The 41,810-nt window shown below is 35.7% G+C and carries 43 protein-coding genes and 1 riboswitch (1 of these 44 only partly in view); of the genes, 4 read left to right on the top strand and 39 right to left on the bottom strand.

From position 1 onward, the window contains the following. Positions 1-184 precede the first annotated feature (184 nt). The 23 genes from mnmA to mraZ all read right to left on the bottom strand — a co-directional run bounded on the left by mnmA (position 185) and on the right by mraZ (position 22,334). A complete protein-coding gene (mnmA, locus tag EKM68_RS07920; RefSeq protein ID WP_125589542.1) occupies positions 185-1,303 on the bottom strand; it encodes a tRNA 2-thiouridine(34) synthase MnmA in 1,119 nt (372 codons plus the stop codon). An 18-nt stretch (positions 1,304-1,321) separates the two neighbouring features. Beyond that, complete coding sequence (locus EKM68_RS07915; protein ID WP_125589540.1) at positions 1,322-1,657, bottom strand: hypothetical protein; 336 nt, start codon at positions 1,655-1,657, stop codon at positions 1,322-1,324. A 53-nt stretch (positions 1,658-1,710) separates the two neighbouring features. Further along, positions 1,711-2,859 carry a cysteine desulfurase family protein gene (locus EKM68_RS07910; protein WP_125589538.1) on the bottom strand — a complete coding sequence of 383 codons (1,149 nt, stop codon included), beginning with the start codon at positions 2,857-2,859 and terminating at the stop codon, positions 1,711-1,713. A gap of 15 nt (positions 2,860-2,874) precedes the next feature. Further along, positions 2,875-3,567: a 5'-methylthioadenosine/adenosylhomocysteine nucleosidase gene (locus EKM68_RS07905; RefSeq protein ID WP_125589535.1), complete on the bottom strand. Its 693-nt coding sequence runs from the start codon at positions 3,565-3,567 to the stop codon at positions 2,875-2,877. A 24-nt stretch (positions 3,568-3,591) separates the two neighbouring features. Further along, positions 3,592-3,864 carry a hypothetical protein gene (locus EKM68_RS07900; RefSeq protein WP_125589553.1) on the bottom strand — a complete coding sequence of 91 codons (273 nt, stop codon included), beginning with the start codon at positions 3,862-3,864 and terminating at the stop codon, positions 3,592-3,594. A 28-nt stretch (positions 3,865-3,892) separates the two neighbouring features. Continuing rightward, positions 3,893-4,459, bottom strand: a complete 567-nt coding sequence (locus EKM68_RS07895; RefSeq protein ID WP_125589533.1) for an NUDIX hydrolase — start codon at positions 4,457-4,459, stop codon at positions 3,893-3,895. Further along, positions 4,452-5,873, bottom strand: coding sequence for an MFS transporter (locus tag EKM68_RS07890; protein WP_125589531.1), 1,422 nt, complete (start codon positions 5,871-5,873; stop codon positions 4,452-4,454). The genes EKM68_RS07895 and EKM68_RS07890 overlap by 8 nt, the downstream gene beginning before the upstream one ends. Before the next feature lie 42 nt (positions 5,874-5,915). Beyond that, positions 5,916-6,149, bottom strand: a complete 234-nt coding sequence (locus EKM68_RS07885; RefSeq protein WP_125589529.1) for a cold-shock protein — start codon at positions 6,147-6,149, stop codon at positions 5,916-5,918. 3 nt (positions 6,150-6,152) lie between these two features. Continuing rightward, positions 6,153-8,933, bottom strand: a complete 2,781-nt coding sequence (gene ileS, locus EKM68_RS07880) for an isoleucine--tRNA ligase (RefSeq protein ID WP_125589527.1) — start codon at positions 8,931-8,933, stop codon at positions 6,153-6,155. Positions 8,934-9,114: 181 nt separating this feature from the next. Further along, the gene (locus tag EKM68_RS07875; protein ID WP_125589525.1) at positions 9,115-9,975 is read right to left on the bottom strand and encodes a DivIVA domain-containing protein; all 861 of its coding nucleotides are present in this window, start codon (positions 9,973-9,975) and stop codon (positions 9,115-9,117) included. Positions 9,976-9,991: 16 nt separating this feature from the next. Further along, on the bottom strand, positions 9,992-10,789 hold the full coding sequence (locus EKM68_RS07870; RefSeq protein ID WP_125589523.1) for a YlmH family RNA-binding protein: 798 nt from the start codon (positions 10,787-10,789) through the stop codon (positions 9,992-9,994). Next, entirely contained in the window at positions 10,789-11,055 is a 267-nt protein-coding gene (locus EKM68_RS07865) for a YggT family protein (RefSeq protein ID WP_125589521.1), read from the bottom strand. Before EKM68_RS07865 ends, EKM68_RS07870 begins: the two co-directional genes overlap by 1 nt. 18 nt (positions 11,056-11,073) lie before the next feature. After that, positions 11,074-11,478 carry a cell division protein SepF gene (locus EKM68_RS07860; RefSeq protein WP_125589519.1) on the bottom strand — a complete coding sequence of 135 codons (405 nt, stop codon included), beginning with the start codon at positions 11,476-11,478 and terminating at the stop codon, positions 11,074-11,076. A 34-nt stretch (positions 11,479-11,512) separates the two neighbouring features. Continuing rightward, the gene (gene ftsZ, locus EKM68_RS07855; protein ID WP_125589517.1) at positions 11,513-12,748 is read right to left on the bottom strand and encodes a cell division protein FtsZ; all 1,236 of its coding nucleotides are present in this window, start codon (positions 12,746-12,748) and stop codon (positions 11,513-11,515) included. A gap of 47 nt (positions 12,749-12,795) precedes the next feature. Further along, positions 12,796-14,139, bottom strand: a complete 1,344-nt coding sequence (gene ftsA / locus EKM68_RS07850) for a cell division protein FtsA (RefSeq protein ID WP_125589515.1) — start codon at positions 14,137-14,139, stop codon at positions 12,796-12,798. A 77-nt stretch (positions 14,140-14,216) separates the two neighbouring features. Next, complete coding sequence (locus tag EKM68_RS07845) at positions 14,217-14,918, bottom strand: cell division protein FtsQ/DivIB (RefSeq protein WP_125589513.1); 702 nt, start codon at positions 14,916-14,918, stop codon at positions 14,217-14,219. A gap of 15 nt (positions 14,919-14,933) precedes the next feature. Further along, positions 14,934-16,043, bottom strand: a complete 1,110-nt coding sequence (murG, locus tag EKM68_RS07840) for an undecaprenyldiphospho-muramoylpentapeptide beta-N-acetylglucosaminyltransferase (protein ID WP_125589511.1) — start codon at positions 16,041-16,043, stop codon at positions 14,934-14,936. Next, positions 16,043-17,413, bottom strand: a complete 1,371-nt coding sequence (murD, locus tag EKM68_RS07835; RefSeq protein ID WP_125589509.1) for a UDP-N-acetylmuramoyl-L-alanine--D-glutamate ligase — start codon at positions 17,411-17,413, stop codon at positions 16,043-16,045. Before murD ends, murG begins: the two co-directional genes overlap by 1 nt. A gap of 10 nt (positions 17,414-17,423) precedes the next feature. Continuing rightward, positions 17,424-18,389, bottom strand: a complete 966-nt coding sequence (gene mraY / locus EKM68_RS07830) for a phospho-N-acetylmuramoyl-pentapeptide-transferase (protein WP_125589507.1) — start codon at positions 18,387-18,389, stop codon at positions 17,424-17,426. A 26-nt stretch (positions 18,390-18,415) separates the two neighbouring features. Next, entirely contained in the window at positions 18,416-20,581 is a 2,166-nt protein-coding gene (locus EKM68_RS07825) for a penicillin-binding transpeptidase domain-containing protein (RefSeq protein ID WP_125589505.1), read from the bottom strand. Further along, positions 20,578-20,949: a cell division protein FtsL gene (ftsL, locus tag EKM68_RS07820; RefSeq protein ID WP_125589503.1), complete on the bottom strand. Its 372-nt coding sequence runs from the start codon at positions 20,947-20,949 to the stop codon at positions 20,578-20,580. Before ftsL ends, EKM68_RS07825 begins: the two co-directional genes overlap by 4 nt. Before the next feature lie 13 nt (positions 20,950-20,962). Then, positions 20,963-21,913, bottom strand: a complete 951-nt coding sequence (gene rsmH / locus EKM68_RS07815; RefSeq protein WP_125589501.1) for a 16S rRNA (cytosine(1402)-N(4))-methyltransferase RsmH — start codon at positions 21,911-21,913, stop codon at positions 20,963-20,965. Beyond that, the gene (mraZ, locus tag EKM68_RS07810) at positions 21,903-22,334 is read right to left on the bottom strand and encodes a division/cell wall cluster transcriptional repressor MraZ (RefSeq protein WP_125589499.1); all 432 of its coding nucleotides are present in this window, start codon (positions 22,332-22,334) and stop codon (positions 21,903-21,905) included. The genes rsmH and mraZ overlap by 11 nt, the downstream gene beginning before the upstream one ends. Before the next feature lie 235 nt (positions 22,335-22,569). Here mraZ and EKM68_RS07805 point away from each other — a divergent pair, with 235 nt between their 5' ends. Beyond that, entirely contained in the window at positions 22,570-22,689 is a 120-nt protein-coding gene (locus tag EKM68_RS07805) for a DUF4044 domain-containing protein (RefSeq protein ID WP_125589497.1), read from the top strand. A gap of 57 nt (positions 22,690-22,746) precedes the next feature. On the opposite strand, the gene thiT is transcribed toward EKM68_RS07805, so the two are convergent. The 12 genes from thiT to EKM68_RS07745 all read right to left on the bottom strand — a co-directional run bounded on the left by thiT (position 22,747) and on the right by EKM68_RS07745 (position 36,531). After that, positions 22,747-23,319 (bottom strand): energy-coupled thiamine transporter ThiT, encoded by a 573-nt coding sequence (gene thiT, locus EKM68_RS07800; protein ID WP_125589551.1) that lies wholly within the window; start codon positions 23,317-23,319, stop codon positions 22,747-22,749. Positions 23,320-23,381: 62 nt separating this feature from the next. Further along, positions 23,382-23,480: riboswitch (TPP riboswitch) on the bottom strand. 26 nt (positions 23,481-23,506) lie between these two features. Beyond that, complete coding sequence (minD, locus tag EKM68_RS07795) at positions 23,507-24,307, bottom strand: septum site-determining protein MinD (RefSeq protein ID WP_125589495.1); 801 nt, start codon at positions 24,305-24,307, stop codon at positions 23,507-23,509. A gap of 2 nt (positions 24,308-24,309) precedes the next feature. Continuing rightward, on the bottom strand, positions 24,310-24,972 hold the full coding sequence (locus tag EKM68_RS07790) for a septum site-determining protein MinC (RefSeq protein ID WP_125589493.1): 663 nt from the start codon (positions 24,970-24,972) through the stop codon (positions 24,310-24,312). Beyond that, on the bottom strand, positions 24,969-25,511 hold the full coding sequence (mreD, locus tag EKM68_RS07785) for a rod shape-determining protein MreD (RefSeq protein ID WP_125589491.1): 543 nt from the start codon (positions 25,509-25,511) through the stop codon (positions 24,969-24,971). The genes EKM68_RS07790 and mreD overlap by 4 nt, the downstream gene beginning before the upstream one ends. After that, positions 25,511-26,374 carry a rod shape-determining protein MreC gene (mreC, locus tag EKM68_RS07780; RefSeq protein ID WP_125589489.1) on the bottom strand — a complete coding sequence of 288 codons (864 nt, stop codon included), beginning with the start codon at positions 26,372-26,374 and terminating at the stop codon, positions 25,511-25,513. Before mreC ends, mreD begins: the two co-directional genes overlap by 1 nt. A gap of 42 nt (positions 26,375-26,416) precedes the next feature. Further along, positions 26,417-27,418, bottom strand: coding sequence for a rod shape-determining protein (locus tag EKM68_RS07775; RefSeq protein ID WP_125589487.1), 1,002 nt, complete (start codon positions 27,416-27,418; stop codon positions 26,417-26,419). A 93-nt stretch (positions 27,419-27,511) separates the two neighbouring features. Beyond that, positions 27,512-28,147 carry a RadC family protein gene (radC, locus tag EKM68_RS07770; protein WP_225422982.1) on the bottom strand — a complete coding sequence of 212 codons (636 nt, stop codon included), beginning with the start codon at positions 28,145-28,147 and terminating at the stop codon, positions 27,512-27,514. An 11-nt stretch (positions 28,148-28,158) separates the two neighbouring features. Next, positions 28,159-29,409 (bottom strand): bifunctional folylpolyglutamate synthase/dihydrofolate synthase, encoded by a 1,251-nt coding sequence (locus EKM68_RS07765; RefSeq protein ID WP_125589484.1) that lies wholly within the window; start codon positions 29,407-29,409, stop codon positions 28,159-28,161. 63 nt (positions 29,410-29,472) lie between these two features. Beyond that, positions 29,473-32,121, bottom strand: a complete 2,649-nt coding sequence (locus tag EKM68_RS07760; RefSeq protein ID WP_125589483.1) for a valine--tRNA ligase — start codon at positions 32,119-32,121, stop codon at positions 29,473-29,475. Positions 32,122-32,391: 270 nt separating this feature from the next. Then, positions 32,392-33,609 (bottom strand): tRNA uracil 4-sulfurtransferase ThiI, encoded by a 1,218-nt coding sequence (gene thiI, locus EKM68_RS07755; RefSeq protein ID WP_125589482.1) that lies wholly within the window; start codon positions 33,607-33,609, stop codon positions 32,392-32,394. Between the two features lie 9 nt (positions 33,610-33,618). Further along, complete coding sequence (locus tag EKM68_RS07750; RefSeq protein WP_125589481.1) at positions 33,619-34,764, bottom strand: cysteine desulfurase family protein; 1,146 nt, start codon at positions 34,762-34,764, stop codon at positions 33,619-33,621. Between the two features lie 78 nt (positions 34,765-34,842). Then, positions 34,843-36,531, bottom strand: a complete 1,689-nt coding sequence (locus EKM68_RS07745) for a septation ring formation regulator EzrA (protein WP_125589480.1) — start codon at positions 36,529-36,531, stop codon at positions 34,843-34,845. Positions 36,532-36,853: 322 nt separating this feature from the next. On the opposite strand from EKM68_RS07745, the gene rpsD reads away from it, so the two are divergent. Continuing rightward, positions 36,854-37,462 carry a 30S ribosomal protein S4 gene (rpsD, locus tag EKM68_RS07740; protein ID WP_125589479.1) on the top strand — a complete coding sequence of 203 codons (609 nt, stop codon included), beginning with the start codon at positions 36,854-36,856 and terminating at the stop codon, positions 37,460-37,462. A gap of 65 nt (positions 37,463-37,527) precedes the next feature. Here rpsD and EKM68_RS07735 read toward each other — a convergent pair whose 3' ends face one another. Continuing rightward, the gene (locus EKM68_RS07735; protein WP_125589478.1) at positions 37,528-38,130 is read right to left on the bottom strand and encodes a DUF1054 family protein; all 603 of its coding nucleotides are present in this window, start codon (positions 38,128-38,130) and stop codon (positions 37,528-37,530) included. Positions 38,131-38,238: 108 nt separating this feature from the next. Here EKM68_RS07735 and EKM68_RS07730 point away from each other — a divergent pair, with 108 nt between their 5' ends. After that, positions 38,239-39,531, top strand: a complete 1,293-nt coding sequence (locus tag EKM68_RS07730) for a replication-associated recombination protein A (RefSeq protein WP_125589477.1) — start codon at positions 38,239-38,241, stop codon at positions 39,529-39,531. A 354-nt stretch (positions 39,532-39,885) separates the two neighbouring features. After that, a complete protein-coding gene (locus EKM68_RS07720; protein ID WP_125589473.1) occupies positions 39,886-40,362 on the top strand; it encodes a universal stress protein in 477 nt (158 codons plus the stop codon). A gap of 78 nt (positions 40,363-40,440) precedes the next feature. Here the strand turns inward: EKM68_RS07720 and EKM68_RS07715 are convergent, their stop codons facing one another. From EKM68_RS07715 to EKM68_RS07705, 3 genes are all read right to left on the bottom strand, one after another. Continuing rightward, the gene (locus tag EKM68_RS07715) at positions 40,441-41,304 is read right to left on the bottom strand and encodes a helix-turn-helix domain-containing protein (RefSeq protein WP_125589471.1); all 864 of its coding nucleotides are present in this window, start codon (positions 41,302-41,304) and stop codon (positions 40,441-40,443) included. A gap of 101 nt (positions 41,305-41,405) precedes the next feature. After that, on the bottom strand, positions 41,406-41,699 hold the full coding sequence (locus EKM68_RS07710; RefSeq protein ID WP_125589469.1) for a glycine cleavage system protein H: 294 nt from the start codon (positions 41,697-41,699) through the stop codon (positions 41,406-41,408). 9 nt (positions 41,700-41,708) lie between these two features. After that, positions 41,709-41,810, bottom strand: partial view of an FtsW/RodA/SpoVE family cell cycle protein gene (locus EKM68_RS07705; protein WP_125589467.1) — the 3' end only. The gene runs 1,101 nt beyond the window's last position; only the last 102 of its 1,203 coding nucleotides appear in the window; the start codon falls outside the window, past its right edge; the stop codon is at positions 41,709-41,711.

The following is a 41,810-nucleotide window of genomic DNA, read 5'->3' as shown; positions in this document are numbered from 1 at the left end:
TGTGCATAAAAATAGGCATCCTCAACGAGGATGCCCAAGGCTCAAAATCATTCATCAATACTATTTGACAAAGAACCTAATAAATGAGATACACGATAAAAAAGTCCCTTGAGCTATACAAACTTGTATAACCCAAGGGACAATATTTATATCAATTTAAATAGCACTATCATATCTCTAAATCTTAGATATATTGCAACTTCTTAGCAGCCATATAAGCAGCATCAATAGTTGCTCCACCTAGACACTCCTCGCCATCAAAGAAGACAACTTCTTGTCCAGGAGTAATTGCACGTACAGGATTATCAAAGTCAACACTGACCTTGCCGTCTCCTAATACATGAACTGTAACACCAGTATCTTGTTGACGATATCTGAATTTGGCTGTGCAATGGAACTCGTCGCCATAATTCAAACCTGTGATGAATGAAAGATCAGATGCTTCCAAATGATCTGCATACAATCTAGGATTATCATATCCTTGATCAACGTAAAGAATATTCTTAGACATATCCTTACCAACAACGAACCAAGGCTCGTTTGACTTACCGTCTCCGCCAATTCCAAGTCCTGATCTTTGGCCGATCGTATAATACATCAAACCAGCATGCTTACCCTTAACTTCACCGTCAGGTGTCATCATTGTACCAGCCTGTGCAGGTAGGAACTCGCCAAGGAACTTTCTGAAGTTTCTCTCACCGATGAAACATACACCGGTCGAATCCTTCTTCTTAGCTGTAGAAAGACCAGCCTCTTCAGCAATACGACGTACCTCAGACTTTTGCATTCCACCAATTGGGAATAAAGCCTTTTGTAGTTGATGTTGTTGTACGGTACTCAAGAAATAAGTTTGGTCCTTGTTAGCATCCCCACCGCGAAGCAAGTGAACAACACCATTATCATCACGGAAACTTTGAGCATAGTGGCCCATAGCAATATAGTCAGCATTTAATTTTTCAGCATAATCTAAGAAAGCCTTGAATTTAACCTCTTTGTTACACATAACATCAGGATTAGGAGTTCTACCCTTACGATATTCATCCAAGAAATACTCGAATACACGATCCCAATACTCTTTTTCAAAATTAACAGAATAGTAAGGAATACCAATCTTGTTAGCAACCTTAGCTACATCTTCATAATCCTCTGTTGCTGTACAAACACCAGCATCATCAGAGTCATCCCAGTTCTTCATGAACACACCGATGACCTCATAGCCTTGTTGTTTAAGTAAAAGAGCACTAACTGAGGAATCAACTCCTCCACTCATTCCAACAACAACACGCTTCTTCTTATTATCCATAAAAAACCTCTCCACTGTTTAGCTCTTCACTAAAACTTTCTTTTCAATCATAAAATCTAATAAATATCTAAGATCACTGACTTCTTTTTCAGTATCCTTCAATTTGAAGATATTAAGATTGTGCATACCACTTTTATCAGTAGTAGCTAATTTAAGATTATCCAAATCTTTATTGATAGTAATTTTCAAGACATAACGAGCATCGTATGGTGAACTACCATTGATAGGACGTTCAAGGCGGAAATTACCTTGTTTAGTTTCTTGAAAACCAACATCTCGTAATGCATATTTTTTAATTTCAGGACTAAGTTCATAAAACTCTGTATCGCCTAAAATTTGTGCCTTTTTACTCATAGCAAAAACCTCCTAAGTGAAATTCTTCATAAATATAGTCTGAATAAAGATAACTAATTAGTCAAGTCTTTAATGATATCAACCAATTTATTAGAAAATTTTACAATTTCATCCTCAGTATTTTCTTTTCCAAAACTAATACGAATAGAATCATTGATCTTAGGACTGTCTTCACCAAACATAGCTACTAAGACGTGTGAAGGTTCAAGGCTTCCTGCTGTACAAGCAGATCCACCGGAAACGGCAAATTGTTCTAGATCAAGTCTAGTTAACAATACTCCGCGATCAACCCCTGGCAGATAGAGATTGAAGACATGATTCAAAGCGTGTTCATCGGTTGGTCCATTTACTTCAAATGAAATATCATTTGTTTTTAAGATTTCTTGAATCTTTTGTTTGAATCCATAATAACGATCACGACGTTCATTCTTTACTTCAGGAGTAATCAGTTTGACCGCTTGAGCAAAACCAGCGATTGCAGGTACATTTTCAGTACCGGCACGACGCTTAGTTTCTTGATCGCCACCCTTAATAAATGAAGGTATATGAATATTATCGTTGATATATAAGAAACCAATAAACTTGGGACCGTTAATCTTGTGAGCTGATGTTGACATCATATCAATATGCTCAGCTTTCACATCAATGTCTTCTTGTCCGTATGCTTGAACAGCATCAGTATGGAAGAAAGCTTGATGATCCTTTAACAAACTTCCGATTTCAGCAATTGGGTTTTTTGCTCCAGTTTCGTTATTTCCATACATAACAGAAACCAAAATCGTATCATCAGTTAAAGCAGCTTTTACTTGATCAACTGTTATTTCACCACGACTATTAGGTTTGAGATAAGTAATATCAAATCCTAATGTCTCAAGATAAGCCATCGATTTTAGGATAGCTTCATGCTCAACGGCTGTAGTGATAATATGTTTACCTAATTTTTGACGTGACAATGCTGTTTCAATAACAGCCGTATTATCACTTTCAGTTCCACCGCTTGTAAAAACGATTTCTGAATCCTTGGCGTTGATACTTTTGGCAATAGTATGACGACTTTCGTCTAATACTTTACGTGCTTGACGACCAAAATAATTGGTTGCGGATGCATTCCCAAAATTATTTGCCATTTGTTCAGAAATAACATCAACAACTTCCGTAGCCATTGGTGTCGTGGCAGCATTATCTAAATAAGTAAACTCCAATTTAAAAATCCCCTTCTATACTTCTTGATTCAAGAAATTTAATAACATTTGTACCGACTTACGACCAGCTTCAATAACGAAGTCGTCGAAATTAACACTAGCATCTTCGTCTCCCACATCACTCATTGAACGAATTACAACGAATGGTGTTTTGAATTGTGCACATACCTGAGCCACAGCTGCACCTTCCATTTCAGATGCCAAGGCATCTGGGAACGACTTTTTAATTGTAGCAATTTTTTCTTTTGAGTCAACAAATTGGTCTCCGGTCACAATTAAACCTGTATGAGAAATCAATCCGGTTCTCTTTGCAGCAGCCTCAATTTTTTCAACATAACCTTCATCAGCATAAAAATACAATGATTGTTGTGGCAATTGTCCGATAGCATACCCAAATCCAGTAGCATCGACATCATGATATGCCAAACGACGTGAAATCACTACATCACCGATTTTTAATCCCTCGCCAATACCACCAGCTGAACCAGTATTAACAACAAAATCCGGTTGGTAACGATCATTGATCAAAGTTGCTGTCATTCCAGCTTGAACTTTACCAATACCACTTTGAGCTAAGTAAACTGAATGTGTTTTGTAAGTGCCGATAGTAAATTCAACTCCGGCAACTGTTTCATTTTTGACATCACTTAATGATTCTTTAAGTAATTTAATTTCTTCTTCCATTGGAACAATTACGCCAATTTTCATTTAAAAATTCTCCTTGTATACTATTTAGACAAAAAACAACACTAAAAATACTATCACAACTAAGCCGAATACTGTAATGATGGCAATATTTAGCCGTTTTTTCAAACGATTTGTCTTATTTTCAAAAGACACCATTTTTTCTTGTTCAATTTGATCAGGATGTTCTTCACGATACTCTTCTTCGACACGTTTTCGTTCTTGATCACGTAACTCACGTTGTTTTTTTTCTACCTCATCAGCCGAAACAACTGAGCTACTAGAATTATCTTTTTTACTACCAGAAAAAGTATCTACCAGTACATCCTTAAAACGATTCCAAAGTTCACTAAGCCTTTGCATTCATTAACTCCCAATACGTTACTGCATAGATAGACTTTGCATCACAAATGATGCCGGCTTTAATTTGTTTTTTTGCTTCATCCAAAGTTAATTTTTCGACATTCAAAAATTCATCTGGATCAAGAGGACGTTTATTTTCAACTTCTGTTAAGTTATCCGCCTTGAACATCGTAATCTTTTCGTCTGAATAACCGGGACTTGAATAAAACGATGCAACTTCTTCAAGTTGCTCAGTCGTCATTCCAAGTTCTTCATTCATTTCTCTTAAGGCAACTTCTTTAAGATCAGAACCTTCGTCTTGATCAATTTTACCGGCTGGAACCTCTAGTGTCTCTTGTTCCATGGGTTCTCGCCACTGACGTACAAAGACCATCTTGCCATCAGATGTAAATGGAATAATTCCAACTGCACCGTGGTGTCTAACTAACTCTCTGATTGCTGGAACACCATTTGGTAAAATGACTTGCTCAACATCGACATCAAAAATTTTACCGCCAAACATGCGTTTTGATGCAATTACTTCTTCATAATATCTTGAATCTTCTTTATTCATTCTTTAAACCTCGTGATTTTAATAATCTAATTACAGACATAATTATAGCAATCAAACAAATTATTAATGCAAATGACATTGTAACACGCATACCATCTATAAAGATATCCGGTCTGCCGTTTACATAAGTTGTGACCGATTTGCCATAAAATTGACTCATTGATAAAAATAATACCGTAGTAGAGAATGAAACACCTATGATCATTCCTAGATTACGAGATAAAGCATTCAATCCTCCAGCTATACCTAGGTCTTTTGGTTCCACAGAGCTCATGATCATTGTATTATTTGGAGCTTGAAATAATCCATTTCCTAAACCATTCAAACCAATAAACAATAAAATAAACCAAAGACTAGTACTTACATTAAAGAATAAATATCCAATTTGAGCAATAGCTAGAACACTTAAACCGGCAATCGTTAACGAAATCGGATTGATCTTCGCTGACATTTTACCGGAGATCGGTGCGACAATTACTTGAACAAGTGGAAACATCATTAGCACATATCCAGCGATTGAAGCCTTCATACCTAAGGCATTCTCAAGGTAGAATGGTGAAACAACATTGAAGAAAAAGTTAGTTACAAATATCAAAAATCCAACAACTAATCCCAATGTAAAATCATGATTCTTAAATATTCTTAACTCAATCATCGGTTGATCAGTTATCTTTTGCAAATGTATAAATAGTACAAAAGATGCGATTGCTGCAATGAACGTCAAAATGATATAAATATTTGTGAATCCAACGGACTGTCCAATAAATATTGCTGCAAAGAAAAGTATCAATGTAACAGAATAAACACCAAATCCACGATAATCAATCTTAGCAGGGTTTTTAGGTTCCTTTTTAGGTAAATTAAGATAACCCAATATCAAAGCAATAACACCAATTGGCAAATTGATCCAAAAAATATAACTCCAATCAAATTGTGACAAAATCAACCCACCAATACCGGGTCCGGCGATTGCTCCAATAGAAACGAATGAACCAATATATCCCAAGGCATAGCCCCGTTCATGTAATGGAAAAGTCTGTGTGATAATCCCATTGTTTGTTGCCATAGCCATCGAAGCTCCAAATGCCTGAATCGTACGTCCAGCTAATAGGATCGGAAGATTGACACCAAATCCACAAATCAACGAACCAACAATAAATAAAATCGATCCAGTTTTAAAAACTTTTATTTTTCCAATCGAATCAGCTAATTTTCCAAATAACAACAGAAAAATACAAATAGTAACCAAATAAATTGAGACGATCCACTCTGCCATATTCATCGGTATATTTAAATCTTTGCTGATAACTGGCAAAGCAATATTAACAATTGACCCATCCAATGTGGCCATTAAAGTAAAAATTCCGACTGAAACCAATATCATCCATCTTTTTGGATTCACTTTCTCATTCATGACGACTCTCCCAAATAAATTATTTCAATAAAAAAGAAAGCACTATTCAGCGCTTTCCTCATCTTGATCATCATCTAATTCTAATATAGTAATATTAACTGCTTGTGGACCTTTGAATCCAGGAGCAACTTCAAACTCTACATCCAAATCAGGCTTAATAAAGTAATCTTCACGATTCAAAATTGAATCTGCGAAAAAGAAAATATCTTCTCCGTCATTGTTAATAAATCCAAAACCACGTTCTGTATTAAAACGTACTATTTTTCCTTGAAACATATATTAGCCCTCAAAACCTTCTTCAATTGTTTGAGGATATTCCTCAGTAACAATCTTAGCACATCTAGCACAGAATGTTGGGAAGTTTGAATCATCACCGACATCAGTCTTGATCATACGACATCTTTGACATACTTCACCATCGGCCTTTTCAACCAATACACTGACATCTTCATACTTGTCAGCTTCAGCTGGAGCGGCATCTGTACTGATTTCAAATTGAGAAACAATTAATAATTGTCCAAAGTTACTGTCGATCTTATCAAATGTTTTTTGTAGTTCTTCACTTGGATAAACTGTAACCTTGGCTTCAAGTGATTTACCAATCAATTTGTCTGCACGTGCAACTTCAAGTGACTTTTGAACATTGTCTCTGAAGTCCATAAATACTGACCAATCTTTTTCGATTTCTTCTGAATCAGCCAATTCTTCAACCTCTGGCATTTCAGCTAATTGAATATATTCTTCTGGTTCCTTCAAGTACTCCCAAACTTGTTCCATGGTATGTGGCAAGATTGGTGTCATCAACTTAGCAATTTTAACAACTGCGTCATAGATAACCGTCTGCATTGAACGACGTGAGTGTGAGTCCTCAGGATCAATATAAACAACATCCTTGGCAAAATCTAGATAGAATGTTGAAAGTTCATTAGTAATGAAACGTACAACATTTTTAGTCACATCAGCAAAGTCGTATGTATCATATTCTGCATGCAGATCTCTAACAAGATCATTTAACTTAACAGCAATATACTTATCTTCTGGACGAAGATCTTCATAAGCAACACTGTTAGTCTTAGGATCGAAGTCTGTAGTATTGGCAATCATAAATCTGAGTGTGTTACGAATCTTACGATATGTTTCTGAAACTTGCTTGAAAGACTCAACTGTAACCGAAACATCTGAACTTGAATCAACTGAGGCAACCCATAGACGGATGATTTCAGCGCCAAATTGTCTTTCAATGTCAGATGGAGCAATAACATTACCAAGTGACTTACTCATCTTGACACCGTTCTTATCAAGTGTGAAGCCTTGTGAAAGAATCGCCTTGTATGGAGCAACACCAAAGGCAGCGACAGATGTGATCAATAATGAATTGAACCAACCACGATATTGATCAGAGCCTTCAAGAACTAAGTCAGCTGGGAATGTTAAGTTATCACGTAACTTAGCAACACCAGCATGGGCTGTCCCTGAGTCGAACCAAACATCCATGATATCTGTTTCTTTAGTAAACTTGCCATTTGGACTAGCAGGATTCGTATAACCTTCTGGAAGAAGATCCTTAGCATCACGCTCGAACCAAACGTTTGAACCGTATTTACCAAATAAATCAGCAACATGATCAATGATTTCTTTGGTCATGATTGCTTCGCCATTTTCTGCATAGAAAATTGGTAGTGGAACACCCCAAGCACGTTGTCTTGAGATAACCCAGTCGCCACGGTCACGAATCATATTGTAAAGACGAGTTTTACCCCAATCAGGAATAAAACTTACCTTTTCAAGTTCTGATAGTAATTGCGGTCTAAACTTGTCGATTGAAGCGAACCATTGTGGTGTGGCACGGAAAATAACAGGTTTCTTTGTACGCCAATCATGTGGATAACTGTGAGTGAAGAAATCTAACTTCAATAATGAGCCATTTTCTGTCATTCTTTCAGTAATCATCTTGTTGGCATCGTCATAATAGACACCTTTATATTCTGGAACTTCATCAGTAAAGCAACCATGCTCGTCAATTGGTGAAAAAATTGGTAGTTTATACTTCATACCGACAACAAAGTCATCAGCACCAAAGCCAGGAGCCGTATGTACTAATCCAGTACCATCATCCAATGTAACGTGGTTACCAAGGATCAATACTGATTCACGATCATAGAACGGATGTGTAGCTGTTAATCCTTCAAGTTCAGCACCCTTGAAAGTCTTAAGAATTTCAATGTTTTCCCAACCAAGTTTTTCTTGTAGGAAACTGATACGTTCTTCAGCAACAACGTACTTGTTACCGTCAGCATTGATCAATGCATAGTTAAATTTAGGATTTACACAGATGGCTTCGTTAGAAGGCATTGTCCATGGAGTGGTTGTCCAGATAATGAATGAAGTATCGTTATCTAGCAAATCCTTACCATCACGTACTTTGAACGCAACAAAAATTGATGGTGATTTAACATCTTTATATTCAATTTCAGCTTCGGCAAGTGTTGATTCTGATGATGGTGACCAGTAAACTGGCTTCTTACCACGATAGATATAACCTTTATCTACCATTTCACCGAATACTTTAACTTCTTCTTTTTCAAATTCTGGTTGATAAGTAATATATGGATGATCCCAATCAGCTGAAACACCCAAACGTTTGAATCCAGCCATTTGCTTCTTGATCTCACCCTCAGCAAAGTCACGACACATCTTACGATATTCAGACATGCTGATTTCCTTACGTTTAACACCTTTTTTGGCTAGTTGTTGTTCAATTGGTAGACCGTGAGTATCCCAACCAGGAACATATGGTGAACGGAAACCGTTCATTGAGTGGTAACGAATAATAATATCCTTTGATACCTTATTCAAAGCATGTCCCATATGAATATCACCATTGGCGAATGGAGGGCCATCTAGTAATTCAAAGGTTGGTTTACCTTCGTTTAATTTTTGGCGCTTTTCATAAATCTTATTTTCTTCCCAGGCTTGTTGCCATTCTGCTTCTTTATTAGGAAGATTTCCACGCATTGGAAATTTTGTCTTTCCTAAGTTAAGTGTGTCTTTGACTTTCATTCTTTCACCCCGCTTGAAATTAAAAAGAACCCATCCAATTCTAGGACGAGTTCTTCGTTATACCACCTATTGGTAATTGATTATACAATTGTTTAAGAGTTGATATACTAAATAAATTATTTTACTAACCTCACACCATACGTTAGCTCGCTGAAAAATGTTTTATAAAGCACTTGTTCTCTTAATTATTAGCTTCCCCATTATCATCAGTATCTGCACTATCAGATTCATCATCGGCAAAATTAAACGTTGGAGCATTTTGCTCATGACTAACTGTATATGGATCTGCAGGTTCCTCATCGGGAATATTGTTATTATAGTTCATTTGTTCCTCGTTGGGAATGGTATCGGACGAATTTTCATAATCTGTTTGATTGTTTTCATAATTATTGTTTGATTCAGCAGTATTATTTTGATCAAAATTATTCGGCTCAACATTATTATTCTGATTCACATTCATATCAGATTCAGTATTCTGAGCCTGATTATTCATCTGATCAAAATCATTTTGCATCCCTACACGCTGTTTCAAATCATCAGTTGAAGTTTCTTTTGAGAGCTTTTCCCATTCAGGACTCTGAATCATATTCAATTGTTGACGAAGTATTTCTTGCAATCCACGTCTATAATCAGCTGATTTCTTTTTTAGATCATCAGTTTCAATTGTAACTTGACGTGCCTTACTTGAAGCATCTTCAAGAATTTGATTCGACTTAGCGGTTGACTGATCTAACAGGTCACGAGCTTTTTTCTGAGATTCCTCAACAATCACTTGTGCCTCTTGCTCAGCATTGTTCTTAACCTTATCAGCTGCATCTTGAGCCACAATGATCGATTGATTCAAAGCATCACGCATATCAGTAAGATACTTCAATTGTTCTTTAGTATCTTCTAATTCTTTTTGTATTTGCTCGTTCTTTTGCAGGGCAAGATCATAGTCCTCAGCAACCTGTTTTAGAAATTTTTCAACTTGATCGCGGTTATAACCACGGAATTTATGTTCGAATTCCTTATCATGTATTTCTATTGGTGACAATACCATAATCTCCACCCCTAATTTATTTATTAATAATGTTAACGAACAATATATATTTATTTCCCTTAGACTTACCCATAACATCATTAACTCTTACACGACCATATCCACGTACACTAAGCGTGTCATTGATCGATATAAAAGAACTTGCATTTTTGTTGACTACCCAGTTCATCTGGACTTTGCCATGTTCAACTAAGGTCTTTGCAGTCTGCCTTGATAAGTCATAGGTAGTTGCTACAACAGTATCTATGCGCAATGAATGCACATTTATTACTTCGTCGTGTGAATCGTCCTTTGGTAATAAGAGTTCAGAAAACTTCTTTTGCGACAAGTGAACTTTATATGGACCGATTTTTTGAACTTGTTCTGAAATAAAACTTTTCATTTGTTCAAATACAAAAAATTGCCAATTCTCACCGTCAGTTATTATATCCCCAAAGTGATCTCGCTCGACTCCTGATCCAGTCAAAGCTCCTAAAATTTGTCCATGATGTAAATCAGCAAATTTTTCTGGATACCTAATCTCAAACATTGAAATCTTAAAGTCAGATTCTTTAGGTACAAAATAGTCAGGAGCAATAATACCCCTGACTCTCTCTGCCCCTTCAAATCCGCCGAAATAATGAACATAGAGATCATCATATTTATTGACGAGATTATTTAGAATCAGCTGTTCTCTTAGATTAAGAAAATCAGTTAATTGTGGGATATACATAGTTTGTGTTCTAAGTAGCAGATCGCTCATTTTATCAATGAAGGGCTTTTCTTCTGGACGAAAATATCCACTTTTTAAGCTTACATTTTCTTTTTCAGTCATTAGATTATATAAAAAATCACTTTCTGTACTAATTCTAGAATAATTAGAGCAATCAGTGGGGAAAAATCAATCATCCCAAACTTAGTGGGAATAATCTTCGAAATTGCTCTGAAAAAAGGTTCCACCAGACTAGCAATGAAACGTCCAAATACGGAATTATACAGTGCAGGTATAAATGTCAAAATACAATATACAAACACGATCAACTCATATATTTGGAACGCTCCACCAATAATCATCGGCAAACCGTAAGAAATGCGATCCATAAGGTTCCCCTATCTATTTTATTCGTTTAATTCAGGAATACTTCCATCGATCTCAAACTTAGGAGGAGTACATAAGAAAATTTTATCTCCAACACGTTTGATTTCGCCATTAAGAGCATAAATTGAACCAGTTAAAAAATCAACGATTCTTTTTGATTGCTCATCATTTATATTATTGAAATTAACGATTACAGCTTTGTTATTCAACAATTGCTTAGCAACAACTTTTGCATCTGAATAAACACGTGGTTGAAAAATTGCTATCTTGCTACTTGCAGTTCTAGGTTCACTTGCAGCATTCATAGAAACTACCTTCTCATTACCTGAATAATCATTTGTTGATTGTTCAGCGTTGTTGTCTTGATCATCATAACTATCTTCATCGTTAATTCCAAAGAAATTACCTAACTTCTCAAAAGCCATAATAAGTTCTCCTTCTAGCTATTTAACTTTTTAATTACTTGTTATTTCTACGTTTGAAAATTGGAGGAGTTGAGTCATCATCATTATCGTTCAAATCAATTGTTTCAGGCTTTTTGAAAATTTCAAAATCACCTTTTTCACCAGAAACATTATTGTTATTTGAATCATCATCATGATTAATATCCCAATCAGCTAATGGGTCACTTGCTTGTTGTTTTGGAGCCTGTTTAGGGGCATCATTTTGTGTATTATCAAGTGTTGCCATACGATTGTTCAATTGAGGACGCTTTTGAGCAGATCTCTTCTTACTATCTTCACTTTCAACACCAGTAGCAATAACCGTAACTTTAACTTGATCACCAAGTGTTTCATCGATTGAAGTACCAAAGATAATATTAACATCTGATGTAGCTTGTTCTGAAACAATTTGCGCAGCATCTTGTGCTTCAAACAATGATAAGTCTGGTCCACCAGTAATGTTAAGTAATACTTGTTTAGCACCATCAATTGAAACTTCCAATAATGGTGAAGAAATAGCCTTGTTCGTAGCATCAGTAATTCTGTTCTCACCATTAGCTGTACCAATACCCATAAGAGCTGAACCTTGATCAGACATTACTGTCTTAACATCAGCAAAGTCCAAGTTAACAAATCCAGGTGATGTGATAAGATCAGAAATACTTTGAACACCTTGACGTAGAACATCATCGGCAATACTGAAAGCTTCACCCATTGGTGTTTTCTTGTCAACAATTTCCAATAGTTTGCTGTTAGAAATAATAACTAATGTATCAACGTCTTTTTTCAATTCAGTGATACCATCCGCAGCAAAACGTGAACGTTTTGAACCTTCAAAAGCAAATGGACGTGTAACAACACCAACAGTCAAGGCACCACTTTCTTTAGCAATACCTGCAACGATAGGTGCAGCACCTGTACCTGTACCACCACCCATTCCGGCAGTAATAAAGATCATATCTGCTCCATCGAGAGCTTCTTTAATTGCTTCTTCACTTTCTTGTGCAGCCTTTTGGCCAATCTCGGGGTTTGAACCTGCTCCAAGACCTCTAGTTAGCTTAGGTCCTAACTGAATTTTTGTTTCAGCTTGTGAACTTTCTAGAGCCTGTACATCGGTATTAGCAGCAATAAACTGCACACCTTTGATGCCAGAATCAACCATTCGGTTAACGGCATTACCACCAGCACCACCAACACCGATAACCTTAATAACTGCTCCCGTATTGTTATTTGAATCCAATGAATATTCCATTAAGGAGTTCCTCCTACTACTTTTACTTTTATATTAATAATTAATGTTTAATCGAAAAACTTACTCCAGAAATTTTTAACCTTGTTCATACGTTTACCCTTTTCAGGATTAGATTCTTGAACCTTCTTCTTTGGTTCAGGATCAGATTGAACTGGTGTTGGTTCTGGTTCTCTTTTAGTTTGTTGTTGAACTGATTGTTGAGAAGTTGAATTATTCACTTTTATCAAAGCACCATTAACAACGTTATCAGCGATGACACCTATATCATTTAATCTTGAAGCATACGTTACTAATCCTAATCCCAATGAATATGAAGGATAACGCATTCCCATTTGCGAAGGAACGTAGCTCTTGACTTTAACATCGAATATTTGCTTAGCCAGCTTCTCAATATTAGGTGTGGCAGCTACTCCACCGGTCAATACAATTCCCCCGGGAAGTGACAGCGCACCCGCATCTTCGAGTGGATCTTTTAATCTCGTAAAGATTTGTTCCAATCTAGCTTCAATTATTTCAGCTAAATATTCTTCTGAAATTGCATCTGGTTCATTTTTACCAACGACTTCAACACTAATGGTTTCATCAGTTGAAGCATCATCAGCATCAGCATTACCATAATACAATTTTAATTGACTAGCATTTTCAATAGTAGTATTCAGTACAACTGAAATATCGTGTGTAACATAATCTCCACCTTCAAAATCAACAGTTGAAAGTTTCAAATTATGATCATGTACAACTGAGGCAGTCGTTTGACCGGCACCCATATCGATAATTACAGCACCAAAGTCACTCTCACCATCGTCCAAAACGACTTGGCTCAAAGCCATAGGTGAAATAACTTTATGTGTAATATTTAGACCAGCTTGTTGAATTGCTTTTTTTGTATTATGAACGATTGTTTTAGGAGCAGTGTAGATAAGGCCTTTCATTTCAAGACGAACACCGATCATACCTCGTGGGTCACGGATGTTGTTGAAACCATCAACAGAAAACTGCTTTGGAATCAATGAAACTACTTCACGTTCACTAGGTAAGTTCTGCACCATAGCTGCTGCCATAACTTGTCTTACATCGTTTTCGTTTATTTCTTTTGATTCAGTACCAACTGCAATCATCCCTTGGCACTTTTCGATTTGTAACATGTTAGCAGATATTGCCACTACAACATCACGTATCGTTATGTTTGCCTGAGTCTCAGCTTTCTTAACAGCCTTTTTAATTGCACCTGCGGCTTTGTCTATATCGACTATAACGCCACGGTTGACTCCTTCGGATCTTTCGCTGCCAACGCCGACGACACTAATTTTGTCACCTGACGATTCAGCAACCACTACTTTGATTGAATTGGTACCTATATCTAGACCTACAAAAAATTCAGAATTGTCCATTAATCGTGGCAGCCTCCCTTACCTAGAAAAAAATCTATTCATTAGAAAATTTTAACACAAAAATGAGTATATTAAACCTATTTCTTATCTTTAAACGGATAAGAATATGCACCTACTTCAAGATTGATAACGCCCTTCTTTTTCATCTGTGAAGCAATACCTGGATAATACTTCATTTTTGCTTGAACCGTTCTAATATCCGCAACAACCTTGTTACCGTCATTCATATCGATTTTTATACGATATGGATTTAATTTTGTTGGTGAATTGTAGAATTCTGATACATTAGTTTTAACGTTATCATTTAAATCCTTATATATATCTGATATTTTTTTTAACTTATTTTTACTATTAAATCCGCTATATATCGGATAATTACCAATGGGTGCTTTCATCTCTTGATTTATAATGCGCCCATTGTCGATTATTCGATAATAATAGCCGTTTTTATAAATCAAACCTAACGTCTGATACTCAGTTACGTTGATAGTCAAATCCCTTAAATTGCGTGTCTTAAAGGAAATATTTTTGATTGATGGTAACTTTTTCTCAGTTTGTTCAGCAATTGACTTTTTTTCAAAAAATACGCTCATCAGCAATGTATTGTCATTAATTTTGGTTGCATCAATGACTTGTTGCCCACCTAAGTCATTCACACCCTTAACTGAAATATTACGAACTTTACTTAAGGGAGAACCAAGATAGGCGATAAAGATAATAACAACGGCAATGAAAAAAATCACTATATTTTTAACGTTGCTTTTCTTTTTCTTTGCCATCGTAAAACCTCAACATTATTTATTTACTAAACTAGTCATTACTTTGATCAATCGATCAGATGCATCAGGAACTCCATTTTGCTTAGATGCATCTGACATCTTTTCTTGAACATCTTTATCATTCATGATTCGATTGATCTCAGCAAACAATCCATCTGCAGTTAATTCAGATTCTGGAATCATTGTAGCTGCACCATTCTTAGCCACTGACATCGCATTTTTAGTTTGATGATCATGCGTTACATAAGGACTCGGAATGAAAATTGATGGGATACCCAAAGCAGTAATCTCAGCAATACTAGTTGCACCACTGCGTCCAACAATTAGATTAATGTCAGGTAATACTTCTGGCATATTATCAATATATGGTAATACAGAGATATTTGCACTGTTTAAGTACTTTTCATCGATCTTCTTCATTACATCATCGTAATGAACGCGACCTGTAACAAACAAAACTTGATAATTCTCACTAGAAAACTTTTCCATTGAATCAATTGCGGCATTATTAATTGGCGTTGCACCACGTGAACCACCAAATATCATCACTGTCGGAACCCCTGGCGTTAAACTCAGTTCCTTCAGACGGTCATTGGGTTTAATTCCTACAGCTTCTTGAGCACGAGGATTCCCAGTAAAGGCAATTTTACGTTTCTCTGGAAACTGATCTTGTGCTTCCTTGAAGGCAATGGCAATACGATCAACAAAATGTCCTAGAAACTTGTTCGTTACACCAGCAATTGAGTTTTGTTCATGAATAACTGTCGGTATATGTAAACGATGTGCCGCATATACAACCGAACTTGAAACATAACCACCAGTACCAATAACGATGTCTGGATTAAAGTCCTTAACGATTTTTTTGGACTTGCCAACACTAGATAAGAATAATTCCATAACTTTTACATTTTCCAAAGTCAGCTTACGTTTAAAGCCCTTGATCTCAATTGTTTCAAACTTAATACCCGCCTGCTTGACAATTTTGCTCTCTAAGCCCTTTTCGGTACCAACGTACAAAACATCATCGATCATATCACGCTCTTTTAAACGCTTGATAAGCGCCATTGCGGGATAAATATGACCACCGGTACCACCACCGGATACAATAACTCGTAGTTTATCCATTAGTTTTCCCCTTTTAGTGCTTCAACCTCATCAATATACTGGTCTCCACGTTGTTCGAAGGTATCAAATTGATCCCAACTTGCAGCAGCTGGTGATAGTAAAACAACTTCCCCTTCGTTACTTTGACGATATGCTTCTGGAACGGCTTCTTTTAAATTTTTAACTTTAGTAATACTACTAATTTCTGCTTTCTTAGCCGCATCAACCATCTTGTCGGCAGTTTGACCATACAAAACAATATTTTTAACTTTGCCCTTCAAATGAGGTACAAGTTCATCAAAACCATTGCCACGATCAAGTCCCCCAGCAATAAGAACGATTGGTTCTTTGAAAGCACTCAAGGCAACTATAGTTGCTTCGGTGTTTGTAGCTTTAGAATCATTATAAAATTTTCGACCATTAAATTTATCTACATATTGGATACGATGTTTAACACCCTTAAATGATGCCAGAATATCAATTATATCTTCATTACTCACATCAAAAAGTTTAGCAACATTAATGGCTGCCAACGCATTTTGAACATTATGTTCACCAGGAATTTGTATTGAGTCAGTATTCATAACAAATTCCTTATTGAAGTAAATTTCGTTGTTCTTTGCGTATGCTCCATTAGTCAATTCTTGTTCATCAGAAAATGGATTAATAATTGCTTTTGATTGTTTAGCTAAATTACGCCATTCTTCTGTATTCCAGTTCACAATAAAGTAATCATCTTTTGTCTGATTCTTTGTAATATGCATTTTAGCCTTAATATAATTTTCACGGTTTCCATGAAAATCAAGATGTGTTGAATAAATATTATTAAGCACAGCAACATGTGGATGTAATTCGATGGTTCCTTCAAGTTGAAAACTCGATAATTCAGTTACAACAACGTCGTCTTTGGTTGCCTTTTGAATAACGTCAGAAATAGGAATACCGATATTACCAGCATAGTAAGATTTTTTGAATTTAGGAGAATGTGCCAACATCAATTGAATCAATGTCGTTACGGTCGTTTTACCATTAGTTCCTGTAACAGCAACCATTGTCGCATCAGAAAAACTATATGCAATTTCTGGTTCTGTAACAACTGGTACACCAATTTTTTGCGCATGCTTTATCAATTCATTTGAATATGGGATTCCAGGATTCTTGACAACATAATCATATGAATCATCAATTAGGCTGGCATCGTTACTACCAGTAATAACCTTGAAACCATCATCAAGCAATTGCTTGGCTTCATCATTACCTTCAAGTGGATTCGAATCAACTACAGTTACATCTGAATTCATTTTTTTCAGTAATTTTGCGACTGCAAAGCCACTTTTTGCAAGACCTAAAACCAATATTTTTTTATTTGAATAATTACTTTTTGTTTTCATAACTGACTTCCTACATAAATAAAATTAAATAAATTCCTGAACAAATAATACCAACGATCCAAAAAACAATATCAACTTTCCATTCATTCCAACCTAACATTTCAAAATGATGATGAATTGGTGTCATCTTAAAAATTCGACGATGGAAAACTTTGAATGAGAAAACTTGTAACATAACACTAGCAGTTTCAAGTACGTAAACTAAGCCAATCAATAATAATGACCAGTATCTTCCTAATAAAATCGAAATGGCTGCTAATCCAGCTCCTAATGCAAGTGAACCAACATCACCCATAAAGATTCTGGCAGGTTTGTGATTAAAGACCAAAAACGCTAACAATGCTCCGACAACTGAAAAACAGATAATTGCCAAGTCGGTCCGATTCTGATAAAGCGAAATATAACCGTAAGTTGCATATGAAATAGTTCCTAATCCACCAAGCAATCCATCCAATCCATCGGTCAAATTAGTAGCATTAGAAAACCCAACTAACCAGAAAACTGTGAATAGAACAAAAATCACTGCCGAATTAATTGAAAATAGACCAGGAATCGAAAAGTTCATTGGTAATTGGTCATCGTTGTATACATATAAGAAAATGGCAGCAACAATAATTTGTAGAATCAATTTTTGGTAAGCCTTAAGACCCAAATTTCTCTTCTTGAAGACCTTTATAAAGTCATCGACAAATCCAATACATCCATACAGAACAATAACAAATGTCGTAATTAATAACGAATGTGTCAATTGTCCTTGCCAAAGACCGACCCACAAACTAGTTACAGCAGTTGCTAAAATTATTAAGAGACCACCCATTGTAGGTGTACCTGATTTTTTTTCATGCCATTTTGGTCCCTCTTCACGAATAGATTGACCCTCTTTATGTGCTATCAAATAGCCGATCAAGAATGGCATCAAGATGGCAACAATTGCTGCAGCACTAGCAATGTCTATAACAATATTACTAAGTTCCATAAAAATCCCCTTAATTATTTAACAATTTATTTGTTTTTCAACGTAATTATAATTTTACCACTGTCACTAATCACATGGCCTTTTTCAACAGATTGTTTAGTAACATATCCGTCTCCCTTGGTCGTAACTTGTGCTCCAGTAACTTCAGCAAACTTCATTACATCATTCTTAGACCAACCAGTTAAATCAGGCATTGTCATGGCGCCATTAGTTAGTAAGACAATCCTTTGACCAGGCATAACTTTTTCGCCACTAGCTGGTAGCTGTTGAACAACTTTATTACCGGTACCAATAATACCAGTTTGTAGACCCATTTTTGTAATTTCTTTTGTAGCTTCCTCAGTTGTATTATTCAACAGGCTAGGAATACTTACATATTGGCTTCCAGCATCTGTAGTATTAGTTTGTGCTTGGCCTTGACTCACCAGGCGTGTAACCAATGGATTGAATATTTCTGATAAGATTTTTTCAGGTGATTCCGTCATTTGCTGTGGTTGCTGCATCGTTATATACACAATGTAATTTGGATTATTGTAAGGAACTAACCCAGCCACTGAGAAAATATAATTGTTATTACCAGTCAAATACCCACCGCTCGGCGATGCAATCTGTGCTGTACCAGTTTTAACTCCAACCTTGACACCAGGGACATTATAAACCAGACCAGTACCATAATTCTTTGTAACGACTTGGCGCATTGCCTTCTGAACCTGTTTCGCAGTACTTGCCTTAATTGGTGTTCCAACTACTGTGCGCTTATACGTTTTTGTCGTCTTACCAGTTGTCGGGTCAACTATCTTCTGAATGATTTGTGGCTTGATCATTTTACCGCCATTTGCAATTGCTGAAAATGCTTGTAACATCTGCATATCATTCACATTGACACTTTGTCCAAACGAAGTCATGGCTTGATCACTTGCATGTTCAAACGAAATACTTCCTGCGACCTCACCCGGTAAATCAACATTAGTTTTATCCCCAATATGGAACTTCTTCATATATTCCATCCAAGTTTTTGAGCCCATTTCTTCTTCAAGATGAACCATACCGACATTTGATGAACGTGGGAACGCTTCTGAAACAGGAATATAACCCCATCCAGCATTATTCCAATCACTAATTGTACGTCCACCAACTTCAACAGAGCCTGACTTATACAATTCATTAGGCTTATAATTACCAGAATCAATTGATGCTGATAAAGTCAAAATCTTCATAACGGAGCCAGGTTCAAACTGATCCTCAACTAAGGTATCACGCCAACTATCAGATAATCCCTTCTTAGTAGTTGGATTGAAGGTTGGACGTTGAGTGGCAGCTTCAATGGCCCCTGTCTTAGCGTTCATAACTAAAACTTGTAAGTTTTTAGGTACATATTTGTCCTGAATCTGTTGAGCCAAAATTTCAGCATATTGTTGAATTCGACTATTAAGCGTTAGATAGATATTTGATCCGTCGACAGAACTCTTCTCAATAACTTGAGAACCCGGCAGCTCATTACCATTTGAATCAACTTTGGTAACTCTCTTACCATTTTTACCCGTTAAAAGCTTATTGAAATACTTTTCAATACCCATAACACCACTAATATTGCTGTTAGTATCATTAGCATTATCAGCTTTTGTAATTCCGACTAAGTTAGTAGCAAAAACCCCATTGGGATATGATCTTGAGGGCAACTCAACAAAATGAATTCCCGGCAGATTTTTGTTTTTGATTTTATTTTTTATTTCAATTGACAGTCCACGGCCAGCTTGGCCAAATTCAACTTGATACTGTCCTTTGTTTTTGGGAGTCAAAAACTTCATGACTTCTTTTTTTGATAGTGGTAAATACTTACTCAAAATCTTTGCGGTTTGTTGCTTATTAATAACATGATCAGACTTGCCATCAGTTGTCTTGGCTTTCTTATCTAAAACAGCATAAATATTATAGATAGTAGAATCACCAGCAATCATATCGCCATTTGTATCAAGAATGTCGCCACGCTTAGCATTGACCTTTGATGTTCGTTCATATTTCATCTTTGTTCTCTGTTCCAAATTAACGCCGTTATATTCTTTGCGCGTTGAAATAGACGCAAAGCGGTATATACAGACAATAAAAAAAAGGGCAGTCGCAATCAATATTATCCCACCAACGATATAATGATTGCGTCTTGCCTTATTTTTAAATATTTTCCCAAATTTCATTTCGATACGTTCCTTACGTTTTTGTTACTCATTTTTAAGTTATGTTTTTTGGCAAAGGCTGAAAGACGATCAAAACTGGTCATCTCAGAAATTTCTTGGCGTAAGTTTACGTTATCTGTATTTACTTGTGTTATTTGCGTTGAGATATGATCCAAGTTATTTTGAGCGGAAGTCATAGAAACCTTGATACTTACCAACGAAACCATCAAAATCAACGTTAAAAAGCCAAGACCAACTATTAAAGTTGCCTCTAATTTTGATAACGCTACTTTATGAGTTGCTGGCTTTGGTGCGCCAGCAGGATTTGATTGTGGTTGTTCCACTGTTTCATAATTTGCTAGATTTCTAGCTGTGCTTTCTCTCATCATAAATTCTCCATAACTAAATCTTCTCAACAACACGTAATTTTGCACTATGTGCACGATTATTTTCGTCTAATTCATCTTCACTAGGTAAAATTGGCTTCCTAGTAATTTGTTGTAATAACGGTTTTAAATTGTCTGGTACTACAGGGAGTCCCCTTGGCAGATCAATTTCTGAATTTTCTTTGAAAATGTGTTTTACAATTCGATCTTCTTTAGATTGGAATGTAATAACGCTTATTCTGCCCTTAGGGGCTAACAAATGAATTGCTTGTTCTAATGATCTTTCGAGTGATCCAAGCTCGTCATTAACTGCAATTCTTATAGCTTGAAAAATTCTCTTTGCTGGATGTCCACCAGTACGTCGTCTCGCAGCTGGAATAGAATTTTTAATAATGTCAGCTAACTCCAACGTAGATGTTATACGATGATCTTCCCTTGTACGCTCGATCGAACGAGCAATTTGTTTAGAAAACTTTTCATCACTATATTTGAAAAAAATACTTATCAAATCATTGTATGACCAATCATTGACTATTTTTTCAGCGTCTAATTCTTGACGTTGATCCATTCTCATATCTAATCTAGCTTCTTTTTTATAGCTAAATCCACGAACAGCATCATCAAATTGTGGTGATGAAACACCTAAGTCATACACAATTCCGTCAACAGCTGTAACGTCCAATTCATTCAAACGTTCTTTCATGTTTTCAAAATTATCACGAATCAATATTAATTTATTTGTACCAATAATATCCGGATTATTTTCGATTTCTTCGCCAGTCTTAATTGCGGCTTCATCACGATCAAAAGCATAAACAGTACTGTTATGAATGCGACTTAATAATTCCTTAGTGTGTCCTCCACGACCAAAAGTAGCATCAACAAAGATTGCATTATCCCGTGGATTAACCTCGTCTATTGTTTCTTTTAATAATACTGTCTTATGTACAAATTCTTTAGAAGTCAAAGTCTGTCATTTTCTCCGATATTTCTTCAAAGTTATCCTCGGCTTGTTGGTTGAACTCATCCCATTTTGTTTCATCCCAAATTTCAATTCGATCTGAAACACCAACTACCACACAATTCTTTTTTAATTTAGCAAATTCTATTAAAGACGACGATAAGTTAACTCGACCTTGCTTATCAAATTCCATTTCACCTGCGGCAGAATAGAAAAATCTAGTGAAAGCACGAGCATCCTTCTTAGTTAAAGGCAATTTATCTAACTGAGCCTCAAGCTTGCTCCATTGTTCCATGGAATATCCAAATAGACAGCCATCCATACCACGAGTAATTACAAAAGCATCGCCAATTTCCTTACGAAACTTCGCAGGAATAATTATTCGACCCTTACTATCAATCGTGTGATGAAACTCTCCCATGAACATCCATAGTTCACCTCAATTCTTTAACACTTTCTAATTTACCACAAATCACCACAATTAACCACTTCATATTGTGAAAAATGACACTGATATGTGTAAAACGTTTTATTTATTGATGTATCAGCATATGCCGTGGTGGGGGATCTTCCCAAAAGTAGTATATTTCGACCAGAAATGTTGCATAATTACCCCATGTGAAGTAAGATTTCTCATATATAAAAACTAGGTGGTGGAACGTTTGAACGACGAAAAAAAGCCTAAAAGCACTTTAACAAAAATTACCCAAGTGGTTGTTTGGTTAATGATTTTGGTAACGATCGGTGGCATTGTCCTCGGATCATTGATGAGCTTTATCTAAAAAGACAAAAAAATAGTGCAGAATCAGATTTTTCAATCCTGATTCTGCACTATTTTTTTAATTTCTAGTTATGATAAATCTCTTAAATACGCGTGTTAATAATACTAACAGTATTAACAACATAATCATATTTGCTATAAAACTACCACCGTTAATAACTAAAGAATAGATCCACGGATTCATTGTCTTCGGTGCATATGCTCCCCAATAAATACCTCCAGCAATAAAATGTAAGAAATACTTTACCAAGAAACCTATCGCCGAATAAAAAATGATCAATCCCAACGGATTTTTATTTTCATTAATTCTATTCTTGACCCGAACACTACCTAATCCTACTAATCCAACCGCTGCGAAAGCCAGAGGATATTCGACTAACCCTTGAAGTGGATTCAAAAATCCTCCACTACTGAATCCCTTCAAGATCAAATCCAAGATTCCCCAGACAAAACCAGCGGTTAAACCAGGTTTCAGTCCTCTTCTCAATGCGTAAATAGTCATTGGAATCAAACCATACTCGACTTGGATCGACGATACACCCAAATCGTGAGGTACAAAAGATAATGCTTGTGCAGCAGCGACGATGATTGCCCCTTCTGTCAGCACCACCAAACTATTTGTTTTAGACATTGCTTTAGCCACAAAAAAACTCCCTTCTGATTTCAGTCATCACAAGAGAGTTCGAGTTTTTATTTACTTGAACAACACTATCCCTACGCATGTACTGGCATAACAGGTTTAAAGGGTCTGAACTTAATCACTCTCAGCCAAAGGCTCCCCCTGTGTTGACTATTTAATTAAAATCATTGTACCATTATTATTTTTTTCTACCAAATACTCTGCTGAAAAAGCCAGTTTTTTTGTCGCCATTGAAAATATCTAATGGAATGTTCTCACCCAACATACGATGAGCAATATTTCGATAACTATGACCTGCATCGCTATTGTTATCTGAAATAACCGTTCGACCAGCATTTGATGCCGCAATCACATCGTCTTCATCAACCACTACACCCAATAGAGGAATTCTTAGATGATTAACGATATCATCAATTCTCATTGAAGTTCCCTCATTAATCATGTTTTTTCGAACGCGATTAATTATCAAATGTGGTGTTATAGGCATTTTCATACTTTCTAAAATGCCAACGACTCGATCAGCATCACTAACTGATGCCAATTCAGGATTTGTGACAACAATTGCTCCATCAGCAACCGTAACAGCATTCTGAAATCCATATTCGATACCAGCAGGACAATCGATCATTACAAAATCAAATCTTTGCTTCAAATATGTAATAATTCTTCTAACTGAATCTTGATCCAACACATACTTGTCAGCAAACTGTGATGCCGCTAATAAATACAAATTGTCTTCAAATCTAGGATCTCTCACCAATGCTTGTGATAAAACTACTCGATTTTGTGCTACATCAACAATGTCATAAACAATTCGATTTGTAAGCCCCAATACAGCATCTAAATTTCTTAATCCAATATCAAGATCCACCATACAAACTTTTTTGCCAAGGCTTGCTAAGACGGAACTAATATTAGCGGTTGTCGTTGTTTTACCAACTCCGCCTTTACCGGACGTTACAACAATAGATATCCCCATAACTAAACCGTCCCTTTTCTTGAATTACTCATAACCTCTTTATAATCTTGTAAATCATTAACACTAATTGAATGCATATCGTCAATATAAGCAAATTGATGATTATGAAGTTCATCAGCATTATCATCCGTAACTATTTCGATAACATCCGCAATTCGCAATTGAGCCGCATGCCTCAAATTACCAAAGATAGCTGCACTTGTGTTATCAGGAAAACCAGCCTGGACAATACCATTTACTTTTCCAAGGATATAAATTGAACCATTGGTGCTAATTTGTGCACCTTCATGAAGGACACCCAAGAATAACACATCGCCTTCAAATTCTAATCTTTGACCACTTCTAACAATACCTGTTTCAATGTTCATTTTATTAGCTTTCAAAAGTTTGGATACTTCAAGTCTTGAATCAACTTCAGAAATAATATCTTTGATTTCAATTTGAGGATACTCTGTAAAAGTTTTTTTAACTTCTTTTATTTGAGCATCAGTTAAAAGGCGATTTCCCGTCTTAATAGTAAATTGAATAACATCGTCATCAGCAGAGCCGATATTTTGTTTAAGAATTAATTCTTTCAAGTCTTTCAACGCTTGTTGGAAGTCACTCTCATCGTTAATGATTACAACAAATCCCTCTTTACTGCCTTTAAGAGTGACGTTGCTCATTTACTTTCCCTCCTATATTTGACCAACCAATCGCTTAAATTTGCCAATGGAATATACAGTATGAAGAATACGACCATATTCCAAAGTAACGTTGGTCCTAATACATATGTTATGAAATCAAAAACATTAGTGCTTGTTTGTTGAAGTAATCTTTCTAAAACATAGATTCCTGATTGTAAAAATGTTAGTGCTAGAAAATAAATTGATAATTCATAACCAATATTTGCTTTTACAAATAAGAACTTGAAATGATCGATACCTACCATGATGAGCGGTAAAAGAACTGTGTACAATCCAATAATTCCATAATAATACGAATCGTATACTAATCCGAAAACAATACCATAGGTCAATAATTGGCGACGATCATCAATTCTCATTGTTAACAGCACAATTGCCATTAACATAATCTGTGGCAAAATCATGAAGTCTCCAGTATTCATGTTGTTTAAGAATGCCCACTTCATCAAACCGTCAAGATAGAAAGCTAGCAGCAGAAATATAACTTGTCCGACGATCTTTCGAGTTTTGATATTCATTATTGACCACCACTAACCGATGACTTGATGACTGTAACAACAGTAAAGTTTCTTAACTCAGCTGCTGGAGTTATATAAACAGAATTAGTCATACCATAATTATCTTTTTTAATTCCGTAAACTTTACCAATATACAATCCACGTGGTGTTCTTCCACCTAGACCAGATGTGATGATACGTTGACCTTTTTTAATACCCTTAGTTGAATTGACATTTTCCATAACTAATTTACCTGATGAACTATCATAACGACTAACAACACCAGTAACCGCATTGTTATTATCATCTAATATTTCAGATGCAAACTTATCGTTCAATTCATTATTAGTTGAAATCAACTCGACTTTTGAACTGACTTTATCAACCTCAATAATTCGTCCAATCAATCCCTTACCAGACATAACTGGCATGTTCTTCTTTAAACCACTGGCCGTACCACGATTTATAGTCAAATAACTTTGCCAACTGCTTGGTGAGCGACTCAAGACGGATGCATTAATTGTCGAATAATCGGTTAAAGTACCGTTTAATTTCAATTCTTGTTTTAATTTTTTGTTCTCATCTTGAACAACTTTTAATTTTGCTTGATTTTGAGCTAATTCATCTATTCTTGCCTTCAAGTGCTTATTCTCTGTATATGTATTATACAAATCAGAGAACTCTGAAGAAGCGTTCTTAACAGCGTTAGTTGGATATGCAAACACACCACCAACAATGCTAACAACGTCATTCCCCACTTGCTGAACAGCAGGAGGAGTTTCTTTGTTATCGCGAATATTTACGGTTACCGCTAAAAGTCCAAAAGTCACGATAAGAATTACCATTAGAATAATTAACTTTTTGTTTGAAAAAAACTTTTGCATTGCTTCCTCCTACAGTAAACAAAAAAAACGGGATTAACCCGCTTATTTTTGACGACGCATTACATCGATATTTTTAAGTGATTCTCCAGTACCGATGGCTACACAATCTAGTGGGTCTTGAGCAATGAATACAGGTACTCCAGTTGCTTCAGAAATAACTTCTGGCAAATGATGTAACAATGCTCCACCACCAGTAAGTACAATACCGTGATCAATTACGTCAGCAGCAATTTCAGGCGATGTCTCTTCAAGTGTTTCTTTGATTGTATCAATGATTTCTTGAACATCTTCATGAATAGCTGTGGCAATGTCTTCACCAGTTAATTGAATAGTCTTTGGAAGACCTGTAACTAAATCTCTACCACGGATTTGCATTGTTTCAAGTTCTTTAGCTTTCTCGATTGAAGCTGAACCAACTTGAATCTTAACATCTTCGGCGGTTCTCTCACCGATTTGTAAGTTGAAGTTTGTCTTGATATAAGCTGAGATAGATTCATCGAACTTATCACCAGCAACACGAATTGAACGTGATGAAACAATACCACCAAGTGAAATAGTAGCAACATCAGTAGTACCACCACCAATATCAACAACCATATTACCGGTTGGATCCATAACTGGAAGTCCAGCACCGATAGCAGCTGCGAATGGTTCTTCGATTACATAGGCTTCTCTGGCACCCGCATGCTGAGTAGCTTCAATAACAGCTCTCTTTTCAACTTCTGTGACACCACTTGGTACGCAAACCATAACTGATGGTTTAGAATTACCGGCAGTTTTTTCGATGAAATATTTCATCATTGCTGCAGTAGTATCATAATCAGCGATAACGCCGTCTCTCATGGGGCGAATGGCTGAAATACTTCCTGGAGTACGTCCGATCATTTCACGAGCATCGGAACCAACGGCAACGATTTCTCCAGTATTATTGTTCTTTGCAACGACTGATGGCTCGTTTAAAACGATGCCTTTACTTTCAGCATAAACAAGGGTATTAGCGGTTCCCAAGTCTATTCCTAATTTTTTTGATCCAATACCAAACAATTTATATTCTCTCCTTTAAAGTACACACCACATTTTACGCTATCCAAAATTATATCATACAAAAGACCAATTTAAAGTAGTCCAAAGACATACCTAAATAATTTTTTGTGATTTCAGACTTGAATGCGTATTTTTTGTAACAATAATATGATCAATTAGATTGATTCCCATTAGTTGACAGCATTTAAGCAGTCTCAAAGAAAAATTTTTATCGTTCTCAGAAGGCTCATTTCGACCACTTGGATGATTATGTGCAACAACAATCTGTGTTGCCGAAACATACAATGCCTCTCGAATAATATCTCGAGGATGCACGGTTGCAGCATCCGTTGTTCCAACAAAAATTATTTTCTCAGCTATTACATGATAACCATTATCTAAATAAACAGCTACTAATTTCTCTTGTGGTGAGTTACCGATTTTTTTTATTAAATGTTTACTCAAACTGGATAAATCAACAATCTGATTCAAAACAGAATCGATCTCTAATTTTCTTTGTCCTAACTCCAAAGCAGCTAAAATTTTGCATGCTTGAGCTATACCAATTCCCTTATGTGAAATCAATTGTTCCATATTCAAATTCAAGTTTTGAGATTTAAGAACTATTTCATCTGCAAGTTCAATTACATTTTGACCCTTAGTACCGTTGCCTAGTATCACAGCAACTAATTCGTTAGTCCCTAAAGATTTAATTCCATTTTTTGTAATTCGTTCTCGTAAGTTTACCATTATACTCTAAATTACGAGAAGTATGACTCCAACTCCGAAACTAAATAAAACGATCCAGTAACCAATAAAATCTGTTCATCCTGCAAATTATCAACAAGATCATTCAAACATTTAATGTCATCGTCGACATAAGTAACATTATGATACTTAGAAAAATCATAATCGTCAGCTTTCGCGGCACGTGGCATATTTAAACTAGTTACGTGAACCTCTTTTGTATTAGCAGAAAGAAAGTCCAAAATATCATGTCGATTTTTGTCCTTCATTCCAGCATACACTGTAATTATATCTTTATTATGGTCATTTGTTATTAAAGAATTGATTAAATTATTAATTGCAGCCAAATTATGCGCCCCATCAAGGATAATCAACGGATTTTTATGGACGATTTGTAATCTAGCAGGCAGTTTCTTATTTTCGATCTTCTTAATAACTCGTTTAATATCATAATTTTGGTCATGTTGCTTCTTATAACAAATGAAAGTTTGGATAGCAACTGCAGCATTAATTGCTGTTGTTTTTTCGATTCCAGTGATTTTTACTGACACATTTTCAAATTCAAAACTTATTTTATAATCTTTTATCCGAAAATCATTAATATTTATTCCATGATTATATTCATAAACTTGACTGTTCAAATCTTTAGCATGGTTCAAAATTATATCACGCACTGACTCTTGTAAGAATCCAGTTACTAAAGGTTTATTAGGCTTGATGATCCCAGATTTCTCAACCGCAATATCCTGAATCGTTGGTCCTATCAATTGTTCATGATCCATAGCGATTGAAGTTATTACTGACACGTCTGGATCAATAACATTGGTTTTGTCATGGGTTGCTCCGATGCCAACTTCAATGATTGCCACGTCTACACGTCCCTTGAAGTACAAGAATCCCATACAAGTAACAAACTCAAACTCTGACAGTGTATTCTCATCGATTTTATCAATTATATAGTTCACCAAATCTAATAGCTCACTATCACCAATCATTTGATGACTAATTTGAATTCTCTCATTAAAGATATTAATAAACGGTGAGGTAAACATCCCTACACGTTCGCCACTAGCTTCCAATAAGTTGGATAAATAATTGCAAACACTGCCCTTACCATTGGTACCCGTGATATGAAGGGTTGGATAATCATTCTGAGGATTACCTAATTTATCAAGTGCAGATTTAATTCGATCTAGTTTATTCGTCCGATGAAATTTTGGTAATGCGTGAATATATTCAATAGCTTCTTGATAACTGTTAAGCATTATATTCCTTTCATAAATCAAAAAAAGAGAGAGACAAATAAATGTCTTTCCCCCATTATTAAATTATTTATTAGCTTTTAATTGATCGATACGTTGTTGAATCTTAGCTTGTTTAGCTTGATAGTCAGCTAACTTTTCTTTTTGTTCAGCAACAACCTTTTCTGGTGCTTTATCAACAAAGTTCTTGTTAGATAATTTCTTATCCAAACGAGTTATTTCTTTGTCCATCTTAGCTAATTCTTCCTCTTGACGAGCGATTTCTTCATCGAGATTGATCAACTCAGCTAATGGAATATAAACTTCAGTTCCGTTAGTAACAGCCGTCATAGCAAGAGCTGGAGCTTCTAGGTCAGTTTCAACTTTTAATTCCTTAGGATGTAAGAATCTGTCAACATATTCTGTGTTATTCAAAATAATTTGTTTAATATCGTCATTTTGTGGCTTGATAAGAATATCAACTGCTTTTGAAAGTGGTGCGTTGGCTTCAAGACGAATCTTTCTAACTGACTTAATCAAGTCAATTAGGATGTCCATATCATTCATAGCTTTTTCATCTTTGAATTCATCATGATTTTCAGGGTATGCAGCTAATGAGATCGACTTACCATTATGAGGCATTGATAGCCAAATTTTTTCAGTAACAAAAGGCATGATTGGATGCATAAGTCTAAGAATCTTGTCCAATACATATGCTAAAATCATTCTCTTTTGATCTTTAGCATCACCATCTTCACCAGTAAGTGTTGCCTTACTCATTTCGATATACCAGTCACAAAAGTCATTCCAGATGAAGTTATACAGATTACGGCCAACTTCACCAAATTCAAATTTGTCCATCAAACGATTTACTTCGTTAACGGTATTGTTCAACTTAGCTAAGATCCACTTATCAGATAGGTCGTAACGAGTTACCTTAGATAAGTCGTCCATAGCTGGAGTATTCTCATCAAGATTCATGATAACGAAACGGCTGGCATTCCAAATCTTATTGATAAAATTCCAAGCCGAGTCCATCTTGTCATAGCTGAAACGTGTATCTTGTCCAGGAGTTGAGCCATTCATCAAGAACCAACGAAGTGCATCTGCACCATATTTCTCGATAACATCCATTGGATCGATACCATTTCCAAGTGACTTACTCATTTTGCGTCCTTGTTCGTCACGAATCAAGCCATGAATAACAACGTGTTCAAATGGACGTTCATCAGTAAATTTCAAACTTTGGAAAATCATTCTTGATACCCAGAAAAAGATAATATCGTAACCAGTTACCAATGTATCAGTTGGGAAATAACGTTTGAAGTCTTCAGAATTTTCATCTGGCCAACCCATGGTTGAAAATGGCCATAGAGCACTTGAGAACCAAGTATCTAGAACATCACTTTCCTGTGTCCAATTCTCAATATCCTTAGGTGCTTCCTCACCGACATACATCTTACCAGTTTCTTTATTGTACCAAGCAGGAATTTGATGTCCCCACCATAGTTGACGTGAGATAACCCAATCATGAACATTGTCCATCCATTGCTTGAAAGTATCCTCGAAACGATCAGGAACAAAGTTTACTTTATTGTCCCCCTCTTGATTCTTCAGTGCCATTTCAGCAAGTGGTTTCATTTTAACAAACCATTGTGTAGACAATCTTGGCTCAACTTGTGCGTCTGATCGTTCTGAGTGACCAACACTGTGAACGATTGGTTCAACATTTAACATGTAATCCCCATCTTCAAGATCTTTAACAATCGCTTTACGTGCGTCAAAACGATCCATGCCGTTATATTTGCCAGCATTCTCGTTCATTGTACCGTCAGGGTTCATAGTATTGATACGTTGAAGATCGTGACGATTACCAACTAAGAAGTCATTAGGATCATGAGCTGGTGTGATCTTAACCATACCAGTACCAAATTCTTTATCAACATAGTGATCAGTAATAATGGGTACTTTACGATCAACTAGTGGAACGATAACTTCTTTACCAACAATATCCTTATATCTTTCATCGCTTGGATTAACTGCAATGGCAATATCACCAAACATTGTTTCAGGACGTGTTGTAGCGATTTCGATATAACCAGATCCGTCAGCATATGGGTACTTAACGTGATAAAATGCACCTTTGTCATCCTTATGAATAACTTCAATATCCGACAAAGCTGTTTGTAGTTCTGGATCCCAGTTAATAATGTACTCACCACGATAGATCAAACCTTCGTTATAAAGTTTAACAAAAACCTTACGAACAGCCTTTGATAATCCTTCATCCAAGGTAAATCTTTCACGAGAGTAATCTAATGAAAGACCTAATTTACCCCATTGTGCTTTGATAATTGAGGCAAATTCATCCTTCCATTTCCAAACTTCGTCAACAAACTTCTCACGACCAAGATCGTATCTTGAAATTCCTTGTTCACGTAACTTAGCTTCAACCTTAGCTTGTGTAGCGATACCGGCATGATCCATACCTGGCAAGTATAAGGTGTCATAGCCTTGCATACGTTTGTAGCGAATCAATGTATCTTGGATTGTAGTGTCCCAGGCGTGGCCTAAATGCAACTTTCCAGTAACATTGGGTGGTGGAATAACGATTGAATAGGGTTTAGCTTTCTTGTCACCAGAAGGTTTAAAAACATCTTCGTCAAGCCATGCTTGATAACGCCCCTCTTCAACTTCTTTGGGATTATATTTAGTATCCATGTCGATTTCTCTCATATGTTTTCCTCCTAAAAATAAAAAAAGAGCATTCATCCTGAATAGGACGAATGCTCGCGGTACCACCTAAATTGAAAGTCTAATAATAGACTTTCCTCTCAACAGATAACGGTGGCCCGATCATTTTGATAGCTCACAGGTAACAATTAAATCTCATGAATGTACAATTCTCAGCTAACATGTACTCTCTAAAGTCACTTAATATAACACTCCTGCTCAAAGCTGTTGATTTGATGATAAAACATATTTCACAAAACGTCAATTATAATTTTATAGCAAAGTACTAATATCTTCTTGTTGTTGTTCCATGAAGTGATCACCATGTTCGATTGTTGTGATTTTAACTTCTGCCATCGAACGTTCGATCAATCCGTCAATATCAAGAGAACTTTCAAATTTGCGAGTCTTCTCAATATTAGGTCTTGTCTTAGGACTTGGTGGAGCAAAGACTGTACAGCAATCTTCGAATGGTTGGATCGAAAGATTAAATGTATCAATATCTTCGGCTAATCTAATAATTTCAGTCTTATCCATTGTTGCGACAGGACGTAAAATCGGTGTCGTTGTGACATCATTGATAGCAGCCATACTCTCAAGCGTTTGGGAAGCAACTTGTCCAACTGCTTCACCATTAAAAATAGCTAAGCCATTTTCTTTTTCACGCAACATATCAGTTAGTCTCAACATGAACCGACGTTGAATAGTCATCAAGTAACCTTCTGGAACTGATGATTTGATTGTTTCTTGAATCTCAGCGAATGGCACTTCGATGAACTTGATATTACCACCGTAAACAGTCAACTTGCTTGTAAGTTCCTTAGCCTTATTCAAAGCCTGTTCTGAAGTATAAGGGGGACTGAAGAAGTGAACCATTTCAATATCTACTCCCCGTTTCATAGCTAAGTAACCAGCAACAGGTGAATCAATCCCACCAGATAACATCAGCATCGCCTTTCCAGCTGTACCTACTGGCAAACCACCAGCACCTTTAACAGTTAGGTATGAAAGATAAATACCATCTTGACGTACTTCAACTGAAATTTTGATATCAGGACGTTTCATTTCCACATCAATTCCTGGGAATTCATCACAAATTGCATCCCCAAGTTGCAGGTTGATTTGATTAGTATCCAAATGATATGAATGATCTGAACGCTTAGTTCCAACTTTAAAACTCATACCAGGTTTCCAACCCTCGTGCATCATTTCGATAGCCTTAGCTTTAACATCCTCAAAATCATGTGACACTTTAACACTCAATGAAAAAGTTTGAATACCAAAAACATTCTTCAGCTTCTCCATAATAGGTTGAGCATCTTCACCATTCAATTGAATATGGAGACGATCACGATGTGGTCTCATAACTAAATCAGGGTAGTCCTTCAATACTTTAGCAACATTTCCGTGCAAACGGTCAATGAAGCTCTTACGATTCTTACCCTTTGTTGATAATTCGCCGTAGCGAACCATAATTTCAGTGTATTCCATTAAATTCTCCTAGTTTAAAATCTGGAAGTGTTCGTGAACTTCATCCAAATTCTTAATAAATTCTTTCATTTCTGATTCAGTATTATTTTCATCCAAGCTGACACGGACAGCGCTTGTAGCAACCTTCTCTGGTGTACTCATAGCTTTCAAAGTACTTGATTCCAAACCTTTTTTTGATGAGCAGGCACTTGTTGTAGAAATGTAAATATCACGATCCTCGAAAGTATGAACGATAGTTTCTCCACGAACTCCATCAATTGTGAAACAAATAATATGCGGAGCAAAGTCATCAGACAGTTTTGTGAAAACATGCGTATTAGGCAAACTCTGAATATGTTCGATCAACTCCGTCTTTAACTTATTCATTTCATCAGCCTTTTTAGCTTCATCTTCTTTTAACAAACGCAAGGCTCTAGCCATGGCTGCAATAGCTGGTGTGTTTTCTGTACCACTTCTCAGGTTCTTTTCTTGGCCACCACCTGCCATAAGTGGTTCTAATTGCTTGCCAGCTTTCATATAAATAAAGCCGATACCACGTGGGGCGTGGAACTTATGACCAGAGAATGTATAAAAGTCAACACGAGGATCAATGAACTGATCTTCGATATTCTTACCAATAGCTTGAGTTCCATCAACATGGTAACTGATATTAGGATAATCATCTAAAACACGAGCCATCTCATGAATAGGTTGAATTGAACCAATTTCGTTATTAACAGCCATTGTTGAGACTAAAATAGTATCATCTCTAATAGCTTTCTTCAAATCATCAGCACTGACATGACCAGTTTTATCGACTGGCAAATAAGTTACTTCATATCCCAATTCTTCAAGCTCATGCATTGAATTCATAACTGAAGGATGCTCAATTGAAGTTGTAATAATATGCTTACCAAATTCACGTTTTTTAAATGCCGTTCCTTTGATAATCCAGTTATTACCTTCTGTACCACCACTTGTGAATACAATCTCGTATGGTTTAACTCCCATTAATTCAGCGATTTGCTTGCGAGAAGTCTCCACTAATTCGTAAGCCTTCAATCCTAACTTATGCAAACTAGAAGGATTACCAAAGTAATTCAAGCTAGCTGCATTGTATGTATCGAGGACACTTTTCTCGATTTTTGTTGTTGCACTATTATCAAAATAAATCATATTTTTCCCACCAAAATAAAAAGGCCTTATTGGCCTTAATTTTTTTTACTACCTAATAAGATAACGCAAAATTCATATTTATGCATTAATTGTTTCTTTTATTCTTTCAACTGAACCAGATTCAACACGTTCCAAAGCCGCTGAAATAGTCTCAACTGACTTACCATATTCATAATCATCATCAAACAAAGCACGTGCTCGAATTAATTGATCTGCAAAGTCCGCATCCTTATTTGCATATCTATTAGCGTATTGCAAGAGCTTTTCAGCTAATCGAACATTCATCTTCAAATCTGTCGTCTTCTGAACCAGATTCTCGAGATCCTCTTGTGTTACGATAACTTGCTTACTAATATCTTCCATGTTGATTTGTTCTGCATCTAATTCATTGTATAACTTAGTAATTTCATCATAGACCATATAAAAATAGTCCAAGTAATCATCTGGTAATCCATTTAGACGCAACTGCTCAATAATTTTCTTTTGAATTTCCAAGCGCTTAGCGTACTTATCAACACTGTTACGAGAAATACGTTCACTCGAAATCATTTGATTAAAATTATCATTGATTGATTTTTCACTCGATTCAATATCATCAAGTTGTTCAACGATTCCTTTAAAGTCACTTTCAGCTTGTGAGAAAATCGCATTTTTATCAGCAATGTTCTGGACATCCTGATCGAAGTTAGTACGAATTTGGCTCAACAATACAAAGTTATCTTTGAATCTTTTTAGATCATCATCAGCAATAACATAATCATTACTTAATTTTTGAATTCGAGTATCCAATCGATTGTGCTGAAATTTAGCGTGATTAATATAATCTAATACTGGTTTTTGTTGCTTTAACACATTCTGCTTAGCATCAATTTCAACTGTTAAAACATCGTAAAGATGATCAATATTTTGACGTATTTCTTCATTAATATTATTAACATGATCAAAATTTAATTCACCTAATTCAGAATCGGATAAATCCAAACTGTTTTGAGCTTCTTTAATCAAGGATTCAATATCTTCTTCAAACTTGAATTTTTGATTGAGCAGTTTTTGATAAACAGAATTGATTTCTTCGATTTGTCCAGGAAAGATTTCAGTCAATTCATGGTGCAATGGTTCGATTACCTTCAATTGGTCTGTGATCAATCCAAGTTTGATTTTTACATCATCAAGATACTGACTAGCCTCAATATGGTCACCCTTGTCAGCCAACTGCGCTTCTTTATCTAACAGACCGGCAATTTCAGTCAATTCATCTTCCAATTTATCAGCAGCTGATCCGTAATTAAATGACTGTGTTAAAATCTTTTTGCGTAAATCTTCATATGTTTGTTGGAGAGCTTCACTTTGAGTAGCATTTAATTCATCACTCTTAGATAACTCATCCAATTCTTCAGAAATACTATTGATTTTTTCTTTCAATTCATTCAATGATTGATCAACTTGCTTCAATTGTTTTGATGCACCAAAAACTTTAAACTGAGTATTTTTATATTCAGAACTCCGAATTTGACGTAAAATTGAAGGCACAATTTCATTCAATTGTTCTTGGTAATTAGATTTGAGCTTGCTAAATTGATCACGGCTAGCACCAGCAAGCTTCATTTCCTCTAGTTTTTTTAATTTATCATTCAATCTGTCTTCTTTTAATTCATCAGCACGTTCTTTATATGAATTAAGAATACCTGCGTTTTTCTTTTGCAAAAACCACATGTACCATAGGAAGACTAAGATCAGAATAATTATTCCAATAATTATTATCGACACTTTAACACCCCTAATGATGATTCGATATCATATAACTTGAATTATACCAGAGAACAACCTTACTATTTATTTTAATAGACTTTCATAATAAAGTTTTAAATATTGGCCCCAAAATTTCTTTTGACTTTGTCAATCATTCAAGTTACACTAGTCTTCGTGTAAAATATGCAGCCAAGAGCGGCAAGAACGTCAACAGTTACCGACATATTTGTTCAATTAGTAACCCACAGCTGCATGTGGTGAAAGTTGTAGCGATAACTGCACGAATGCTAAACTCTTGTTAATTATTTTACTCCATACAAATTTTTGGAGGAATTTATTTATGTCTAGATATACAGGCCCACGTTGGAAATTATCACGTCGTTTAGGAATCTCACTTTCAGGTACTGGTAAGGAAATCGCTCGTCGTAACTATGCTCCTGGTCAACATGGTCAAAATGGTCGTCGTAAGATTTCAGAATACGGTCAACAATTAACAGAAAAGCAAAAGCTACGTTTCATGTATGACGTTAACGAACGTCAATTCCGTAACTTGTTCTTGCGTGCTGGTAAACTTGATGGTATTCACGGTATCAACTTGATGGTTCTTCTTGAATCACGTCTTGACAACATGGTTTATAGATTAGGTCTTGCAAGTTCACGTCCACAAGCTCGTCAACTTGTAAACCACGGTCACATTACTGTTGATGGCAAACGTGTTGATATTCCATCATACGAAGTTGCTATTGGTCAAAAGATCAGCCTTCGTGAAAAATCAAAGGATCTAGCTATTGTTAAAGCTAACCTTGAAAATGTTGTTGGTCGTCCTGGTTTTGTTACATTCGACGAAGACACAATGACAGGTTCTCTAGTACGTAACCCAGAACGTGACGAACTAGAACCAAATATTGATGAATCTCTAATTGTTGAATACTACAACCAAATTCTTTAATATTTATCAAAACATTCACTTTATGTGGATGTTTTTTTATACTCAAAAATAAAAAGGCTGCGGAATTATTTTTCTGCAACCTCTTTATTTGCTATTACTAAAAATTTGCTAAGTTGAATAAATTTATCGAATAATAATTTATCATAATTACCTTGTTCAACCTCTTCAGAATCCTTCAACAAATCATAACCAATTACAAAATCACTGGATTTAACTTTTGAATAACGGCTCACGACGTCCGCATAATTTTGAGCAGATTTCATTTCTGCCTTAGTGTGATCATTTGAAACCAACCAGTCTCCCGCTTTCACACTGTCATGCCAACTATCAATTAATGGATAATACTCCTGGCGATCATAGGCATCAGCCAGCAGACTAAAAGTGATAAAATATCGATCAGGCCACAAACCTAACTCTACATGGGGTGTCTTTTTATAACCACTTTTATCCAAATTAATAGCTAGCCAAGTATCTGGAGGTGGATTCTTAGTCCTTCTCTGATGTTTGGCGATTTTTATATAAAATCTTTGTTGATATTCTTGTTCCAAATTATCAAGTAATTTATTTCCAAATATTTCAAATTTGGGATCAAGCTGTTTTTTTATTAGTCCAAGACGACCTGATAAAGTATCATCGTTAAAAACTTCAAAATCACTTTTATCAAACATGATAATCTCCCCTTTTATTTTTTGAGAAAAAACAGCAAAAGAAATCTAATCGTCTTTCTCCGCTCTCTGTTGTAGAATATACTTATTGTACTTTATATAGGAGGATTTATGCAAAAACCATTAGCATACCGTATGAGGCCGACGAGCATCGACGAAATTGTCGGTCAACAACACTTGGTTGGTCCTAACAAGATCATTCGTCGAATGGTCACTGCCAAAATGCTATCATCAATGATTCTTTACGGACCACCTGGTATTGGTAAAACTAGTATTGCCAGCGCTATTGCTGGAAGTACCAAATACGCCTTTCGAAAATTAAATGCTGCGACTGACAGTAAAAAAGACTTACAAATTGTCGCTGAAGAAGCAAAAATGAGCGGTACTGTCGTATTACTACTCGACGAGATTCATCGTTTGGACAAAACCAAGCAAGATTTTTTATTGCCATTATTAGAAAGTGGATCAATCATTCTGATTGGTGCTACAACTGAGAATCCATATATTAATATTAGCCCTGCTATCAGATCACGAGTGCAAATATTTGAACTGAAACCACTTGAACCTGAAGATTTAAAACAAGCTGTCAAACGTGCTTTGGATGATAAAGAAAATGGGCTCGGTAAATACAATGTAAAAATTGACGACAATGCCCTCAATTTATTAGTTAGTTCCACCAATGGCGACTTACGAAGTATTTTGAATGGATTAGAATTATCAGTATTATCAACTGAAGAAAAGTCCGGAGTCATTCATATTGATTTGAAATCAATTGAAGAGTCAATTCAAAAAAAAGCTATCTCTGCCGACAAAAATGGTGACAGTCATTACGATGTTATTTCAGCTTTTCAAAAATCGATACGTGGAAGCGACCCTGATGCAGCATTATTGTATTTAGCAAGACTTCTGGAAGCTGGAGAGCTTATCACTACTATTAGGAGGCTCTTAGTCTGTGCATATGAAGATATTGGTCTAGCTAACCCTCAGGCATGTCAAAGAGCTGTACAAGCTGCTCAAGTGGCACAAATGGTTGGACTGCCTGAAGCTCGAATTCCATTGGCCGATGCCGTCATTGATCTGTGCCTGTGTCCTAAATCAAATTCCGGAATGGTAGCGATTGACGCTGCATTAGATGATGTGCGAAATGGTAAGGCAACATCCATTCCTGATGATTTAAAAGATGCACACTATTCTGGAGCTAAAAAGCTTGGACACGGTATAGGCTACAAACTTCCACATGATTATCCAAATGCTTGGGTTTATCAACAATATCTTCCAGATAATTTGGTAAATGAAATTTTTTATGAACCGAATACCACTGGTAAATATGAGCAAGCATTAAAAATGCGACTCGAACAATTAAATGATTTGAAAAATAAAGCCAAACGGAGTGAACATAAATAATGACAATTAAGATTTTAATGCTAATATTTATTGTTTTTTTATTAGCACTAGCATATAACTTATGGAGCCACCGCAATCGAAAATTCTTAATCTACTCACCAAATGAAAATTTAAATTTGAAAAGTATTATGATAATTACATCCGTATTATTATTATTGATCTCTATCGCAGGAATTATCATTATGATCGTCGGTAATAAAGAATCCAATTTCATCACATTAATTTTAGGTAGTATCGTTGCAGCAGGTTTTTCAATTTATTTGGCAAATATTCGCAGATGACTGTATTTATTAGGCTCAATCAACTAAAATGAAGATGTAAGTAAGATATATAATTAATCAATGGGGTGATAATATGTTACAACAATATAAAAACATTCTCGTACCAATTGATGGTTCTTTTGAAGCTGAACTAGCTTTCAAAAAGGCTGTGGAAGTAGCAAAAAGAAACGATGCTGCTGTACATCTAGTACATGTAATTGATACGCGTGCATTCCAAAATGTATCAAGTTTTGATTCAACTATGGTTGAACAAATAACTGAAAAAGCTAAAGAAACTGTTAAGAGTTACGTTCAAACTGCTAAAGATGCTGGATTAACAAATATTGATTACAGCATTGAATACGGTGCCCCAAAGGCAATCATTGCTACTGATTTTCCTAAGAAGTTAAGCGTAGATCTTATTATGATCGGTGCAACTGGTCTTAACGCTATGGAAAGATTGTTAATTGGTTCCGTTACAGAATATGTAACAAGAACAGCTGCATGTGATGTGTTAGTTGTAAGAACTGACTTAGATAACAAATCTATTCAGAAACCACGCAAAAAATAAAAAAATTATTAAAAAAAAGTGAGTTGATTTTAATTAATCAACCCACTTTTTTTATTTGAAATTAATAATTTTTAATTACTATTTATTAAAAATACTGAGATTCATTTCATCGATTTTTGATTTTAATTTATCAAAAATATTCTTGTTATCATTTATGCTGGAAATAACATATGCTTTGATGTAGTCTTCATCAGACTTTTGACCGTCACGAGTACCAGCCTCAGCCATTGAACAATACATTGTATCAAGTTTGAACAACGACTGTTCCTTCTTAGCAATATAAATACCTTCATTAGCATAATCGATAGCTTTTTGATTATCGTCCAAGTCTAAGGATAGTTTTGACATATTAGCATAGATCAAAATGCTATCATGATAATTATCCTCATTGATTTTTTCAGCACTAGACTGAATCAAATCTTTGGCTTGTCCATAGTAGACTTTCGCCTCATCTAAGGACTTCTTGTTAACATACGCCTTAGCAGTATAAACATCGATTAAAATGTCGTACATGTCAATATTAGCGATATTAACATTCATTGCACGGTTAAAATCAAAAATCGCCTTATCATAATTCTCGTTAATTTCATATTCGACTAACCCATTGAAGAAATGAATTAACTTGATTTCTTGTTTATTGTTAACATTTATATCATTTAATTTATCCAATTTATCACTGATACCCTGATAATCATCTTTATAAAATGAATTTTTGATATCAGAAATTATTGAATAAATTTGACTATCATCGTTGACAATAACGAGGTTCATTGTGATACCCAGTCTCTCACAAATGCGAACCAAGATCTCCATGCTAGGAATTTTGTCCTTTTTCTCAATAAGACTTACAGTCGCCTGAGTACAAATACCATCAGCAAGCTCAGATTGAGAAATACCTCTGAGCTTTCTGTAGTGGCGAATTTTTTCACCTAAAATTTTCATTTGAATTATCCCCATTCATTTATTAATTTCAGGATAATTTAAACAGTTCTTAAAAAAACATGCAAGAAATAAGCAACAATAAAACTATAAGTTTTAATTATTTAATTATTTACTTCGAAAAGCCATGCATCTTTCTCAGAACCATTTAATAATTCCGGATTATCAGTTAATTTATCATTAACCTTCATTATTGTACCCGAAACTGGCGATTCAAACTCAATTACAGCCTTCTGTGCTTCCACCTCACCGGTAGAATCTCCGACTTTTATCTCACGTCCAACGACTGGAAGGTCAATAAACTTAACCTTTCCGAGCGCTTCTTGACCTGCTGAAGTCAAACCTATACGTGTTGTATTGTCACCTTTTTTAACCCATAAATATTTATCAGTTGCCATAAAAAAAACCTACCTTTGTTTAAAAGCACCATTTTCAAACATATAACTTTTGTGATGATATCTCATTGACATAATCAAACCGATACCGATCATATTACCTAATAGTGATGA

It is taken from the genome of Companilactobacillus jidongensis (genome assembly GCF_003946575.1).
Lineage (GTDB): Bacteria > Bacillota > Bacilli > Lactobacillales > Lactobacillaceae > Companilactobacillus > Companilactobacillus jidongensis.
The sequence above is the reverse complement of the archived record's forward strand: the minus strand, read 5'-3'. Positions and strand labels throughout refer to the sequence as shown.

What these genes read in the sequence shown, in the direction of transcription:
- mnmA (WP_125589542.1), bottom strand. Translation starts at nt 1,303, where the DNA reads ATGGATAATAAGAAGAAGCGTGTTGTTGTTGGAATGAGTGGAGGAGTT.
- EKM68_RS07915 (WP_125589540.1), bottom strand. Translation starts at nt 1,657, where the DNA reads ATGAGTAAAAAGGCACAAATTTTAGGCGATACAGAGTTTTATGAACTT.
- EKM68_RS07905 (WP_125589535.1), bottom strand. Translation starts at nt 3,567, where the DNA reads ATGAAAATTGGCGTAATTGTTCCAATGGAAGAAGAAATTAAATTACTT.
- EKM68_RS07895 (WP_125589533.1), bottom strand. Translation starts at nt 4,459, where the DNA reads ATGAATAAAGAAGATTCAAGATATTATGAAGAAGTAATTGCATCAAAA.
- EKM68_RS07890 (WP_125589531.1), bottom strand. Translation starts at nt 5,873, where the DNA reads ATGAATGAGAAAGTGAATCCAAAAAGATGGATGATATTGGTTTCAGTC.
- EKM68_RS07885 (WP_125589529.1), bottom strand. Translation starts at nt 6,149, where the DNA reads ATGTTTCAAGGAAAAATAGTACGTTTTAATACAGAACGTGGTTTTGGA.
- ileS (WP_125589527.1), bottom strand. Translation starts at nt 8,933, where the DNA reads ATGAAAGTCAAAGACACACTTAACTTAGGAAAGACAAAATTTCCAATG.
- EKM68_RS07875 (WP_125589525.1), bottom strand. Translation starts at nt 9,975, where the DNA reads ATGGTATTGTCACCAATAGAAATACATGATAAGGAATTCGAACATAAA.
- EKM68_RS07870 (WP_125589523.1), bottom strand. Translation starts at nt 10,789, where the DNA reads ATGACTGAAAAAGAAAATGTAAGCTTAAAAAGTGGATATTTTCGTCCA.
- EKM68_RS07865 (WP_125589521.1), bottom strand. Translation starts at nt 11,055, where the DNA reads ATGGATCGCATTTCTTACGGTTTGCCGATGATTATTGGTGGAGCGTTC.
- EKM68_RS07860 (WP_125589519.1), bottom strand. Translation starts at nt 11,478, where the DNA reads ATGGCTTTTGAGAAGTTAGGTAATTTCTTTGGAATTAACGATGAAGAT.
- ftsZ (WP_125589517.1), bottom strand. Translation starts at nt 12,748, where the DNA reads ATGGAATATTCATTGGATTCAAATAACAATACGGGAGCAGTTATTAAG.
- ftsA (WP_125589515.1), bottom strand. Translation starts at nt 14,139, where the DNA reads ATGGACAATTCTGAATTTTTTGTAGGTCTAGATATAGGTACCAATTCA.
- EKM68_RS07845 (WP_125589513.1), bottom strand. Translation starts at nt 14,918, where the DNA reads ATGGCAAAGAAAAAGAAAAGCAACGTTAAAAATATAGTGATTTTTTTC.
- murG (WP_125589511.1), bottom strand. Translation starts at nt 16,043, where the DNA reads ATGGATAAACTACGAGTTATTGTATCCGGTGGTGGTACCGGTGGTCAT.
- murD (WP_125589509.1), bottom strand. Translation starts at nt 17,413, where the DNA reads ATGAAAACAAAAAGTAATTATTCAAATAAAAAAATATTGGTTTTAGGT.
- mraY (WP_125589507.1), bottom strand. Translation starts at nt 18,389, where the DNA reads ATGGAACTTAGTAATATTGTTATAGACATTGCTAGTGCTGCAGCAATT.
- EKM68_RS07825 (WP_125589505.1), bottom strand. Translation starts at nt 20,581, where the DNA reads ATGAAATTTGGGAAAATATTTAAAAATAAGGCAAGACGCAATCATTAT.
- ftsL (WP_125589503.1), bottom strand. Translation starts at nt 20,949, where the DNA reads ATGATGAGAGAAAGCACAGCTAGAAATCTAGCAAATTATGAAACAGTG.
- mraZ (WP_125589499.1), bottom strand. Translation starts at nt 22,334, where the DNA reads ATGTTCATGGGAGAGTTTCATCACACGATTGATAGTAAGGGTCGAATA.
- thiT (WP_125589551.1), bottom strand. Translation starts at nt 23,319, where the DNA reads ATGTCTAAAACAAATAGTTTGGTGGTGCTGACAGAAGGGGCAATCATC.
- minD (WP_125589495.1), bottom strand. Translation starts at nt 24,307, where the DNA reads ATGGGGATATCTATTGTTGTAACGTCCGGTAAAGGCGGAGTTGGTAAA.
- EKM68_RS07790 (WP_125589493.1), bottom strand. Translation starts at nt 24,972, where the DNA reads ATGAGCAACGTCACTCTTAAAGGCAGTAAAGAGGGATTTGTTGTAATC.
- mreD (WP_125589491.1), bottom strand. Translation starts at nt 25,511, where the DNA reads ATGAATATCAAAACTCGAAAGATCGTCGGACAAGTTATATTTCTGCTG.
- mreC (WP_125589489.1), bottom strand. Translation starts at nt 26,374, where the DNA reads ATGCAAAAGTTTTTTTCAAACAAAAAGTTAATTATTCTAATGGTAATT.
- radC (WP_225422982.1), bottom strand. Translation starts at nt 28,147, where the DNA reads ATGGTAAACTTACGAGAACGAATTACAAAAAATGGAATTAAATCTTTA.
- EKM68_RS07765 (WP_125589484.1), bottom strand. Translation starts at nt 29,409, where the DNA reads ATGCTTAACAGTTATCAAGAAGCTATTGAATATATTCACGCATTACCA.
- EKM68_RS07760 (WP_125589483.1), bottom strand. Translation starts at nt 32,121, where the DNA reads ATGAGAGAAATCGACATGGATACTAAATATAATCCCAAAGAAGTTGAA.
- thiI (WP_125589482.1), bottom strand. Translation starts at nt 33,609, where the DNA reads ATGGAATACACTGAAATTATGGTTCGCTACGGCGAATTATCAACAAAG.
- EKM68_RS07750 (WP_125589481.1), bottom strand. Translation starts at nt 34,764, where the DNA reads ATGATTTATTTTGATAATAGTGCAACAACAAAAATCGAGAAAAGTGTC.
- rpsD (WP_125589479.1), top strand. Translation starts at nt 36,854, where the DNA reads ATGTCTAGATATACAGGCCCACGTTGGAAATTATCACGTCGTTTAGGA.
- EKM68_RS07735 (WP_125589478.1), bottom strand. Translation starts at nt 38,130, where the DNA reads ATGTTTGATAAAAGTGATTTTGAAGTTTTTAACGATGATACTTTATCA.
- EKM68_RS07730 (WP_125589477.1), top strand. Translation starts at nt 38,239, where the DNA reads ATGCAAAAACCATTAGCATACCGTATGAGGCCGACGAGCATCGACGAA.
- EKM68_RS07720 (WP_125589473.1), top strand. Translation starts at nt 39,886, where the DNA reads ATGTTACAACAATATAAAAACATTCTCGTACCAATTGATGGTTCTTTT.
- EKM68_RS07715 (WP_125589471.1), bottom strand. Translation starts at nt 41,304, where the DNA reads ATGAAAATTTTAGGTGAAAAAATTCGCCACTACAGAAAGCTCAGAGGT.
- EKM68_RS07710 (WP_125589469.1), bottom strand. Translation starts at nt 41,699, where the DNA reads ATGGCAACTGATAAATATTTATGGGTTAAAAAAGGTGACAATACAACA.